The organism is Roseibium sp. FZY0029, from assembly GCF_036350355.1.
Taxonomy (GTDB): Bacteria; Pseudomonadota; Alphaproteobacteria; order Rhizobiales; family Stappiaceae; genus Roseibium.
Window position 1 is genome coordinate 401,369 of record NZ_JAZDVZ010000003.1, and the last position, 57,671, is coordinate 459,039.

Genomic DNA, 57,671 nt, shown 5'->3' on the forward strand with positions numbered 1-57,671 from the left:
GAGAACCGTGTCCGCGAATATGGCGACGAGTATGTCGACGAAGAAATGCTCGACTGGGCCAAGCAGGTTCTCGGGGTTGGCGCCTACGTCGGCAAGATCGATGAAATCCGCGAAGCAACCGAAACCCCGGAAGACGGGGCAGATCCGCTCGATCCGGATGAAACCGCCGGTGCCGGTGACGGCTCGGACGGTTCAGACGCCAACCCGAATGAGCTGCGCCTGATCTCGACTTCGAACTAATTCTCTCGAGCGGGGCGGCCTTTTCAGACTTTCTGCTCGACGGGACCGCCCTGCTCTACCCAATCCGCAAAACCGTCTTTCAGATGCGCGGCCTCAAAGCCCATATCCTGAAGCATTGCGACCGTGAGCGCAGAGCGCCACCCGGCAGCACAGTGGAAGATGAAGCGTTTGTCCTGTGAGAAGACCTCCTTGTGATAGGGGCTCTCCGGGTCCACCCAGAACTCGATCATGCCGCGAGGGCAGTGAACGCTGCCGGGGATGAACCCGAGCTTCTGGCGCTCGCGGACATCACGCAGGTCGATGAAGACGACATCGGGATCTCCCACCAGCGCAATGGCAGCACCGGTGTCGACTTCCTCGATCCGGGCCCTGGCGTTGGCAACCATGTCCGCCGAGGACATTTTCAGTTTCTTCATGAGACTTTCCTCCACTGCCGGCATCGTGAAGCGACACGGCCGAACTTATTCCCAAACTCACAATCGCCTCAGGAGCCGCACCAGCCTAGGCCTTGCGTTCCCAGCCACCGGCTTCAGTCTGTTGCCAGTAAGCGATGTCGAACCCTTCCGCCTTGGCTTCTTTCCAGCGGTTACGCGCTTCCTGGACGGCTTCGGTGTCGTTGCCGTCGAACATGTAGATCGCCCGCTTGTAGGCGGTCAGCGGTGGCGGCGCGGCCCTGTCGACCAGAAACCTCACATCGGCTTCGTTCGGATTGTCCTGGTCCGCCGTGAGATAAATCGGCTGGTGTTCTGCATACCCGTCCGCCTTGGTGCCGTGCGGCAGGAAACCATCGTCCGTGAAGGTCCACAGATGGGCATCCAGAGCGCTGCATCGCTCCTCGGTTCCCGTCTGGACGACGACCTTCCAGTCTCGTTCCAGGCACTTCTGCAGAAGCTGCGGCAGCGCCATTTCCAGCGGCTTGTGCAAAAGGTGATAAAATACAACTTCAACGCTCATGCGTGCCCCTGTTTCGACGCTTCATTTGCACTTTCGCTTTCCGTTATCCACTGGCCTACCGGAATGTGGTGCAGGCCTGCAACACCCGTGTGTCCAAATTTCCCCAGGGACAAACATGACATGGACAGGCCATAAGACTCGTATCATTAACCCTTCGAAAATGTCGATTGGCTAGGTTTCGTCCCCGGGGACGATCCAATGATCAACTGATTTGGCCATGGATCAGTAGTGTGGCTGGTGACCGGTTATCAGGGACCAGCGCAAAAGGGGATTTGGTGAATGCTTGCGCGTGTCGTTGTGTTTTTTGCATTGGTTGCTGTCGTTGCAGGCGCGACACTGGGTATGGGACTTCTGGTTGAACCGGCAACGGCTTGCCAGACCTACAAGACCTGCTGATCCAGGGTCGACAGTCAATTTCGAAAAACCCGCCTTTTACGGCGGGTTTTTCTTTGGCGTAACAGCCTTGAAACCGATGTGGCCCTTCCTGCCGAGACAGCAGGAAGGTCCTGCTAGATTGAACTCAGCCTTCGTAGTGGTCCGCGACAAGCTGGTTCAGCAGACGAACGCCATAACCTGACGCCCAGCTCTGGCAGATATCGTCTTTCGGGGCACCGAACGCAGTTCCTGCGATGTCAAGATGTGCCCAGGGCACGTCGTTTGTGAAACGCTGCAGGAACTGGGCAGCGGTGATAGACCCGGCCCAGCGGCCACCGGTGTTCTTGACGTCCGCGTTGGGTGTGTCGATGATCTTGTCGTATTCCTTCGACAACGGCAGGCGCCAAAGCGGCTCGCCGCTTGCCTTGGCTGATGCCAACAGCTTGTCAGCAAGACCGTCATCGTTGGAGAACAGCCCGGCGTTGAGATTGCCGAGAGCAACAAGGACAGCGCCCGTAAGCGTTGCCAGATCGATCATGATCGCAGGCTTGTATTTCTCCTGAGTGTACCAGAGCGCGTCTGCAAGGACCAAACGGCCTTCCGCATCCGTATTCAGGATCTCGATGGTGGTTCCGGACATCGCGGTGACAATGTCCCCGGGACGCTGCGCGTTGCCGTCCGGCATGTTTTCGACGAGGCCTATGATACCGATGACGTTCGCCTTGGCCTTGCGGCCTGCGATCGCATGCATTGCGCCGACGACGGCGGCAGCCCCGCCCATATCACCCTTCATTTCCTCCATGCCCGCTGCTGGCTTGATGGAAATACCGCCGGTATCAAACACCACACCCTTCCCGACAAAGGCAACCGGGGCCTCCCCCTTCTTGCCACCGTTCCAGCGCATCACGGCCAACTGGGGCGGGCGGGTCGAGCCCTGGGCAACCCCCAGCAAGGCTGCCATCTTCAGCTTCTTCATTTCCTTTTCGCCGAGAACCTCGACTTCGACGCCCAGAGCCTCCAGCTCCTTGGCTTTCGCGGCGAACTCTACCGGCCCCAGCACGTTTGCTGGTTCGTTCACAAGATCACGGGCCAGAATCACGCCGTCGGCAATGGCCTCGGCGGAAGACCAGGCTTTTTTCGAAGACTTCGGATCGGCGACGGACAGCGTCACCTTCATATTCTTGGGCTTTTCATCGTCCTTCTTGACGGTCTTGTAGGCGTCGAAGGCGTAGGCGCGGAGCTTAATTCCCATAGCGAATTCTGCAGCCGATGCACCGGACGGGTCCGCAGCACCGGGCGCGTCCAGAAGCACCGTCGCTGCCTCGGCCTTGGTTTTCTGCAGCTCGGCAAAGACGGCGCCGCCGAAAGCCCGCCAGTCGTCACCGGTCAATTCGGCAGCGTCGCCGATACCGAAGACGATCAGCCGGTCGAGACCGGACCCTGCAGGCGCGACCAGATCGAGACTTGTCTTCTTCTTTCCGGAAAAACCTGCGATACCGGCCGGACGCTTCAGGCCGCCCTCGATGCCCGAAACGACCTCCTCTGCAATCGGGCCGAGGCTGAGGTCGCTGCCGGCCAGGATTACAGCCACCCCGCCTTGCGGCGCTTCAGCCTTGGAGAAGTTCAGTTTTGCGAGCTTGGTCATGCTTCGGTCCCGTTGGTTTTTCTGTTTGGAGCGGATGGGCGGTGGCAAGAAAAAATGCCCTATCCCGTGAATTGTGATTTTCCTGTCAAATCATGGGGTTTCAACGGCTTTTCGGCAAGGGCGACAAAAATTAATGTATATTTACCATTCTTATTCATGGGCCATTCACCACATTCCGTGTTATTCGGTCCCAGGCCGATTATCGTCAGATTTGCAGGGACATGTACCGGCACTGTTATGAAAACGCTTGAACGTTACATCATTCGCCGGACTGTCTACGCTTTCACCCTCACGATTGCTGCGATGACAGGTGTGGTTTGGGCAACCCAGGCCTTGCGACAACTGGACCTTGTGACCTCAAAGGGTCAGACCATCGTCCAGTTCATCGGCATTACGATGCTCGCCCTGCCTTTCCTGATCGTCATTGTTGCCCCATTCGCACTGATGATCGCCCTGATACTCGTTCTCAACTCCTTGTCCGGCGACAGCGAGCTCATCGTCATCGACGCCAGCGGCGGCTCCAGGTTTCTGGTTCTGAAGCCGGTAATGCTCTTTTCCGTCGTCGTCATGCTGCTGACCGCCAGCATGTCGCTCTACGTGGCTCCAGCCGGTCTGGCACAGCTGCGCACCGAAATCACCCGTGTGCGCGCAGACCTTGTCGCCAATATCGTCAAACCGGGCCGGTTCATCACGGTAGAGGACGGCCTGACCTTCCACATTCGCAACCGTTCCGGCAAAGGCACGCTGGACGGTCTGTTGATGCACGACACACGTGATCCGGAAACGGCCTTCACCTACCAGGCCGACACCGGCCAGATCGTGGAGGCAGCGGACCGCACGCTTCTCGTCATGCAGAACGGCACGATACAAAGACGGCCGAAACAGCAGGGCGATATCTCGATCGTGCGTTTCCAGTCCTATGCGTTCGATCTATCCAATCTCATTCCGGAAGCCGGTGAGCCGGTCTACAAAGCCAGCGAGCGAAGCACGCTTAACCTGATGTCGCCAGGAAGGCATGACGAATACGCGCTGAAGAACCCGGAAAAACTTGTGCAGGAGCTGCACGAACGCTTCAGTCAGCCGCTGTATTGCCTGGCCTTTGGCCTGATCGTGTTCGCATTTCTTGGAAAAGCGAGAACCACACGTCAAGGCCGCGGGTTTGCCGTCCTCGGTGCGATTTGCTCCTGCGTGCTGCTGAGGACAACCGGCTTCGGCGTTACTGCAATTTCAGGCTCATCGACTGCGCTTCTCAGCCTGCTTTATGTTGTTCCGATTACCGGTGCAGTGCTTGCACTTATCTCGATTTTCCGGGAGCAAGGCGGCTCGCAGCCGCGTTGGCTTACCGATCTGCAGCATTCCGTTCAGGATAGGCTGGACGCCCTGGGCGACCGTTTGCACGGACGCAAACCAGGAGGCGTCGCATGATCCTTGGACGCACTTTGTCGCTGTATTTTTCCGGCCGCTTTCTGAAAGCCATTCTGGGTCTTTTCCTGTTTGCGGCAGTTCTGATCTATCTGTTCGACGTCCTGGAGCTGGTGCGGCGCGGCGGAGACCGTGAAGGCTTTTCGGTCTTGCGCGTTGCGATGATATCCGCGCTTCGGGTGCCCCTGCTTCTTGAACAGGTCATTCCCTTCACCGTCCTCTTCGGAGCAATTGCAGCCTTTGTAACGCTGAGCCGCGCGCTTGAACTGGTGGTTGCGCGTGCTTCCGGTATCTCGGTCTGGCAGTTTTCCCTTCCTGCGATCCTCGTCGGCATCGTCCTCGGCATTCTCTCCATCACGGTCTACAATCCCGCCGCTGTCTGGTTTCAGCAGAAATCCGACGAGGCCGCCGCTGGGCTCTTCGGTTCGGAGCAAAGTTTTCTGCTTCAATCCTCGAACGATGTCTGGGTAAGGCAGGATGGTCTTGACGGGGAATCGGTGCTGCTTGCGAAGCAATTGCTGGAAGGTGGCACGCTGCTACGGGGCGTCACCATTTTCACCTTCGACAAGGACGGCACCTTTCGCGAACGGATCGAGGCCGATGAGGCGCGGCTGGGAGACCAGATCTGGTATCTGGACAATGCCATCGTCTATACGACCGAACAGGATCCACAGCCTTATGGCCAGTATCAGATCAGCACATTCCTGACAGCAACTGAAGTTCGCGAAAGCATCGGTTCGCCCGAATCGATTTCGTTCTGGAATTTGCCACGTTTCATCGAATTGGCCAGAAACGCTGGGTTACCTGCTTACCGCTACAATTTGCAGTATCAGACTCTCCTCGCCCGCCCACTTCTTTTGGTCGCCATGATTTTGATTGCAGCGGCGGTTTCCCTTAAAGTTTCGAGGTTTGGCGGATTGGGAAGTATGATTCTGGGTGGAATCCTTTCCGGGTTCGTGCTTTACGTTCTAACCGAACTTGCCAAGGACTTCGGGGGCGCGGGTATTGTCCCTCCCTTGGTGGCGGCATGGGCGCCGGGAATATTTGGAGTACTCATGGGTTTGACAATTCTCTTGAATCAGGAAGACGGGTAAAGTGATGACTTTTCCAGTTTTTCTGACAACAGAGACTTGGGCCAGAAAAGGCAGATTGTTGGCTGCGGCGAGCGTATGCGCCATTGCAGCAACCCTTTGCCATGGGTACACGCTTCCTGCTGCCGCGCAGGACCTGACAAGCAACCTGGCAGGGAACCTTGATCCCGATGCCGAATTGCTGCTCGAATCCAGCGAGATCACCTACGATTTTGACCGCGACCTCATCGTCGCGAATGGAGATGTGCAGGTCTATTACGACGGCAGCACCGTCCAGGCCCAACAGATTGTGTTCGACCGGAAGAGCCAGCAGCTCAAAGCGTCGGGCAACGTGATCTTCATTGAATCGAACGGCAATGTCGTGCGTACGGAAGAGATGGTCCTTTCAGAGGACTTCTCGGAAGGCTTTGCGCGCGCCTTGCAGATCGATACGACGCGCCGCACCCGTTTCCTGGCAGAGCAAGCTCGGCGTGAAGGCAACAACGTCACGACCATCGATAACGGCGTCTATACCGTCTACACCAAACCGACCAATCCCCCGAACAAACCGCCGCTTTGGCGCGTACGGGCCGAGAAGATCATCCACAATCAGCAGGAAAAGATCATTCGGTTCGAAAACGCAGCCTTCGAGGTTTATGGCCAGCCGATTGCATATCTGCCGTTTCTTTCGATACCGGACCCATCCGTCAAACGAAAGTCCGGTTTCCTGATGCCGAGCGGTATTGTTTCCGACAAACTCGGTTACGGCGTCAGCGTTCCCTATTACTGGGCTCTCAGCCCTTATTACGATGTCACCACGATCCTCACCCCGCTGACGAAGCAGGGCGTGTTCGGTGATGTCGAATACCGTCACAGGTTTACGGCCGGCGAAGTCAGCTTGTCCGGAGCGGGTCTTTTCCAGGCGCAGCCGGACAATTTCACGACGGACCGCGCGGACGACCGCTGGCGCGGTGCAGTCAATTCCACTGCGTCCTTCAACATTGCGCGTGACTGGACCTTGGGCTGGAACCTGACCTACAAGAGCGACCGTCAGTTCTTCAAGGACTACTCGTTCACCAGTTTCGGAGATAATGGGGAAACCTCCACGATCTACCTGGAAGGCAAGACGGATCGCAACGCGCTGTCAGTAAAAGCCTACGCCTATCAGATCTCGCAAGAGGACTACACGGACAGCCAGTTCAACGCCAACGGCTTCTCTCCCGTCGGAAGTTCCTTGCAGGACAAGCAGCCGCTCGTTCTGCCGGTCATCGATTATGACTATGTGTTCGCTGACCCGATTCTGGCCGGGGAACTGGCCCTGACGGCTAACTTCACCTCGCTGACACGGGATGAAACGGACGCCTTTTCCATTGATGGCGGAACGACTGCGAAGTTCCGCGGCGTTGATGGGACTTTCTCGCGCGTATCCGTCAAGGGCAACTGGCGCCGGACGTTTATTGATCCGCTCGGCCAGTCCTTCACGCCGTTTGCCTATATGCGCGGCGATCTGTTCTTTCTGGCCTCTCCCGATTCCGACGTAACCGCCCTCACCGGCGAAAGCTTCGTCGGTCGTGCAATGCCGGCGATCGGTCTGGAATACCGCTACCCGTTCATTGCGACATTCGATGGCGGCAACCAGATTCTGGAACCTGTGGCCCAGATCGTTGCCCGTCCGAACGAACAGCGCATCGGCGAGTTGCCGAACGACGACGCGCAAAGCATCGTCTTCGATACGACGACCCTGTTCGATTACGACAAGTTCTCAGGGTTTGACCGCGCCGAAGGCGGCACGCGCCTTAACGTTGGCCTGAACTACAAGCTGCAGCTCGATAGCGGCTATTACGTCAGCGGCCTGTTCGGCCGGTCCTATCAGCTTGCCGGCGACAACTCCTATGCCATTCCGGATATTCTCGGCGCGACACAGGATTCCGGTCTGGAAACCACCTTGTCCGATTACGTCGGCAGTCTTTACCTGGACACGCAATACGGCATCAAGGTCGGCGCCCAGGCCAGGCTCGACAAGGAAGACTTCTCCGTAAACCGGATTCAGGCGCAGGCCAGCGGCATCTACGGTCCAGTGGTGTCTTCCCTCGCCTATGCGTTCCTTAACGCGCAGCCGGATGTCGGTATCGACGATCCGCGCGAGGAACTGCTCGGTTCTGCAAGCCTACGTCTGGAAGAAAACTGGCGTATCTTCGGCTCCATGCGGTACGACCTGCAAAACAGCAACATCGTGCAGGACGGTCTTGGCGTCGGCTATGACGACGAAGGCTTCTCCCTGTCTGTCACCTATGCAGAAGACCGCAGCCGCAACGACGGCGATGAAGTCAACCGGACGCTCTATTTCCGTATCGGTTTGAGGACCATCGGCACGACACAGGTTTCCAGCGGCGCACTCAACTAATCTTTATCGCCGGGCTCAGGTCATCATGCCGCCACGAAAAAAGGCATGATGCGCGGAACCTTTGAAATTTCGGGCATGATATGCGAAACATCATGTCACAAAACAACGAACTTCGGTTTGGCCCCAAGCCAGCACGGATGGTTATTAAATGCGACTTCGTATCGTTCCGGTTTTCTTTGGACTAGCTTTGATGCTGGCGGCACCGCTGGCCACGCCTTCCCATGCAGCAATCAAAATCATCGTCAACGATGTGCCGATTACGGATTACGATATCAACCAGCGTGCCCGGCTGATTACGCTGACCCAGCGCAAGTCGGCATCTATCGCAAAGAAGCAGGCTGAAGAGGAACTGGTCGATGACCAGGTCAAACTTGCCGAGGCCGAACGCGTTGGCATCGATGTCAGCAAATCCGAAGTCGACAACGCCTTCAACAACATCGCCCGGAATGTGAAAATGTCTCCGGCGCAATTGTCCAAGGCGCTTCGCAGTGGCGGCGTTCAGCCGGACACCTTGAAGGAACGTCTGAAAGCGCAGCTTGCCTGGAACCAGGTCCTTCGCTCGCGCTTCAGTGGTCGGATCGAAGTCAATGAGTCCGATGTGATCGCGGCCTTGAAAAAGACCGACGAAGAGGACCGTCAAAAGTCCGTCGAATACGACCTCAAGAGGGTCATCGTCGTTGTACCGAAGAACTCTTCCGGCGGTTTCAAGTCAAAGCGCAAGAACGAGAGCAACCAGATCCGGGCAGCCTTCAACGGATGTGATGAGTCCGGCGCCATTCTCGGAAAATACAGCGAAGTGGTCGTCCAGCCGATCGGGCGCAGGCTCGAAACGGAGCTGCCGGAGGACATGCGGGCCGAAATCGAAAAGATGACACCTGGCAAGTTGACGAAACCGTCCGCCACGCCGGTCGGCTACGAAATGATTGCCGTTTGCGGCAAGCGTGAAATTGCCTCGGACATTGCCGTGCGCACGGAACTTGAAAACGAGCTGCGGCAAAAGGAAGGCGAAAGCCAGTCCCGCCGCTATCTCATGGAAATCCGCCGCCGTTCCACCATCATCTATCGCTGACCCGGCATGCGCTCCAATCAAAAGCCGATCGCCGTCAGTATGGGAGAACCTGCCGGGATCGGTCCGGATCTGGCGCTGATTGCCTGGGCCAACCGCAAGGCTCTTGGCCTGCCGCCGTTCTATATCCGCGGCGATGAAGCTCTGCTGCAAGCCCGAGCCGAAAGAATGGGTCTGAATGCAAGGCTCAAAATGGTGGCACAGGACGAAGCCGCCGCAGTTTTCTCAAAAGCACTTCCCATCGTGCAGACCGGGCCGGCTCTATCCGACCAGCCGGGTGTGGAAGCACCTGAAACGGCGGCATCTGTTGTTGCTGCGATCGAAGGGTGTGTCGAAGATATCAAATCAGGCGTTGCCTGCGCACTTGTGACCAATCCGATCAACAAGGCGGCGCTTTACAGAACCGGCTTCGCATTTCCCGGCCATACGGAGTATCTGGGTGCCCTGGCCGAAAAGCATTGGCCTGGCGAACCGGAGAAACCGGTTATGATGATTGCCGGACCGGAGTTGATGGTCGTTCCCGTAACCATTCATATCCCGCTTCGCGATGTTCCCACCGCGCTGACGACAGACCTGATTGTCGAAACCGCGCAGATCACTGCAAACGATCTCAGAACACGATTTGGCTATCCCTCTCCCAGGCTTGCGGTCTGTGGTCTGAACCCCCACGCTGGTGAGAACGGCGCGATTGGAACGGAAGACCGAGACGTGATCGAGCCAGCCATAGCCCACCTGCAGGCACTGGGCATCGATGTCAGCGGCCCGCATTCGGCCGATACCCTGTTTCATCCTTCCGCCCGCCAGCAGTATGACTGCGTGCTTGGCATGTACCACGACCAGGTTCTGATACCGGCGAAAACCATCGGCTTTGATGACAGCGTCAATGTGACCCTCGGTCTGCCTTTCGTCCGCACATCTCCCGATCACGGCACGGCCTACGGCCTTGCAGGAAGCGGTACAGCACGGGTTGACAGTTTTGCCGCGTCCTTGCGCATGGCCGATGTTCTGGCCAATCCCGAGCAGTTCTAGGGCGACACCCAACAATGGCACAGATAGATGATCTGCCCCCGTTGCGCGATGTCATCGCCGAGCATGGCCTGAATGCCAAGAAATCGCTTGGGCAGAACTTCCTGCTTGATCTCAATCTCACCTCACGGATCGCACGGTCTGCCGGGAGCCTTGAGGATTGTACCGTGCTGGAGGTCGGACCCGGGCCTGGCGGATTGACCCGAGCCTTGCTGGCAGCCGGGGCGAAACGGGTGATTGCGATTGAAAAGGACAGCCGCTGCCTGCCGGCCCTTGCCGAAATCTCGGCACACTATCCGGGTCGTCTGGAAGTCATTGAAGGCGATGCCCTTGAAATCGATCCCGTTGCGCTTACCGGAGGCGACAAGGTCCGGATCGCGGCCAACCTGCCTTACAACGTCGGCACACAGTTGCTGATCAACTGGATCACGACGCCTGACTGGCCGCCGTTCTGGTCGTCACTGACGCTGATGTTCCAGAAGGAAGTTGGCGAACGGATCAGCGCGGCACCAGGGTCCAAGGCTTATGGCAGGCTTGCCGTGCTGGCGGGCTGGCGTTGCAAGGGAGGCATACTGTTTGATATCAGCCCCAAAGCCTTCACACCGCCCCCGAAGGTGACGTCGGCAGTCGTCCATCTGGAACCAAACACCTTGCCCCTGCCCTGCGACCTCAAAGCCCTTGAAAAGATCACCGCTGCAGCCTTTGGACAAAGGCGCAAGATGCTGCGTGCGAGCCTCAAGTCGCTGTCTGCGGACGCTGTAGAGCTTGTCACAAAAGCCGGCTTGAAACCGACGGCCCGCGCGGAAGAGATCGACATCGCGGGCTTCGTCGACCTTGCCAACACATTCCGGGCTGCACAGGCAGTTTGACCTACAGCCTGATGCCGGCTCTTCCTGATCGCTTTTCAATCCCGCTTTTGAAGGTGGATACCACCGGATCACGCTTGACTGGATGGTTCGCCGCGCCCCCTGCCTAACGCGCCTGGCAAAAGCTCCAGCACGCGCGGTGAGTCGACTGACGTAACGAACGTCTGCCCTTCGATCAGCGCTATGGAAAATCAAGAAAAGGTCGAAACGTGTTTCCCGGCGAATGATTTTCGGAAATGGGGGACCCGTTATGCCCGACCCGCGCTTTGCCAAAGTCCGGTCCGGCTCCGTTTCTGCCCGGCCATCCAGAGCGGGTCGCGTATAACTGGTCAGGACTTTTCAGCTAGTTCCGTTTCGAGGTCGTCGACCATTCCCTGGATGAGCGGCCCGATCTTCGGAGAACGGAACTGCTTCAGTCTTTCTGCCTTCAGGATTGCGCGAACGTTCTCATAGGCGCGCTCCAGATCGTCATTGACGACCACATAATCGTACTTCGACCAATGGCGCATTTCCCCGACAGCAGTCTTCATGCGCTTGAGGATAACTGTGTCCTCATCCTCCGCGCGCCGTTTCAGACGCGATTTCATTTCGGCAATGGACGGCGGCAAAATGAAGATGGAAACGACATCGTCGCGCATCTTTTCATAGAGCTGGAAGGTGCCCTGGATATCGATGTCGAACAGAATGTCCTTGCCATTCTCGATGGCGTTTTCGACAGGACCACGCGGCGTGGCGTAGTAGTTGCCATGCACCTCGGCCCACTCCAGCAGTTCGTCGTGCTCGCGCATCTGCTCGAACCGGCCGGCATCGATAAAGTGATAATGAACGCCGTCGACTTCACTGGACCGGCGCGGGCGCGTGGTCACGGAAATGGACAGGGCAAGATTGTCTTCATTCTGAAGCAGGAGACGCGCGATGGTCGATTTTCCGGCGCCGGACGGCGACGACAACACCAGCATCAGGCCACGGCGCTGCTGCTCGGCCTGCTCCGCACTGACGATGGTTCCCGTTGAGGTCCCGGCAGGTGCGTCGGACATGTGGCTCACTCCAGATTCTGTATCTGCTCACGCATTTGATCGATAAAGGACTTCAAGTCCAGCCCAATGGCGGTCAGGTCGACGTCATTGGACTTTGAACACAGGGTATTGGCTTCCCGGTTAAATTCCTGGGCGAGGAAGTCCAGGCGCCTGCCAATTGCTCCGCCGGTGTCCATCAGTTCGCGCACCGCTGCAACATGCGCATGCAGCCGGTCCAGTTCCTCGCGAATGTCGGCCTTGGTGGCAAGAAACACTGCTTCCTGATGAAGGCGCTGCGGATCCAACTGCCCATCCGAGGCCTCCATCAGCTCGGAAAGCTGGCGCTTCAGCCTCGCCTTGATGGCGTCCGGTTTGCGTGCCGGCAGATCCTCAGCTGACTGCGTCAGTTCGGCGATCCTGTCGATCTGATCGCGCACGACCTTGCCGATAGCCTGCCCCTCGCTGTGGCGCATGTCGACGAGGTCGATCAGCGCTGCATCCAGCGTCGTCAGCAACGCATTGTGAAGCGCTGCCTGAACGTCTTCGTCTTCTTCCGGCTCCTTGAGCTCGAAGACACCCTTTTGCGCCAGAATGGCGTCGAGAGAAGGCGGCGCAAGATCCGGCACACGTTTTTTGAGAAGGTCGATAGTCGCCAGAACGGCATCCAGCGCAGTTTCATTGACCTGAAGCTGCTGTTCCGACTGATCCCGCTGCATGGAGAGCCCGATGGAGACATTTCCACGCCAAAGCAGCTTGCCACAACGTTCGCGGATCTTCGGCTCAAGGGCTTCAAGCCCCGTTGGGATCCGGATGCGTAGGTCAAGCGACTTGCCGTTGACAGACCTCAGTTCCCAGGTCCAGCGCACGGCTCCGGATTCACCCAAAGCCCGTGCAAAGCCCGTCATGCTGGCAAGTGCCATGTGTGCCCCTTCGCGAAAGTGCCGCCTCCTGCCCGCCGTCCCGGCTGGCTCCGGTCAATTGGACGTGGCCGGCTGCGTTTCCTGATTTTGTTGCTCCGCCTGGCGGCGTTCTCTTTCCACCTTGCGCCACTTGCGGACGTTTGCCTGGTGCTGTTCGTAGGTCTCGGCAAAAATGTGTCCGCCGGTTCCGTCGGCCACGAAATAGAGATCCTGCGTGCGCGACGGATTGGCGACAGCCTCCATGGCCGCCCGGCCCGGGTTGCCGATCGGCCCCGGCGGCAGGCCATCGATCTGATAGGTGTTATACTTGTTTTCCGTCTTAAGCTCGGATTGCTTGATCGCCGAGCGATCCTTCAGCCAGGCCTCGCCGCCATAAAGACCGTAGAGGATTGTCGGGTCCGATTGCAGGCGCATGTTCTTGTTGAGACGGTTCACGAAGACACCTGCGACACGCGGGCGCTCGTCCGCCAGGGCCGTTTCCTTTTCCACGATGGACGCAAGGATGACCAGCTCTTCCGGCGACTTTACCGGCAAGCCCTCTGTGCGGCGCCCCCAGATTTCCGCCAGCAGCTTGGATTGCGCTGCCTTCATCTGGTTCAGAACTTCTTGCCGGGAAGCCCCGCGCGCGAACGTATAGGTTTCCGGAAGCAAAGCCCCTTCAGCGGGCACTTCGGTGATCTCGCCAACAAGCACGGGATGCTCGCGTACGCGCTCGATGATCTGGGCGGTTGTCCAGCCTTCCGGGATCGTTACCGAATGGGTGACGGCATTGCCTTCCACCAGATCGGTCATGATCTCTTCCATGGAAACACCTGGCGCGAAGGCGTATTCCCCGGCTTTCAGTTTGGTGGCGTTCTTGTAGAACCGGATGCCGAGATTGAAGATCCACTCGTCCAGCAGGTTGTCACTGATAACGCCCTGCCCTGAAAGCCTGTCGGTGATGCCGGAAAGACCAGCGCCCGAGGAAATCACGACAGTGGCCTCCTTCTGCAGCGGCCCCTTTTCCTCGAACTTCTGTTTGCCGAAATAAAGCGCGCCCCCGAATGCGGCAAGCCCGAACACGGTCAAGGTGATGACCATATTGATCAGAATGACGAAGGGGTTGCGGACGTGCCGGGAGCGTTGCGGAGGCGCAGGCGCCGGTTCGGGCTGCAAGGCTTCACGCGGGCTTTTGGGCTTAATGCGCATATTGGGTCGCACCTCCAAGATTGAGCCCCCAAATCCCTGACCAAGGCTCAAACGGACCAGTTGTCACAATCAAAGTTTCAGGCCGGCCCGCAAGAATCGGACCGACCTGAAGAACTTGAATGGGTTATGCGGCAACTTTGCGGAAGACAAGCGAGGCATTTGTGCCGCCGAAGCCGAACGAGTTCGAAAGGGCGACATTGATGTCCAACTTCTTCGGCTTGTGCGGCACCAAGTCGATAACCGTCTCGACAGACGGGTTATCGAGGTTGATCGTCGGTGGAGCCATGCCATCGCGAATGGCCAGAACGGAGAAAATGGCCTCGACCGCGCCAGCAGCCCCAAGAAGGTGACCGATGGAAGACTTTGTCGACGACATTGTCAGACCCGCGGCATGTTCTCCCGCAAGACGCGTGACCGCGCCCAGTTCGATTTCGTCGCCAAGCGGCGTCGAGGTTCCGTGGGCATTCACATAGTCGATATCGGCCGGCGTAACCTGGGCGCGCTTCAGCGCAGCTTCCATGCAACGATAGGCGCCATCGCCGTCTGAGGACGGAGCGGTGATGTGGTACGCGTCGCCGGACAGACCGTAACCGATAATCTCACCGTAGATCTTTGCCCCGCGGCGAATCGCGTGTTCGTATTCTTCGAGCACGACAACACCGGCGCCCTCGCCCATCACAAAGCCGTCGCGAGCGACGTCGTAAGGACGGGATCCTTTTTCCGGGGTGTCGTTGAAAGCGGTGGACAACGCACGGCAGGCAGCAAAGCCCGCGAGCGCAAGACGGCAGACCGGTGATTCCGTTCCACCGGCAACCATTACATCCGCATCACCGAAGGCAATCAGCCGGGACGCATCGCCAATCGCGTGCGCACCGGTGGAACACGCTGTCACGACAGCGTGGTTCGGGCCCTTCAGGCTGTGACGGATGGAGACATACCCGCCGGCGAGATTGATCAGACGGCCGGGAATGAAAAACGGAGAAATGCGGCGCGGGCCTTTTTCGGCCAGCAGATGCGCCCCCTGCTCGATGCCCTGAAGGCCGCCGATACCGGAGCCGATCAGAACGCCCGAACGGGCCTGCTGTTCGTAAGTTTCGGCCTTGTAGCCGGAATCAGCCATTGCCTGGTCGGCAGCAGCCATCGCGTAGACGATGAAATCATCGACCTTGCGCTGTTCCTTGACGTCCATCCAGTCATCCGGATTGAACGCGCCTTCTACAGAGGGATCACGCGGGATCTGGCATGCGATCTGGCAAGCCAGATCGTCAACTTTGAAGTTCGAGACCTTATTGGCCCCGCTCTTTCCTTCGAGGATCTTTTTCCAAGTGACATCGACACCACAGCCAAGCGGCGTCACCATGCCCAACCCAGTTACGACAACTCGCCTCATACACCCGCACTTACGTTGGAAGGGCCAGGCGGGGTTTCGCCCCGCCGGCCCGATCTTCAAACATTCACAAGAAGGGGTTTGCCCTTACTTGTTGGCTTCCAGGAATTTGACAGCGTCGCCAACGGTCAGGATGGTTTCTGCTGCGGTGTCCGGGATTTCAACGCCGAATTCTTCTTCGAAGGCCATGACCAGCTCGACGGTGTCAAGGCTGTCTGCGCCCAGGTCGTCGATGAAGCTTGCACCTTCAACGACTTTGTCAGCATCTACGCCGAGGTGCTCAACGACGATTTTCTTTACCCGATCCGCGATATCGCTCATCTTTCACTTCCTTAGTTTTCATCTATTCGTTACTCGCGAAACTGCCCCCATCCGGTTTGCAAACAAGCGGTGGCGCGAAGTCGCGGTCTTTAAGATGTCGCCACACATCCAGGCCGGTTTATTTGACCCAAATATGCAATTCGAAACAATCGGCGGGTTGGTAACACACTTTGTTGACCTTTACCAGCCGATCCAGACCGCTTCTCAGCGGCCCGGATTCTTTTTGCCTGCTCGGCAAAAATTCCTTTTAAATCATAGCCATGCCGCCGTTGACGTGCAGGGTTTGCCCGGTCACGTAAGCGGCTTCATCGCTGGCCAGATAGACGGCGGCTGCAGCAATCTCGGCTGATGTGCCCAAACGCCCTGCGGGCACGCTCGTCAAAATCGATTCTTTTTGCTTGTCGTTCAGCGCATCGGTCATTGCCGTTTCGATGAAACCGGGGGCAATCGTGTTGACCGTGATGTTGCGGCTGGCGACTTCCCGCGCAAGCGACTTGTACATGCCGATCATGCCGGCCTTGGCTGCAGCATAGTTCACCTGCCCCGGGTTTCCGGTAACGCCAACCACGGACGTGATACCGACGATGCGGCCGGAGCGGCGCTTCATCATGCCCTTGATGGCGGCACGGCACAGACGGAAGCCGGAAGACAGGTTCACTTCCAGAACCTGATCCCACTCTTCGTCCTTCATACGCATGAAGATGTTGTCGCGCGTAATGCCCGCATTGTTCACGAGAATATCGACAGAGCCCATTTTCTCTTCGGCTGCCGGCAAAAGGGCATCGACCGCCGCGCGGTCGGACAGATTCGCCGGGGTCACAAAGGCGCGTTCCCCCAGATCGGCAGCCAGTGCTTCCAGTTTTTCAGCCCGAGTGCCGGACAAGGAGACGGTTGCGCCCTGTGCGTGGAGCGACCGGGCGATTGCCTCGCCGATCCCGCCGGTTGCACCGGTGACAAGCGCGTTTTTCCCTTCCAAGCTGAACATTTGGGATCCTTCCATTGTTCCTGTTGGGCCCTCGGCGGGCCAAATCGACGTCCCGGCCGATATACGCCTTATCCGGAGATTTTTTCCATAAGAGAGTCGATATCTTCCGGAGAGTTGACCGCAATGCCGGTCGCTTCCTTGGCGATGCGCTTGACCATGCCGGTCAGAACCTTGCCGGTCCCGATCTCGACAAAGGTGTCGACGCCATTTTCGGCAAGCCAGGTGATGCTTTCGCGCCAGCGCACGGTGCCGGTCACCTGCTGGACGAGGCGATCACGAATTTCATTCGCGTCGGTTATGGGACGTGCCAGCACATTCGCCACCAGCGGAACAGCCGGAGACCGGATTTCGGCATTTGCCAGTGCTTCCGCCATTTTCTCGGCAGCCGGCCCCATCAGGGAACAATGGAAAGGTGCACTGACCGGCAGCATGACCGCACGGCGCGCGCCCTTGGCCTTGGCGATCTCGACGGCACGCTCGACGGCAGCCAGATGACCAGAGACAACGACCTGCCCCGGTGCGTTGTCGTTCGCAGCCTGACAGACTTCTCCCTGCGCGGCCGCTTCAGCAACTTCAACAGCGACATCGAACTCAAGTCCCAAGAGCGCTGCCATCGCGCCCTGTCCGACCGGAACGGCGTTCTGCATGGCGTCGCCGCGCACCCGCAGCAGCTTCGCCGCGGTGGCAATGTCCAGGCTACCGGCAGCGGCCAGTGCCGAATATTCACCCAGCGAATGCCCTGCAACAAAGGAAACGCTTCCCGCAAGATCGAGGCCCCGGGCTTCCAGAACGCGCATGGTCGCAAGACTGACGGCCATCAGGGCCGGCTGAGCATTTGCGGTCAGCGTCAACGTTTCCTCAGGGCCGGTCCACATGACGTCGGACAGCTTCTGACCAAGCGCCTCGTCGACTTCATCGAACACGGCTTTGGCTTCGGGAAAGGCGTCCGCAAGGGCCTTGCCCATGCCAACGCCCTGACTGCCCTGGCCGGGAAATGTGAATGCAATGGTCATCTGGAAACGCCTCCGTGACTCGTGAGCGGACCTTGTTCTTCTTATAGCGACAGGTCGACGGCTTTCTAGAAAGCGGGGAAGACAGCCCATGCAGGCTGAAATCAAACTTGGCGCGAGGCTATGATACGGTCTTGCCCAAACTGTCAAGGCCCGAAGGCCAATCATTTCCCGATTTCAGGCGGTTTTGCCGGTTTTCCTTTGTCTTGTTTGTCGCTGAAATGCCCGGCAAACAGATGGGCCTCGTGTTGCTCGCGAAGCCGATCCTCCCATTACCTGCCTCGCAAACACGCTATATATACGGTGCCGAGCGATCTTCCAAATTGCGAGCCTTGCCCTTGTTGGCCGGCTTTCGGTGTTTTCCGCCGGTTGCTGCTTGCATTTTCCGTAAAACAGGGTATAGAGCGCGCTTCATCCGGGGTTTGGCCGGGGGCTGAACGGAAGGGCATGATGCCAGGATCTTTGATCGGATCCGACTTCCCGTGTTCCCGCTCTCGTTAGAATTCTCGTGCCTTTCCGGGGCTACGAGGAGGCTCTGCGCCGACCCTGCGTTGTCAACACGAAGAAAGGCTATTTCCATGCCTCTTTACGAGCACGTATTCCTGGCTCGCCAGGACGTTTCGGCCCAGCAGGTCGAACAACTCGTCGAACAGTACAAGGGCCTCATCGAAGGCGCTGGCGGTACTGTCGGCAAGGTGGAAAACTGGGGTCTGCGTTCCCTCGCATACCGTATCAAGAAGAACCGCAAGGCTCACTACACCCTTATGAACATCAACGCTCCGCACGCCGCGGTTGCCGAGATGGAGCGTCAGATGGGCCTGAGCGAAGACGTTCTGCGTTTCATGACCTTCAAGGTCGATGAGCTGGACGAAGAGCCGTCTGCAATGATGCAGAAGCGTGACCGTGACGACCGCCGTGGTGGCGATCGTGGTGGCCGCTTTGGTGGTGGCGATCGCGGCGGTGACCGCGGTGGACGCGGTGGCGACCGCGGTGAGCGCGCTCCGCGCCGCGCAGAAGGGGAGTAAGATTGATGGTTGATATTGCACAGCTCCCGAGCCGCCGTCCGTTCTTCCGTCGTCGGAAGACCTGCCCGTTCTCCGGCACCAACGCGCCGAAGATCGATTACAAGGACATCCGTCTGCTGCAGCGCTACATTTCCGAGCGCGGCAAGATTGTCCCGAGCCGCATCACCGCGGTTTCCGCGAAGAAGCAGCGTGAACTGGCCCGTGCGATCAAGCGCGCCCGCCTGCTCGGCCTGCTGCCGTTCGTGATCAGCTAAGCGTTTCTCGAAAATCTTGAGACGTTTCTTTCGGGGACACCCGGAAGACCCGAATTGGGGCCGCGGGCAAACGGCCTCTAACCACCCTCACCGGGTGGGACAGTAGGAGAAATGACATGCAAGTTATCCTTCTTGAGCGTATTGCCAAGCTCGGCCAGATGGGCGACACCGTTCGTGTTCGCGACGGCTATGCCCGTAACTTCCTGCTGCCGCAGAACAAGGCACTGCGCGCCAACAAGGCAAACCTCGAGCGTTTCGAACGCGAGCGCGTACAGCTCGAAGCTCGCAACCTTGAGCGCAAGAACGAAGCTGAAGGCGTTGCCTCCAAGCTCGACGGCGAATCCCTGGTGATGATCCGTTCCGCTGGCGAAACCGGTCAGCTCTACGGTTCCGTTTCCACGCGCGATATCGCCGACGGCCTCACCAAGGCAGGCTTCTCCGTTTCCCGCAGCCAGGTTGAACTGCGCAACCCGATCAAGACGATCGGTCTGCACAACGTTCTGATCCAGCTGCATCCGGAAGTCGAAGTCGGGATCAGCGTCAACGTTGCCCGTTCCGAAGACGAAGCTGTCCGTCAGGCCGCTGGTGAAGATCTCTCCACCCCGGAAATGGACGTCTTCGAATTCGAAGAAGATGAAGAAGCAGAAGACGCCGAAGAAGGCGCAGAAGCTTCTGAGGAAGCAACGGAAGAAGAAGCCTAAGCGCTTTCCTTCCCCTGTTGACTTGAGAAAGCGGCGCTGGTTTCAGCGCCGTTTTTTTGTTTGCCGGCAACTTTTTTGGAAGACCGCGCAGGACGGCTAATGCTGGCGTTTCAGTTTCCGGTCCAAGGCCTTGAAACTTATCGAAAATTCATTAACCAGCCGTTAACCTCTTCGAAAATATCATAAAATTCAATGACTAAGACCTAGCCCCTTGAGTCTGCAATCGAGTTCAGAGTCAAGCTGGATTCGATTCTTTCCCCGCTGATTTGCCCAAGCCGATGAGAATCGAAAACACCCCTTTTTGATCCTTGAGCCCTTACCCGTCACAGAGTATTCCCAATGAACTTGGGTCAACGGGGGACGCTATGAAGGGCACGCTGCAGAAGGTCGAAACGGAAGAAGACATCCAGCGACTGGCACCACACAATGCCGAGGCGGAGCGTCAGCTTCTGGGGGCGATTCTCGTCAATAACGAGACGTTCTACCGGGTCTCAGACTTTCTGGAACCACATCATTTTTTCGTTCCGGCACACCAGGACATCTACGAGAAGATCAGTCATCTGATCCGCGCGGGTAAAACCGCGTCGCCAATCACGCTCAAGACCTTCTATCCGGCCAACGCCAAGATTGCGGATCTGTCCGCGACCCAGTTTCTTCTGCGGCTGGCAGGCGATGCAGCCTCGATCATCAATGCCGAGGATTACGGCCGGACCATTTATGACCTGGCCATCCGGCGCAACCTGATCCGCATCGGCGAGGACATGGTCAACATCGCTTTCGATGCCCCGATCGACGTGCCGCCGTCCCAGCAGATCGACGATGCCGAACGCCGTCTGTTTGAACTGGCTGAAACCGGGCGCAGCGAGGGCGGGTTTGTCGCCTTCGGTGACGCGCTGACCGAAACCATCGAAATGGCGCATGCCGCCTACAACCGTGAAGGCGCCCTCTCCGGTATCTCCACAGGACTTCGCGAGCTCGACCGGCTCATGGGTGGTCTGCAGCACTCGGATCTGATCGTGCTTGCCGGCCGTCCCGCGATGGGCAAGACCTCTCTGGCAACGAATATTGCCTATAACATCGCCCAGTCCTACAAGGCCGAAGAGCAGCCCGACGGCTCGCTCAAAACGGTCAACGGCGGCGTCGTCGGCTTTTTCTCGCTGGAAATGTCCGCCGAACAGCTCGCAACGCGTATCATTTCCGAACAGGCGGAAATCTCGTCTTCCAAGATCCGCCGCGGCGATATCACGGAAGCGGAATTCGAGAAGCTGGCCGCCTGTGCCCAGACGATGCAGGCAGTTCCGCTGCATGTGGATCAGACCGGTGGCATTTCCATCGCGTCGCTTGTCGCCAAGGCGCGCCGCCTGAAACGCCAGCGAGGCCTCGATCTGCTCGTGGTCGACTATATCCAGCTTTTGTCGGGCTCGAACAAGAACTCCGGCAACCGTGTTCAGGAAATCACCGAAATCACCACGGGTCTGAAAGCGCTCGCCAAGGAACTGCATGTACCGATCATCGCCTTGTCACAGCTGTCCCGTCAGGTGGAATCGCGCGACGACAAACGGCCGATGATGTCGGATCTGCGTGAATCAGGCTCCATCGAGCAGGACGCCGACGTGATTCTGTTCGTGTTCCGCGAAGAATACTATCTGTCCAAAACCGAACCGGAATTCGGAACGGTAGAACATGAAAACTGGCAAAGGGACATGGAGCGCCTCAAGGGCAAGGCGGAAGTCATCATTGCCAAGCAGCGTCACGGCCCGACCGGCACCGCCAACCTTCACTTCGAAGGCCAGTACACCCGCTTTTCCGACCTTGCGGAAGAAGACCACCTGCCCGAGCGCTACGAATAGGGCGGCGACTCGCCTTCGCAAAAGGGCCGTCTTCAGAAGACGGCCCAAGCGCCAATTGCCGGCGCCTGTTCGCGCAGCGGGTTCGCATGTGTCTTCATCCACTTGCGGAAGTTCACAATGCCTGCTGCGTCGGCCTTTTATTAATCCACTGTTAAACCTCTTCACTTACTTTAAGTAGAAAGAATTTCACGAAAAATGCTTTCCAGGTGACCGCATCTTGTTTTCGTCGGCACAAAAACTCCTTGAGGAAGCTCGCATCTTTCCCCGTAAGAGATGCAAGTGGCCCGGTCTTCTGAAGCAGGAAGCGACCCATCGCCCCTGTGTGGTGGAAGATATCAGCGTCGGTGGTTGCCGCATTGCGACCAACACCAAGGGGCTGGTGCAAAATCAGCGCATCACCATTGAAATCGAAAGCCGCAAGCTGCGCTTCTATGGCGAAGTGCGCTGGATCCGGTCCGGCGAAGCAGGCGTCGAATTTCTGTATATGGATTGAGGCTGGTTTCGGACCAGATCACTACGGCAACAGCAAAAAACACTCTTCAGCGCTTCATTTGGTCACGCAGTCAATCGCTTGGCCGTTGGTGCAATTGTATCGCAATGCGGTAAGCTCTCTCACGAATTTCAGACATTGATTCTGACTGGAGAGATATCCGGACCGTGCCTGCGACTAGTGAACACGCTTTTCCTTCCGACCTTTATGGCGGACGCCTGACGATCGACCTCGATGCAATCGTTTCGAACTGGTCCTTGCTGAAAGACAAGGTGGGCGACGGTACCGACTGCGCCGCCGTTCTGAAAGCCGATGCCTATGGAACAGGCCAGGACAAAACCGCTGCGGCGCTGTATCAGGCTGGATGCAGAACGTTTTTCGTTGCAGTGCCGACCGAGGCCCTCACGCTGCGCGCCTGTCTTCCAGACGCTGTCATCTATGTGCTCGACGGGCTGTTCCCGGGCACGGCGGAGCATTTCCTGAAGCATGACATTCGCCCTGTCCTCGGCAGCCTTGAAGAACTTGTCGAATGGTCGGAGATCAGCAAGGCAGCGGGCAAGAGCTTTCCCGCAGCGGTGCACGTCAACACCGGCATCCACCGGCTTGGCCTGTCGCCGGAAGAGTTTACCCAGGCTCTGAGTGACACCACTGCCCTTGGGCCGTTCCAGCCATCGCTGGTGATGAGCCATCTGGCCTGTGGCTCCAACCCCGACCACCCCATGAACCGGCGGCAACTCCAGCTGTTCACCGAAACCACCGCCCCCTTCCCCCAGATACCGCGGTCGCTGGCAAATTCCGCCGGGGTACTGCTCGGGCCGGAATACCACTTCGAAGTTGTTCGTCCCGGGATTGCGCTTTACGGCGGACTGGCCATTGAAACAGAGCCCAACCCCATGAAGCCGGTGGCCAAGGTGGAGGCCCGCATCATGATGGTGCGCGACGTTCCGAAGGGCGACACCATTGGCTATGGCGCCAAACAGACCGCGACGCGCCCCTTGCGCAATGCCGTTGTCGCAGCCGGATACGCCGACGGCATGATCCGGCGCGCAGGTTCTACGGATGAACGCCCCGGCGGCTTCGGGATGATCGGCGGCTACAAGGCGCCTATCCTCGGCCGGATCTCCATGGACATGATTACCCTTGACGTGACAGACGTGCCAGACCATCTGCTAAGGCGCGGCGCGTTTGTGGAAATGCTGGGGCCAGGTGTTGCAGCTTCCGATCTTGCCGCTTATGCCGAAACCATCGATTACGAATATCTGACAAGCCTCGGCCGGCGGTTTGAGCGCGTCTACGCGCCCCTGAGCTGAGCCGAGAGCGAAAGGCGAACTTTCATGGCACGGCGCTCCACTTCCTTCGTCTGCCAATCCTGCGGCGCTGTTACCGCCAAATGGGTTGGTCGCTGCGAAAGCTGTGGTGAATGGAACACCATCGTGGAGGAACAGACCGGAGGCGGCGTTGGAGGCGGCCCCGGACGTGCTTCCCGCAGCAAAGGCCGCGTCATTCCGCTTGTGGGCCTTTCCGGTGACGCCAAGGAAGCCCCGCGCATTCAGACGAAGGTGCCGGAACTCGACCGGGTGACCGGTGGCGGTTTCGTGCGCGGGTCGGCATTGCTGGTTGGTGGTGATCCCGGCATCGGCAAGTCCACGCTGCTTATTCAGGCGGCTGCGCAACTGGCCAACCTCGGCCACAGGACCGTCTATATTTCGGGCGAAGAGGCCATCGGCCAGGTTCGGCTTCGGGCCGAGCGGCTGGGGCTTGCCCAGGCGCCTGTCGCACTGGCGGCGGAAACAAGCGTCGAAGACATTCTGGCAACTCTTGAAGCCGACACGGCTCCCGCCCTTCTGATCCTCGATTCCGTCCAGACACTTTGGACAGACCAGGTGGAATCCCCTCCCGGCACCGTTACGCAGGTGCGTGCATCCGCCCAGGCCATGGTGCGCTATGCCAAGAAGAATGGCACCACCCTTGTGCTGGTCGGGCATGTGACCAAGGACGGCCAGATCGCCGGTCCGCGCGTGGTCGAACACATGGTCGACGCTGTGCTCTATTTCGAGGGCGACGGCGCGCATCAGTACCGTATCCTGCGCTCGGTCAAGAACCGCTTCGGCGCGACGGATGAAATCGGCGTCTTCGAGATGACCGGCAAAGGGCTTCAGGAAGTTCCCAATCCTTCCGCGCTGTTTCTGGGGGACAGAAACACCACCGCCCCCGGCGCGGCGGTCTTTGCCGGGCTCGAGGGCTCACGCCCGCTCCTGATCGAGATCCAGGCGCTGGTGGCGCAATCTTCGCTCGGAACACCGCGCAGGGCCGTGATCGGCTGGGACAGTGCCCGCCTTTCGATGATCCTGGCGGTGCTGGAAGCACGCTGCGGCGTCCGCTTTTCGCAGCACGATGTCTATCTGAATGTCGCTGGCGGTCTCAAGATCAATGAGCCCGGAGCCGATCTTGCCGTTGCTGCGGCCTTAATCTCCTCACTCAGCGGGCTTGCCCTTCCGGCCAATTGCGTCTATTTCGGCGAAGTCAGCCTGTCAGGGGCAATCCGGCCGGTCGCCCAGGCCCCCTCCAGGCTGAAAGAAGCTGAGAAACTCGGCTTCGACCAGGCCTATTGTCCGGAAGGCAATCTCAAGGATGGCATCGTGTCTTCGTTCAGAACCACGGGTGTGCCGGAACTTGGGGACTTTGTTGCCAAACTTTCGGCGGAGGCTAGTGCTAAGGGGCAGACCTGACGCAAGATGGTGACGGGTTTGGGCGAAAGGTTTAAGCTCTTGAAAGAGCGCCAGACAGAGGATTTTTCAGGAACATGCCGATAACGCTGCTGGACGGACTGCTCTTGGTCATCATGTTCATTTCGGCGGTCCTTGCGATGATCCGCGGATTTGTCCGGGAAGTTCTTTCCATCGTTTCCTGGGTGGCAGCGGCAGCTGCGGCATTCCTGCTCTACGAGCGGGTTCTTCCTTACACCAAGCAGTATATCAACCACGATCTGGTTGCCATGGGCGTATCTGCCGCGGCGGTCTTTCTGGTCACGTTGCTTGTTGTCAGCTATATCACCATGCGGATTTCCGATTTCGTGCTCGACAGCCGCATCGGCGCGCTCGACCGGACCCTCGGGTTCGTTTTCGGAGCGGTGCGCGGTTTGCTGCTGGTCGTCGTGGCGATGATGTTCTTCAACTGGTTCGTCCAGCCGGAACAGCAGCCGAACTGGGTCAAGACCGCAAAGTCGCGCCCGATCCTGCTGTCCATCGGTGAGCGGCTGGTGGCCGTTCTGCCCGAAGACCCGGAAAAGGCGATCCTGGACAAGATCCGGCAGAACAATCAGGCCGGAGGGGGCGCAACCCCTGCAGAAGAACCGGCGTACAGCGATTCAGAACGTCAGGGACTTGAACAACTGACGACGGATAGCAACTAACAGACCTTGGTTACGATCCGGGGACATAAACCGAGACTGGGCAGGATCGGGCACCGGCTGACGGTGCAACGTTGAATGAGGCATCCCGCGCCATGACAGGTGCGGGACGATGTACCATTTGCAAAGCGGTCAACTTCTCGTCCATCGCCATGACGATGACAGACCTTTGACCGCAAGACCAGGCCGGTCCTCCCACCGGCCAGAACGAAGGAGTGTTCGCCATGGCTGGCGGAACCGACGTGCACGAACCGTTCGACATCAATGCAGACACCCTGCGCGAAGAATGCGGTGTTTTCGGCATTCTGGGTCATGAGGATGCCAGCGCGCTGACCGCGCTCGGGCTTCATGCGCTCCAGCACCGCGGGCAGGAAGCAGCGGGGATCGTGACCGTCGACAACGAGCAGTTCCGTGCGGAACGTCATCTCGGCCTTGTCGGCGATCATTTTTCCGATGCCGAGACAATCGAACGGCTGAGCGGCAAGGCTGCGGTCGGCCACGTTCGGTATTCGACGACCGGCGAGACCATCCTCAGGAACGTGCAGCCGCTGTTCGCCGAGCTGGATGGCGGCGGTATTGCAGTCTGCCATAACGGCAACTTCACCAACGCCCTCACCCTGCGCCGCCAGTTGATCCGCGACGGAGCAATCTGCCAGTCGACCTCCGATTCCGAAGTGGTCCTGCAGCTCGTCGCCCGCTCGCGCAAGGGCAAGATCGTCGAGCGCTTCATCGATGCGATCACCCAGATGGAAGGCGCCTACTCGTTGGTGGCGCTGACCTCGAAGAAACTGATCGGTGCACGCGACCCGCTCGGCATCCGTCCGCTGGTTCTGGGCGACCTCAACGGGGCACCAATCCTGGCTTCGGAGACCTGCGCGCTCGACATCATCGGTGCGAAGTTCATTCGCGAAGTTGAAAACGGCGAAGTCATCGTCTGCACCACGACGGGAATTGAATCCTTCTTCCCGTTCGGCAAACGCCCTGCCCGGCCCTGCATCTTCGAATACATCTATTTCTCGCGCCCTGACAGTGTTGTCGGAGGCCGCAGCGTCTATGACGTTCGCCGCGAAATGGGCCGTCAGCTCGCACGGGAATCCAATGTCGAAGCCGACGTCATCGTGCCGGTGCCGGACAGCGGCGTACCGGCCGCCATCGGCTTCAGCCAGGAAAGCGGTGTGCCGTTCGAACTCGGCATCATCCGTAACCACTATGTCGGCCGGACGTTCATTGAGCCGACCCAGCAGATCCGTGCTCTTGGCGTGAAGATGAAACACTCCGCCAACCGGGCCCAGATCGAAGGCAAGCGCGTGGTGCTGGTGGACGACAGTCTGGTGCGTGGCACAACGTCGGTCAAAATCGTTCAGATGATCCGCGAAGCCGGTGCCAAGGAAGTTCACTTCCGCCTCGCCAGCCCGCCGATCAAATATTCCGACTACTACGGCATCGATACGCCGGTGCGCGAGAAGCTTCTGGCCGCGAAATACGGTCTTGATGAAATGCGCGCCTATATCGGAGCCGACACCCTGGCGTTCCTGTCCGTCGACGGCATCTATAAGGCCATGGGATACGAAGGCCGTGATGATGCCAATCCGCAGTTCACGGACCATTGCTTCACCGGCGATTATCCGACGCCGCTGACCGATCTATCCGAAGATCAGGACTTCGTCAGCCCCCCGCGTCTGGTCGAGGTCGGTTAAAGCGCTCAAAACCCTTTGGACCGCCTAAATTAATGCCTTCCGGCGGTACCGCCGGAAGGCAAATTGATCTAAGAGATCACGCATGACCAAAGACTTTGAAGGCCGGATCGCACTCGTGACCGGCGCCTCCCGCGGAATTGGCTATCAGATAGCAAAGCAGCTCGGCGAACGTGGTGCGCATGTCATTGCGCTTGCCCGGACTGTCGGCGGCCTGGAAGATCTTGATGACGAGATTCGCTCCGCGGGTGGGGAAACCACGCTCGTGCCGCTGGACCTGACCGATTTCGACGCTCTTGACCGGCTCGGCGCCGCGATCTACGAGCGCTGGAAGAAGCTCGATATCTTCGTGGCCAATGCTGGCATGCTGGGCGTGCTGTCGCCCATCGGCCATATCAGCCCGAAGGACTTCGAGAAAGTGACGGCGGTGAATGTCGTTGCCAACTGGCGTCTGATCCGGTCTCTGGACCCGCTTCTGCGCCAGTCTGACGCCGGCCGTGCGCTGTTCCTGTCTTCCGTCCATGCGAGCACCTGCACGCCGTTCTGGGGTCTTCAGTCCATCAGCAAGGCTTCCGTCGAAGCCATGGCGCGGACCTGGGCCAAGGAAAGCCTGCAGACGAAGATGAAGATCAACATTGCCGACCCCGGCCCCACCCGCACGGGACTGCGGGCAAAGGCCATGCCGGGTGAGCTTGCCACCAACCTTCCCGCACCGGATGAAGTCGCGGCAGATCTTCTGCCCTTGCTGAAGCCCGACGTTCTTGAAACCGGCAGCCTGTACGACCGCGTCAGCGGAGAATGGGCCCGGGCCTAAGGCCGGGCCTTCAACGGGCAATCGCCACCGGTTGCAAAGGTGCCAGTTTGGCTCTGCGCCTTCCGATCGATGATTGGAAGGAAAGTTGCCATGCGCGCCGATATCAGCGTTATCGCTTGGGATTTCGACGGTGTTCTCAACCGCAACATCGTCGAGGGGCGGTTCGTGTGGGCAGACACGCTGGAAGACGATCTCGGTATCGCGCTCGACGCATTCGAGCGCGACGTCTTCGATGCCTCCTTCGCACAGGTCATCACCGGAAAACGGGACATCAAATGCCACCTGCAGGACTGGCTTGACCGCTGCGGTCACACACTGAATGCCGACGATCTTCTCGACTACTGGTTCGTCAAGGATGACCTGAAGGATCCGTTCACCTGCGGCTTGCTTGAACATCTGGCAGGTCATGACGTGGTTCAGGTGATTGCGACCAACAATGAAGACCGGCGCTCCAGTTACATTGAGCACCAGTCCGGCTTCGGCTCGCTCGTCAGCCAGATTTTCTCCTCCGGCCGGATCATGGCAGCCAAGCCGGATGCCGCATTCTTCACTCATGTCAGCAACACCCTCAGGGTTACCCCGTCGGAGATCCTGCTGATTGACGACAGCGCCACCAACGTTCGCGCCGCGAAGGCTCTCGGCTGGAAGGGGTTTCATTTTACCGAGCAATCGCGCCAGGAACTTGCCTCTTTTCTCAGTCTTTGACAGCATGCTGGAAATCGGCAGCTGCCTGAAAAGAGGAGCCACGAAAATGAAACTCGGTGCGTTTTCGGTCAGTCTGGCCGTCAAGGATCTTGTGAAATCAAAGGCGTTCTACGAAGGCCTCGGCTTCGTGGATGTCGGCGTTTCGAACGCGGACAACTGGACCGTCCTGAAGAACGGCGACACCATCATCGGGCTGTTTCAGGGCATGTTTGAAAAGAACATTCTCACCTTCAATCCCGGTTGGGATCAGGATGCCAGGACGCTTGAAGATTTTCAGGATGTGCGGGACATCCAAAAGGCGCTGAAAACGAAGGGATACTCTTTCGTATCCGAAGCTGACGAGGCCGGCAGTGGCCGGGCCAGCTTCATGCTGGTCGACCCGGACGGAAACCCGGTTCTAGTCGACCAGCACGTGTGAGACTGTTCAGGCAGCTTCGAACGGCGCGAAGGAACTTTCTGCGATTTCCTTCAGGTCGGCAAAGACACCGGGAGCGCCGACAACGACGCGTGCACCGTGATAAAGGGACTGGTTGATGTCCTGTTCCAGAACTTGCCCACCGGCTTCCTTGGTGATCAGCATGCCTGCAAGACAATCCCAAGCATTCATATGGGATTCGACATAACCGATCAGACGTCCGGAGGCTGCATAGGCGAGCATCAGTCCACCCGAGGCGTTGCGGAAGAAGACACCGCCCTTTGAAACCAGGGCACCGACAACATTGACAGCGTCGGTAACGGCGGTCCGGCCGTTGAAACCAACGCCAACCGAGCCATGAGAGAGGCTTTCGCTGTCGGATGCACGGATCGGCTTGTCATTAAGGAACGCGCCGTGACCGGCCGCTGCCTTGAAGGTTTCCCTTGAGACCGGATCGTGGATCACACCGACAATCACCTGGCCCTGATGGACGCAGGAAATGATGACGCACCACTGCGGAATACCGGCAACGAAGTTTGCTGTGCCATCGATCGGGTCGGTGACCCAGGTATAGCCCGAATCCCCTTCTTCCATGCCATGCTCTTCGCCCAGAATGCCGTCGTCCGGATAGCTCTTTGCGAGTTCCTGCCGGATGAGTGTTTCCACGTTGCGGTCGGCTTCCGACACCAGGTCCTGATGGCCCTTCTGCGTAACCGTGAGCGTGTCCAGCTTGCGGAAATAGTCGAGACCAAGCTCGCCAGCCTTTTCGGCAAGGGTGACGGCAAATTCCAGCCGGTCGATGGACATGGTTCAAACTCCCTTAAAGTGTCGATGGCGGCGGGAAGCAGCGTTTCCGCCGGGAAAGAAGAAAACCGGCCGGCAGCCGGCATGCGCCGGCTGCACTCCCCGCTCAGCCCCGTTTTCTCTTCGGAGCGTAAGGGTTCTCGCCTTTGCGGTAGGACAGGCGAATGGGGGTACCGTGAATGTTGAAAGACTGGCGCAGCGAATTGACCAGATAGCGGGTGTAGCTTTCCGGCAATTGCTCCGGACGCGAACAGAAGACCACGAAATGCGGTGGCCGCGTCTTGGGCTGGGTCATGTACCGCAGGCGCACCCGGCGCCCGGCAACGGCAGGAGGCGGATGGTTTGCTGTAACCTTGTCCAGCCACCGGTTCAGCTTCGCGGTCGAGACGCGCGCGTTCCAGGCTTCATAGGCGGTAAAGACGCTTTCGATGAGGCGGTCGATCCCCTGCCCCTGCTGGCCGGACAAAGTCGCGATCTGAACACCGCGGATCTGGTTGAAGTACCGTTCGTTGGCGTCCTTGATCTTTTTCCAGGCTTCTTCGCGGTCTTCGATCAGGTCCCACTTGTTGATCGCCACCACCAGTGCGCGGCCTTCACGCGCGACCAGATCGATGATCTGCAGGTCCTGTTTTTCAAAGGACATGGTGGCGTCCAGCGTCACGACGACCACCTCGGCGAACTTGATCGCGCGCAGGGCATCGGCAACGGACAGCTTTTCGAGCTTTTCCTGAACACGCGCCTTCTTGCGGATCCCAGCTGTGTCAAAAAGCTTGATGTGCCGGTCGCGCCAGACCCAGTCGACGGAAATGGAATCGCGCGTGATGCCCGCTTCCGGTCCTGTCAGCATACGATCTTCGCCCAGCATGCGGTTGATCAGCGTCGACTTGCCCGCATTGGGACGGCCAACGATCGCAACGCGCAGGGGCCGTTCAACCGTACCGACCGGATCTTCTTCCTCGACGAATTCACCGTCTTCGTCGACATCGACGTTGGTGATTGCCTCTTCGCGCTTGGCCTCTTCTTCTTCCGTCACCCGGTCGACATGAGGTTTCAGCGCGTCATAGAGATCAGCCAGCCCTTCGCCATGTTCGGCGGAGATTGCAATCGGATCGCCCAGGCCAAGCGAATAGGATTCGTAAAGCCCGCTCTCTCCCGCCCGACCTTCCGCCTTGTTCGCAAGCAGGATCACCGGACGGGTGGTCTTGCGTGCAACTTCGGCGAAATGGGCATCGAGTGGCGTGACACCGGCACGAGCGTCGATCACGAACAGGACCGCGTCGGCGGTTTCGATCGCTTCTTCGGTCTGCCGGCGCATGCGGCCTTCAAGGGACTCCTTGTCCGCATCTTCGAGACCGGCGGTGTCGATGATCGTGAAGCGCAAGTCGCCCAAACGGGCATCGCCCGGCCGCCGGTCGCGCGTCACACCAGGTGTGTCGTCTACCAGCGCCAGGCGCTTGCCCACAAGGCGATTGAAAAGGGTGGACTTGCCGACGTTCGGCCGTCCGATAATGGCGACAGTAGCGCCCACAGCAGTTCTCCTGATAGGCGGACCTCTCGGGCCCGCCTCAAATGCTAGTTGAAGGCAGCGACGCCGTCATTGCCAGTCAGCACGATAATCCGGCCACCGGCGACGATCGGTGTCACATAGACATCCGTATTGGTCCGCTGCGTCAACATGGTTTTACCGGAAGCGGCATCCACGATTGCGATCTGGCCGTCGCTGGAAAAGGCAACCAGTGCCCCGTTCGCCAGGATCGGGCCAGCCCAGTTGCGGCGCTTCTTTTTCTTTTCCGGACGCGGCAAGGCCGTTGCCCAGAGGGTTTCCCCGTTTTTCAGATTGAGGGCGACCATACGGTCGTCAAGGTCAACCATGAACAGCGCGCTGCCGGAGACAACCGGCGTGTGCACGCTGCCGAGATTCTGTTCCCAGCGACGCTGGCCCGTGCGGGCATCGACCGCAACCGTGCGCCCGGCAACGCCGGTCGCGTAAACCGTGCTGCCGGAGACAACCGGGCTGGCCGAGACATCCGCTAGGCCGGACAATGCAAGCGTCCTGAAGCCGCGCGACACGCCGTCGATCCAGGCCGGTTCACCGGACTTGATGTCGATCGCCATGATCTCACCGGAGGAGAACGGCACGATGACGCGGTTGCCGGAAATGGCCGGGTTGGCCGCAGACAAGAGACCGGCGGTTTCCTCGATACCAGCATAGGTCCAGGCAACGCTGCCGTCGGACTGTTTCAGCGCATAGACTTCGTTGGACTGGGACACGACAATGACATGCCCGGCGCCTGCAACAGGTGCGCCGCGCGCCGGTGTGTCGATGTCGACTTTCCAGATTTCCCGTCCGGAACCGGCTTCGAGCGCCGCGACCTGACGATAGCTGGTAGCCGCATAGACCACGCCGCCTTCAACCGCGACACCACCACCCGGCCCGACATCCCTCTCGCCTTCCGGACGCAGGTTCTGGGTCCACTGGCGTGCACCACCCGTCGACAGGGCGACGACTTCACCATTGGGTTTGTAGACGTAGATACGGCTGCCATCGCTGACCGGGCGGGAAGACACCCGAAGCGCGGAGGTTGTCAGACCGCCGCCGGACGAGCCGACCTGGGCGCGCCAGGCGCGGTTGCCGGAAACGGATACGGCAACGTTGCCCGGATCGTTGGTCAGGCCACCACCGGCCGTCGTCCACGACTGACCGCCCGTTGCCGCGCCGATCTTGGCGGACTGGCCGAGCGCCTCGGCTGCCGGGTCGGCACCATCAAAAACAGGCTGGCGCTCACCCTTGAGGATCTTTTCGCGGGCGAACGGATTTATATTCTCGGTAAATTCACTGACCGACCCGCACCCGGTCAGGACAAGCGACAGGGCTATTGCGCCAAAAACACCGCGTCTGCGGAAAGAAACGGTTACAAAACTCACTGGTTGTTTCCTTCACTGTCCGCTGTGGCTTCGCCGTTGCTGGACCGGATGACATCACCGAGGATCGACACGCGCCGGCTTACATCTGCGGGCGTTTCGGTGTCCTCTTCAATTGCTGAAATCCATTTATTGGCCGTCTCGATGTCGCCAGCCTTCCAGGCACTTAGAGCGAGAAGTTCACGTGCTGCTGCACGGAACGGACCGGTGTCTCCGGTCAGTTTCTCGATCCGGTCGGCGATCTCGCCATATGATTGTGTATCGACGGCGAGGTATGCGGCGCGCAGGGCCGCGACATCACGCAGGGCTTCCATGATACTGCTGTCGCGCGATAGGGCATCGAACTCTGCAAGAGCTTCTTCCGTCTTGCCGGAATTGGAAAGATCGGTGGCCTGGCGCAGTTTCGCCAGGGCAGGATAGCCCCCCAGCGCATTGTCCAGTTCACCGTAGAGAGCGGCTGCTTCTTCGTAGTTCTGGGCTTCGGACAGCTTCACGGCTTCGAAGAATGTATCGCCCGCGCTCTGCGACTGCTGTTCCTGCCAATAGAGCCAGCCGCGATAGCCGCCGGTTCCAACAACAATCAAGACCGCAACGCCAAGCACCCATGGACCGAACCGGTCCCAAAGCCGACGGTATTTCTCCTGGCGGATATCTTCATCGACTTCACGAAAAATGTCAGACATGCGTGTCTATTTCCTGCATTCACTTCTGCTGCCCGGCACGTCTTGGCCGGGTGCGGCCCCTTCTTGAGTGGCGCACATTATCCATTTGATCCGGCTCGGGCAATTCCCTGAAGGGGCTTAAAACGGTCCTTCATGGCGCAAGTGGGGCAATCCGGCAGGAAATGCCGGATTTCTCACGTAATTTCAACCACCGCAGCGGCTATCACATCACCGGCACGCCTATCAACAGCGCATGCAGTTTCCAGACGAACAGTCCGTAGAGAACGAGACCCAGCAGAATCACGACAAGATCAGAGTATTTTCCAGGCTTTGCCGAAGCCAATGCACCGATCTGCCCTGCCCCCGGCCCACGGCGTTTGACGGAAATCCGGTCAGCCACTGCCCAGGCCAGAAACCCGCCGAACAGAAGCACCGATGCCAGATCACCATTTGCAAGAAGGTGAGCAAAGGCCCACAGCTTTACAGCCGCGAGCATCGGGTGTTTCAGCGTCGTCTTGATCCGGGAGGGTACATAGGCCGCGACCAGGAAAATGAACACGGGAATCATGAACAGCATGGTGACGTGGCGCAGCCAGAACGGCGGCTCGTAGAGCACCGGAGCCCCCTCGAAGCGCGCCACACCATAGCCGTAGACGATCAGGCCCAGCCCGACGAAGGACAAGAGCGTGAACAGCCCCTTGTAACCCGTCTCGCCAAGTCTGGAGACCAGCCCGTTGCGCGTTGCCGGAACCATCGGCAACGTGTGAATTCCCAAAAACAGCACAAGGCCGGCGATCAACAAGGCCATACCCGCTCTCCCTCTTTTGCCCGCAGGCGGGCGTTCGCCTTCAAATCATGGCGTCCCTAGCGGCGAAGATAGGAGGCCGGTGAAGCAGCCGCAACCGGCTTCAAGCGAGCAATTTACCTGCCTCAGCGGCCGCAAGGGCTTGTGGACGACTGGCCTGGTGCTCGATGTCTACGAAGGTTCCGGTTTCCGCCGATTTCAGGATGGACACCATGACATCGACTGCGTGCAGGGCGCGCTCGAGAGAACAGCGGAACTCACTTGCGTCATTTCTCAGGAGGGACTGTGCCATGTCGGCCAGGCCGGCGGCGCGGTAGTTCGCCCGGGGCGTCCCGTTGTCATCGACATTCGCTGCTCCAAAGGGATGAACTGCGCCATCAAGCGGTTTTGCCGTTCCGTCTTCGGCAACCAGGCTTACGTCCCCGCCGAAAAAGTTTGGATCTGCGAGAAAAAGCGTTCCTTTGGTTCCATAAAGCTCCATCGGAGGGTGCTTGTGGGCCCAGACGTCCCAACTGGCTGTCAGCGTCACCTTGGCACCCGTCTGGAATTCCAGGATCGCATGGATCGTCGTCGGGGTGGTGACGTCGATCTTTTCGCCTTTGCGAGCGCCATTTCCGATCGTTCTGCTTTTGAAGGGCATGCCCGACATGGCGCACACTCGCTTGACCGGCCCGATCAGATTGAGGAGCGCGGCGATGTAATAGGGCCCGAGATCAAGGACGGGACCGCCACCGGGCTTGAAGAAAAAGTCCGGATTGGGATGCCAGTGCTCCATGCCGTGGCTCATGACATGGCATGTGCCGCCGACAATCTCACCAACCTGTCCTTCGTCGACAGCCTTGCGGGCAATCTGATGCGCCCCGCCCAGAAACGTATCCGGTGCACAGCCGACCTTCAGGTGTTTCTTGCGCGCCAGGTCAGCAAGTGCCTGCCCATCCCGGATCGACAACGCCAGCGGCTTTTCCGAATAGACGTGCTTCCCGTGTGCCAGGATTTCGTGAGACACCAGATAATGCGCATCGGGAACGGTGAGATTGACGATCAGATCGATGTCATCTGCAAGAAGCAGATCATGCACGGTGAGTGCACGCACGCCATAGTCGAAACCGCGCGCTTCCGCCGCCTGACGGTTCAGATCTGCACAGGCCCTGATTTCAAGGCCGCTGAACTTCGGCGCCAGATCAAAGTAGGTTTTTGAAATCGTGCCGCATCCGATAATGCCGATGCCCAATCTGCTTGCCATGAACATCTCCAAAGATTCGTTGCAGACATCCTAGGGCAAAGACCGCGTCTCGGAAATCGATTGGATGCCGCGACGTGTGGCGCAGATCAGTTCGGTACGGCGCACTGCCGGCAGGTGCCGCGCAGCTCTATGGTCGTGCGGGACAGTTGAAAGCCTTCGCTCCTTGTCCAGTCCTGCAACAGGGTCATGGCCTTGACCGGCGTAAATTCACTGACCTCGCCGCATTTTTCACAGATGGCGAAGGCGGCCGTGCCATGGCTGGAGCAGCCCTTGTGCGAACAGGCGACGAAGGCATTGAGGCTTTCCAGGCGGTGGACCATTCCGTATTCCACCAGCTTGTCGAGCGCCCGGTAAACCTGGAGCGGCGCACGAAACCCGCTGTCGCGCAACAGATCCAGAATCGCATAGGCCGTCAGAGGTCCGCCTGCGTCCGACAGCGAGCCGAACACCAGGGCCTGGTTCTTGGTCAGTTCGGGATGTGTCTCAACGCTCACGGACGATCTCCTTTCGTGCTCGAACTCACCCTTCTCACGATTTGCACACCCGGGACAAGGCTGACGACAAACAGAGCCATCGCCGCAACCACGATGGAAGGCCCGGACGGCGTATCATAGGTCAACGAACTGTAGAGCCCGCCGACGACGGCGGCAGCTCCTGTCAGGGCAGCGATGACGGCCATCTGTTCCGGTGAAGATGACAGGCGCCGTGCAGCGGCAGCCGGAATGATCAAGAGTGCGGTGATCAGCAGTGCGCCTATGATCTTGAGCGAGATGGCGATGACGATGGCCGTCAGCAACATGAAGATGAGCTCTGTCTGCTCGGGCTTCAGCCCCTCCCCCGCGGCGAGGTCCGGGCTGACGGTGGCGGCGAACAGGCGGCGCCAGATCACCACCAGAACAGTCAGTACCAGCGCGCCGCCGCCATAGATCATGGCAATGTCCAGCGGCGTCACAGCCAGGATATCGCCGAAGAGCAGACCCAGCAGATCGACCCGGACCCAGGTCATGAACGCAAGACACACGAGCCCCAGAGCGAGCGCTGAATGGGACAACAGGCCAAGCAGAGCGTCGGAAGACAGCGTATCGCTGCGCCGCAGGGCCATCAGCACGACGGCAAGAAGGATTGAAACGGCCCCGACGGCCAGCGTGGTGTTGACGTTGAGAAGCAGCGACAGGGCGACCCCCAGCAGGGCCGCATGCGACAGCGTATCGCCGAAATAGGCCATTCGACGCCAGATGATGAAGCAGCCAAGAGGCCCGGCAACAAGTGCCACGCCAATACCGGCAATCAACGCGCGGGTGAAAAAATCATCCAGCATTTCGAATGCCGCCTTCTTTTTCCGCGGACGCATCGCCGTGAGAATGATGATGATGCTCACCTGAACACGAGGAACACAGGGAACCGTCCGCGTGACGCACCTTTCCGTCCGGCAGGTGAACATGGTCGTGATGATGTTCGTACACTGCGATTGCGGCGTTGCGCCGGTTACCGAACAGCGCATGGTACCGGTCGTCGCGGCTGACATCCGAGGGCGTTCCGCGGCAACAGACATGGCCATTGAGACAGATGACCTGATCCGCCGCCGCCATCACCACATGAAGATCGTGCGAGATCATCAAAATGCCGCATCCGAGCGTCTTACGGATTTCGGAAATGAGATCGTAAATCGCAATTTCGCCCGCATAGTCCACGCCCTGCACCGGTTCATCCAACACCAGCAGGCCGGGATTGCGGGCAATCGCACGCGCCAGCATGACCCGCTGCATTTCGCCGCCCGAGAGTGTGCGCATTTGCGATTGGATCAGCCGTTCGGCCCCTGTGCGTGCCAGGGCAGCGCGGCACTCCGCGTCGGACAAGGGGTTGGTAAGCCTCATAAACCGGGCGACGGTCAGCGGCAGGGTCCAGTCGATGGCGAGTTTCTGCGGCACATAGCCGACCTTGAGACCCGGCTTGCGGTCGGCGCTGCCTTCGCTCGGGCTCAGGATACCGAGGGCCATCTTGGCCGTTGTCGACTTGCCAGAGCCATTGGGGCCGATCAGCGTCACGATTTCGCCGGGCGAGACCGAAAGATCGACCCCGCGCACAAGCCAATCACCGCCTTTGCGGACGCCGGCACGGTCAAGCTGTACAAGCCTGGTATCTGAAATTGTCATAGTCCTGAAAGCCTGCTGCGCTCAATGGGAACCAACGCCCCGGCGTTACGTTATTACGTATGTAGCGTTCAAGCCGCTTGCTTGCAACTTGTCCCTCGGCTGATTAACACTCAAAGCAACCGTGGTTCGCCCGCAAACACCTCATTTGTAGAAGCAGAACAGGAACCAAAGCATGATTTTCCCTTGTATTTTGTCCGGTGGTGTCGGTTCGCGGCTGTGGCCGCTGTCACGCACTGACCGGCCAAAACAGTTTTTGCCACTTTTTGGCGGGGAAAGTCTCTTCCAGAAGACCTGCAAGCGGGTCAATCATCCTGACTTTGCCGCTCCAATCGTCATCGGCAGCAACGCCCACCGCTTCCTGATCGGGGAACAGCTCAACGAACTTGGACTGGAAGCCCAGTCGATCCTGCTGGAGCCGGTCGGCCGCAACACCGCCCCCCCTGCCCTGATGGCCGCCCTGATTGCTGCCGAAACGGACCCCAACGCCCTTATCCTGCTGTTGCCGTCCGACCATCTGATCCGGAAGGAGGCTGTTTTCCTGGAGGCTGTCCAGCAGGCCGAGGAAGCAGCGCGAGCCGGCAAGATCGTGACCTTCGGCATTGAGCCCAGTGAAGCGAACACCGGTTACGGCTATATCAAGGTAGCGAGCGGGTCTGAGCCGGTACGGCCCGTGGAAGCCTTCGTTGAAAAGCCCGACCACGAGCGCGCCGAGGCTTTCCTGAAAGATGGCAGCTACGTCTGGAACGCCGGTATCTTTCTTTATGCGGCGACGACCATGATTGACGCTTTCAAGCAGCATCAGCCGGATCTTTACGAGCAAATCGTGAACGTCATGAAGACACGGCACGGCGACCTCGATTTCACGCGGCTTGACCAGGAAGCCTTTGAAGCGCTGGACAATATTTCGATCGATTATGCGATCATGGAGAAGGCCAGCAATGTGGTGTGTGCGCCAGTCGCGCCGCAATGGGATGACCTGGGGTCCTGGTCAGCCATCTGGACGGTGCTGGACAAGGATGCCCAGGGTAATTCCGGACTGGGCGATGCGCGCTTCCTCGACAGCGAGAATTGCCTGGCTTACGCAGAACGCGGGCTTGTCTCCGTCATCGGGCTTGAAGACGTGATGGTGATTGCGACAACCGACAGCGTCCTGGTCGCCCACAAGGACAAGGCTCAGGACGTCAAGACCGTGGTGGAGCAACTGAAGGCGGAAGGCAGGCACGAGGTCGATCGGCACCCGCGGTCCTATCGCCCCTGGGGATATACGGAACGCATCAACGCCGGCGAGCGCTTTTCTGTGCAGTCGATGATGATCAAGCCGGGCAAGAGGCTGAGCCTGCAAAGCCACCTTCACCGGGCAGAGCACTGGGTGGTGGTAACTGGTACGCTCGAAATCACGATCAACGGCGAAACCAGGCTGCTCAGTGAGAACCAGTCCGCCTATGTACCCCTCGGCGCGCAACACACACTGCACAACCCGGGCAAGATCCCCGTGCGGATGATCGAGGTGCAGTCCGGAACCTATTTGCAGGAAGACGATATCCGGCGCCATCCGGACACATCACAGAAGTCGTGAAACCAGCGCGTTCTGCGTGACATGTCCTTGCTCTGGAAGAGGCTTTCCGGCAAGACTTTACCCCTATACGGCCGCCGACAAGGGCGGCCATCACCGCCACGGACAGGATCCATCCCATGCACCATGTCTTCATCTGCGATTATGTCCGCACCCCCATCGGACGTTATGGCGGCATGCTGTCCTCTGTCCGTGCTGACGATCTCGGTGCGATCCCGATCAGTGCGCTTATGGAGCGCAATCCGGACACGGACTGGGCGGAAGTCGACGACATTTTCTACGGCTGCGCCAACCAGGCCGGTGAAGACAATCGCAATGTCGCGCGCATGTCGGCACTGCTGGCAGGGCTGCCGGAAACCGTTCCGGGTCTGACACTCAACCGTCTTTGCGGCTCGGGTATGGATGCGGTCATGACCGCGGCACGGGCGATCAAGGCCGGAGAAATCGATCTCGCCATTGCCGGCGGCGTCGAGAGCATGTCCCGCGCGCCTTTCGTCATGCCCAAGGCCGATGCGGCCTTTTCCCGATCAGCTGAAATCTTCGACACGACTATCGGCTGGCGGTTCGTCAATCCGCTTCTCAAACGCCAGTACGGCATCGATTCCATGCCTGAAACGGCGGAGAACGTGGCCGAACAATTTCAGATCTCGCGCGAGGACCAGGACGCCTTCGCGCTGCGTAGCCAGCAGCGGGCCGCAGAAGCCCTGCAGTCCGGCCGGTTCGCCGAAGAAATCGTGCCGGTCATGATCCCGCAACGCAAGGGCGATCCGATCCTGGTGGACAAGGACGAACACCCCAGAATTACAACGCTGGAGGCCCTTGCCGCGCTGAGGACACCCTTCAGGGAAAACGGCTCAGTGACCGCAGGCAACGCCTCGGGCGTGAATGATGGCGCAGCCGCGCTGCTGATCGCCTCGGAAGCAGCGGTGGAAAAGCACAATCTCACACCGATTGCCCGCGTCGTTGGCGGAGCCACCGCAGGTGTGCCGCCTCGCATCATGGGTATCGGCCCGGCACCGGCGACGCGCAAGCTCTGCGCACGCCTGGGCATTGCGCTGCCAGAATTCGACGTGATCGAGCTCAACGAAGCCTTTGCCGCACAGGGGATTGCCGTCATGCGAGACCTTGGCCTGCCTGAAGACAGCGAATTCCTCAATCCGAACGGGGGCGCAATCGCCCTCGGCCATCCCCTGGGGATGTCAGGTGCCCGAATTACCGGAACAGCGGCTCTGGAGCTGAAGAGGCGGGGTGGCAACCTTGCGCTTGCGACCATGTGCATCGGCGTCGGTCAGGGCATTGCGCTGGCATTGGCCTCTGCCTGAACCTTTGCGGCTCCAGATCAGATGGGCACTGAAACGAGGGGTCTATCGTCCGAGCGCGAGTGCGGGTGAGGCACAGACCTGACCGGCACAGGACGACCGTGGCCGATTGGAACCACCTTTCGAGGAACTGGTTCTGCCTGCGTGCGCCGCTCCAGCGTGTCGTCGACATCATCGAGTTGATCGGCCAGCCGCTCGAACAGCAGGCTGGGCATTCGCAATGCCGCAACATAGTAGGAAACGGCTTCATCCGCCGCGTCCCGCAGGTCCAGGTCACGAACTTCGCGATAGGCTTTTATCGTCATGCTCTGAAGCTCGACGGCATCATCAATCAGAGGCTGCGCCAGTTCCGCAGCCTTTTGAGGGTTGCTTGCGATCCACACTGCAGCGGAAGCTGAAAGGCTTGCGAAAACAAATATGTGCACGTTGCGAAAAAGAAATCGCATTACAACTCCAGCAATTGATTAACAAATCGTTAAACTACCTTTGGTCGTAAATGAACCCTCAAAAAACCGCAACCTTACCTTGCAGAACTGACATGTTTTTCAAGGATGATGGTTAACTGCGGCAGCTATCAGATGAACACGCCCTGGCGTCCAGTGTTTCGCGTTATTTCCTGAAAGAAGGACGCGCCGCAGGATCGCGGGCCACCTCGGCAGAGGGCCCCAGCAACTCCATAAGGGGACCCTGTGGATTTTGCGTCTACGTATTTGAATGTACGTAAAATTTTACAAGAGGTATTACCGGGACTTTATATCCTGCGGCTGTATACCCTCTCCCATCAAAACGGAGGATGTCATGATCGAAAGGACCGGTGAGATGAGGCTCTCATCCCTCGGATTGCTGCTACTCCTGGCAGCTGCGGCCATGACCTTGTTTGCTGATCTCGGATCAAAACCAACTGCGTCCGCCAAGGCGACGCCAGTCTACAAGCAACTTGCTCATTGACCGTTTACGCAAGGTGTTGAACTGCCCGAAAGGGTTCACCGACGCAGATCGCGCCTGTATCCAGCTTTTGCAGGAACCGGGACCGGTTTCAATTGCCCGGTGAACGACACCGGCAGTCTGCGCCTTGCGGCCCCACCCTTGCCATTGCCGTTCCGGCCGTTGTCGCCCAGCAGCATGATAGCCGAGCCCATGACCACCGACCCGAGGGTGATGAACAGGCCGAATGCGAGCATGATCACCGGTAGCACCGGATCTTCAGCCGACATCACCAGCACCCTCAGATTACCGATATTGCCAAGAAAGATGCCTCCAAGGACGAGGCCGGCAATTGCCGTTCCCGCAAGGCCGTTGACCGCAAGCAGACGGAACAGAGGGTCTTTCGGAAGCTTCAGGCGAACCAGGGCCTTTATTGACGTTGTCATGCCGAACACTCCCTGTGGTTCCATTGCGGTTTCGTTGTCGTCTCAGCCTAGCGCCGATTGTCACCCAGCAACAACCTGTCAAATAGAGCAAGTCAGAGAAATTTTAAGATCAGCTCATAGTTTGTTCATCCTCGAGACGGGAATTGTGCGGCGCACCCTTGATTACGGATAGGGAAGCATATATTTGTTCGATATATCGAACCAACATATGACACTTCTTGCGATGCTCTTTACGTCATCCGGATCACACCCGGGCTCGTAAGAAGGCTGTCATGCCGGGAGGACGCTCCCAGGCAGCGGAGTTGTCAATGAGTGTACGCAGCCTCTGTCTTGCAATCCTGTCTTTCGGAGACGCCACCGGATACGAAATTCGGAAGGAGTCCACCGAAGGTCGGTTCAGCTATTTCGACGATGCGAGCTTCGGCTCCATCTATCCGGCGCTGGCGCGTCTGGAGTCGGAAGGCTTCGTGACCGTGCGCGAGGAACCGCAGGCAGGCAAGCCCGCCCGCAAGGTTTATTCCATCACCGATGCCGGCCGGGAAGATTTCATTCAGTCCCTGTGCGATCCCCAGGCACCGGACACCTTCAAGTCTCCCTTTCTGCTGATCGCTCTCAACGCCGCGCAGCTGCCTCCCGAGGTCATCCGCCGCGCGATCGAGCGGCGCAAGGCACAGGTGGAGGCCGAACTGCGCCTTTTGACAGACAACGAAAAAGACCAGGAATGCACCCATCCCGGATCCGCCTGGACACGTGATTACGGCATTGCCTGCATGAATTTCACCCTCGCCTATCTGGAAGAACATGGCGAGGCCTTGATCAAGATTGCCGAAGAAGCGGCACAGCCAGTCGTGGCGGCCGCAGAGTAAGCCAGACGTTTCGGAGCTTTAGATAATGCGAGTGAAGTTTTCCTACCTCCTGGCAACCGGCATTGCCGCAGGAATCGGCTTCTGGATGTATAGCGGGTCGGTTGTTATCGGCGGTGTCGGGGACAGCGAACACGCAACCCTTCCCCCGGCCCTCAGGGTCAGCCAGGCCACCAGTGAAACGTTCCGGGTGCAGGTCCAGCGTCTGGTGGCGCAGGATCGGCGGGCCATACTGGAAGTGCGCGGGCGCACCGAGGCCGAAGCCAAGGTCGCTGTCCGATCCAAGACAACCGATGATGTGGTGCAACGTCCGGCCCAGGAAGGTGCTCATGTTGATGCCGGGGATGTGTTGTGCGTTCTCGACAAGGGCTCGCGGGAATCGCGCATTCTGGAAGCCAAGGCCGCTCTGGCCCAGGCGGAACTGGATCATGAGGCCGCAACACAGCTGAACAGCAAGGGCTTTACTGCCCAAACCCGTGTGGCTGCCCTGCAGGCCCAGCTCGATGCCGCCAAGGCGCGTCTCATTGAAGCCGAACAGGAGCTCGAACACACCGTCATCCGCTCGCCGATTGCCGGTGTCATTGAGAGTTCGATGGCTGAAATCGGTGGCCAGCTTGAACAAGGCGGTATCTGCGCCACTGTTGTCGATTCCGATCCGATGATTGCCATCGGCGAAGTCTCGGAACTCAATATCGCCGAGATTTCGCTCGGCATGCCGGCAAAGGTTACCCTCGTGACCGGTGAAACGCTCAACGGCAAGGTGCGCTACATCTCGCCGACGGCAAATCCGGATACGAAAACCTTCCGCATCGAGGTCGAGCTGCCCAATCCCGACGGCGAGGCCCGGGACGGCGTTACGGCCGTGACCGAACTGGAGCTGGAAGCGGAAAAGGCACACAAGATTTCACCGGCCATCCTGACCCTCAATGATGCAGGCCAGGTGGGCATTCGCGCAGTCGACGAAAACAACAAGACCGTCTTCTACCCGGTCAAGGTGCTGGGCGGAGAACAGGACGGAATGTGGGTGGGTGGACTTCCCGATGAAGTCGTCGCCATCACCGTGGGGCAGGAATACGTCTCGGATGGAGAGCTCGTGCAACCGGTCTTTGAGACGGCAGAGGTGAGCAAATGATAGACATGCTCGAAGGCGTCCTTCGACGCCCCAAGACGGTATTCGTGCTGATGTTGGCGCTCATTGTCGCCGGTGTAGCCACCTATATCTCGATCCCGAAGGAAGCCAGCCCGGACATAGATCTGCCGATCTTCTATATTTCGATCACCCAGCAGGGCATTTCTCCGGAAGACTCCGAACGCCTGCTTGTGCGGCCGATGGAAACGGAATTGCGCGGTCTTGACGGGCTGAAGGAAATCACCGCGATTGCTTCCGAAAGTCATGCGGGCATCGTGCTGGAGTTCGACATCTCGTTCAACAAGGACGAGGCGCTGGCGGACGTGCGTGACAAGGTCGACCAGGCCAAAAGCAAGCTTCCGGATGAAGCCGAAGAGCCGACGATCACGGAAATGAACTTCGCGCTCGCGCCGACCATGATCATTGCCCTTTCCGGCAACGTGCCGGAACGCACGCTCTACAAGCATGCCCGGCGGCTCAAGGACGAGATCGAGGCCATCGATACCGTGCGCTCGGCGGATCTGACAGGACACCGTGAAGAGCTGCTGGAAGTTCTGATCGACACCCAGAAACTGGAATCCTACTCGATCACGCAGCAGGAGCTGCTGAACTCGCTGCAACTCAACAACCAGCTCGTGCCCGCCGGCTTTATCGACGGCGGCAAGGGTCGGTTCAACGTGAAGGTTCCCGGCCTTGTCGAGACTGCGGAAGATGTCTACTCGCTGCCGCTGAAACAAAGCGGTGAAGGTGTGGTGACCCTTGCGGATGTCGCCGAGATCCGGCGCACCTTCAAGGACCCCAACGCCTATACGCGTGTCAACGGCAACCCGGCGATCGCGCTGCAGGTCGTCAAGCGCATCGGTACCAACATCATCGAGAACAACGCGGCGGTTCGCCAGGTTGTCGAGAATGCCTCCAAGGATTGGCCCGAGACGGTTCGCGTCGACATGATGCTGGACCAGTCCAACAACATCTTCGAAGTGCTCGGCTCGCTGCAGTCGTCGATCCTGACCGCGATCTTCCTGGTGATGATCCTGGTTCTGGCGGCGCTTGGCATGCGGTCTGCCCTCCTGGTGGGTCTGGCCATCCCGACCTCCTTCATGGTCGGCTTCCTGATCCTCGGCGGGGTCGGCTATACGGTCAACAACATGGTCATGTTCGGTCTCGTTCTGACCGTGGGCCTCCTGGTCGACGGCGCCATCGTGATGACCGAATATGCTGACCGGAAAATCCAGGAAGGCATGGAAGACCGCGAGGCCTACATCCGCGCAGCGAAGCTGATGTTCTGGCCGATCGTGTCCTCGACGGCGACCACCCTGGTGGCGTTCCTGCCCATGCTTCTCTGGCCGGGTGTTGCCGGCGAGTTCATGAGCTACCTGCCGATCATGGTGATCATCGTCCTGACCGCCTCGCTGTTCACCGCAATGGTGTTCCTGCCAGTGACGGGCGGCATCCTGGCGCAGGTCTCGCACTTCCTCAACCGGTATGCCGCAGTGCTCCTGGCGCTGACGTTTGGCCTGCTGGTTGGCGTCATCGTGGCATTCGGCCCGTTCGTACCCATGGCCCTTGAGGGTGTCGTACCGGCAGTAGCGGCCACGGTCATAGCCATCCTGTGCGGCCTTGTCGCCCTCGTTCTCGTCGGCTTCGTCTCCTACAAGATGCTGCGTCCGTTTGTGCGCTGGTCGCAGGCGCGTGCTGCCAAACGGGCTGAGATCGACCGGGCAGAGGCTGCCACGCTTTCCGGCTCCGAAGCGTTCGACGTGCGGAAGGTGCGCGGATTTACAGGCGTCTATGTACGCGTCCTGAAGATGTTTGCGGGCAACCCGCTCGGAAACATCGCCGCCATCGTGCTGCTGATCGGCAGCTGCGTGGTGATCGTTGGTGCGTTCATGATGAACCCGACCGGTGTTCAGTTCTTCATCGATGAAGAACCGGAACAGGCGGTGGTTCTGGTATCCGGACGCGGCAACATGTCGGCTTCTGAGGCCCGCGACCTCGTCGTGCAGGTTGAAGACAGGATCCTGTCCATTCCGGGTGTCGACAACGTCATCACCAACGCTTTCACGCCCGGTGGTTCGTCCGGTGGCCCGTCGGTCGGAGACGTCCAGGACAAGCCCGCCGACGTGATGGGCGAGATCAACATCGAACTTGCAGATTTCTGCTGCCGCCGTGTGGCGAAGGAAATCTTCGCCGACATCCGTGCCGCAACCGGCGACATCCCCGGCATCAAGGTGGAGACTCGCAAGATCGAAGGCGGCCCGCCAACAGGCAAGGACGTCCAGCTGGAGATCAAGTCCACCGACTACAACGACATGGTTGCCGCTGTTGCCCGCATACGCGACCATGTCAACGGCATGGACACGCTGATGAACCAGGAGGACGACCGTCCCCTGCCCGGCATCGAATGGCAGATCACCATCGACCGGGAACAGGCCGGCCGCTACCAGGCGAGCATCGCTTCCGTTGGCAACATGGTTCAGCTCGTCACCAACGGTGTCCTGATCGGAACCTATCGTCCTGGCGACAGCGAGGACGAGGTGGACATCCGTGTGCGCCTGCCGGAGAACGAGCGGAGCATCGACCGGTTCGATCAGCTCCGCCTGCAGACATCCCTCGGGCTCGTGCCGCTGGCGAATTTCGTCAGCCGCGAACCGGCTCAGAAGGTGTCCGAGATCGTGCGCCGTGACGGGCTCTACTCCATGTTTGTGAAGGCGGCGGTCAATCCGGAAAGCGGTTCCAACCCGACAGAACAGGTTGCCGCGCTCCAGAAGTGGCTGGATACACAGGAATGGCCTGCCAACGTGTTCCTGAAGTTCCGCGGTGCGGATGAGGACCAGCAGGAATCGGGCGAGTTCCTCATCAAGGCGATGGTTGCTTCGCTGTTCCTGATGTTCCTGATCCTGCTGACCCAGTTCAACTCGTTCTACCAGACCATCCTGACGCTCTCGACGGTGGTTCTGTCGGTGTTCGGGGTACTGCTCGGCATGCTCATAACCCAGCAGCCGTTCTCGATCATCATGACCGGGACCGGGGTGGTTGCGCTTGCCGGTATCGTGGTCAACAACGCCATCGTCCTGATCGATACCTACAACAGGTTTCTTGAAGATGGCCTCGAACCGGTAGACGCGATCCTGAAAACATCCGCCCAGCGTATCCGGCCAATCCTGCTGACGACCATCACGACCATTGCCGGCCTTGTGCCCATGGCCACCATGATCAACTTCGATTTCTTCAATCAGGTGACCTCATTCGGTGGCATCACAGCGGTCTGGTGGGTGCAGCTCGCAACGGCGGTGATTTCCGGCCTTGCCTTCTCCACCCTGCTGACGCTGCTGATGATCCCGGTCATGATTGCAGTGCCGAGTGTGTGGGCTGGCACGTTCCGGAAAGGCGTTGCCTACTTCCGGCCCAAGTCCGGACGCGGCACAGGGCAAGAAACCCCGGAACCTGTGGCGCTCGGCGATCAGCCGGAACAACAGCGCCCGGCGGCAAAGGTGGTGTCCATGCCGACGCCTTCGCAGCCGAAGATCCCTCCTCGGGAGGATCTGCCGCACGCGGCGGAATAATCCAACGAACATCCCTCGAAAGGCCGCCGGTTTCCGGCGGCCTTTTTTGTTGATGCAAAGCCCCGGGTTTTGTTGAGCAAGCGCACGAAAATCCCTTGAACTCCTGAACCTTGGGTCATATAGTTGCAATATACAACTATATAGGCTTCTGCATGTCCCAGCACTCCCCCACCCTTGTTAGCGATATCCGTGCAGCGTCCCGTCAACTGGTCCGCGAATTCGGTTTTCTGGACAAGACCATCGCCGGTACCGACCTGTCAGGCTCAGGCGTCCATGCGATGATGGAGATCGGTTTGAACCCTGGCATTACCGCCAAGGAGATTTCGGCGAGACTCAAGCTCGAGAAATCAACCATCAGCCGCTTGCTGAAGTCACTGGAGGCACGCGGCGACATCACTCAGACGCGGTCCGACAGTGATGGCCGGTCGTTTGGTCTGACCCTGACAGAAGCCGGAAAAGCGACGTTTTCAAAGATCGACAGCTACGGCGAGGCTCTTGCCCGAAGAGCACTCGACAAGATCAATGGAGAGAAGGCCCAAGAGATTTGCGACGCCATGGCCGCCTATGCGGAAGCCCTTGCCGCTCCTCAGGAAGCGGCGGCCGACTATCAGCCGCAGTTCACCATCGCCGAGGGATATCAAACCGGTATGATCGGGGACATTGCCAGCATGCATGCCCGCACCCATGGCCACATCATCGGAATGGGGCCGACCTTTGAAAGCGTGGTTTCGAAAGCCATGGCCGAATTCATGCCACGTGTCGGCAATCCCATGAACAACAGTTGGAGCGTGCTGGAAAACGGCGCCGTCATCGGCTCCATCACCATTGACGGCGAAGATCTCGGCAACAACATCGCCCATCTTCGCTGGTTCATCCTGTCCGAGCGCCTGCGGGGCAAGGGCGTGGGAAGAGCCCTGCTCCAGAAGGCGCTCGACCATTCGGACAACCTTGGCTTCGACGAAATCCACCTGTGGACGCTGAAGGGGCTCGACGCGGCACGCATGCTCTACGAGAAAAACGGTTTCACCCTCGTCGAAGAATACGTCGGCGATCAATGGGGCAAGTCTGTCACGGAACAGAAATTCATGAGGGTGCGTCCGAAGTGAATGTGCTGCTCGCGGATATTCCCTGCGACTGGGCGCATTTTAGCCTATCAGCAACAAGGAACGGTCCGGGTCATCACCCGAACCGTTTCATGCGTCCATTCATCCTTTGAAGATAGAATTTCCGCCATCACACACCATCGCTGAGCCGGTAACGAATGAACTGGCGTCCGACAGCAGGAATTCAGCCGCCCTGGCGATCTCTTCAGGCTCTGCCATCCGCTTCAGGGCATGGAGGCCGGCTATGTACTCGTGGAAAGCCGGGTCGTTGCCAGCCATGTCGGTCATTGTGCCGCCAGGAAGCAGTGCATTGACACGGATGTTTTCCGGTCCGTGCTCAGCTGCCAGAACCTGCGTCAGGCCGACAAGTCCGGCCTTCGCTGCTGCATAGGCAGCCATGCCCGGGAAACCGATGCCATGACCGACGAACGACGAGGTGAACACAATCGAACCGCCTCCCCGCTCACGCATAACCGGGATCTGATATTTGGCAGCCAGAAAGGCGCTGTTGAGATTGGTTGCAACGACATGGTTCCAGTTCTCAAGGCTCATGTCAGGCACAGGCCCCATTTCTCCAAGCGTGCCTGCATTGTTGAATGCAGCATCGAGACCGCCAAAAGCGTCGAGCGTCGCTTTCACGGAAGCTTCGGAGAATGTGGTATCGCAGACATCACCAACGAACAGTGCGATCCGGTTTGAGGCATGAGGCAATGACGACCGCACCTCTTCGAGACGATCTTTCCGCCGTGCGGCCAGCATCAGGTTCGCACCTGCATCGGCAAGAAGACGCGCAGCAGCCGCTCCGATGCCGCTGCTAGCACCGGTTATCAGAATTGTTTTTCCATCAAGCATGAGAAGGCTCCTCATTTGGTGAGGAGGCCTAATTGAACCAGAAAACCGTTCGCTGAAACCCGATTTGCGATCAGGAGGGTGTCAGCCGCCGTGGTCCTTGTCCCTGTCAGCGATATTGTCGAGATCGATGTCGCATTCGTCGCCGTCATCCTCGAAGCCGAGGGTGGTATCGGCCAGAACCAGCTTTCTGTGCGCGCGCCAGGAGAACGGGATCGTCAGCAGATACAGCACCGCGCCCCCGGCAAGCATGCGGAAGGGATAGGAAACAGTCATGGCCACGATCAGCACGGCAACCAGAAACAACGGCAACACGAAGTCGCGGCGAACCCTTGTTCCCAGGGTCTTGCCGGAATACGTCGGCAAACGGCTGATCAGAAGGAAGGCCACGCCGATGGTATACGCCGCAACGAATGCATCATCTGCGAACCAGTGGGGAAACAGGCCGAGGAAGTCCAGATACAGCGGCAGGAGCACGGTCAGTGCCCCGGCGGGAGCCGGAACCCCAGTAAAAAAACGCGATGCCCAGGCAGGCTTGTTCGGATCGTCCAGCGCAACATTGAAACGCGCCAGGCGAAGGGCTGCTGAAATTGCAAAGATCAGAGACGCAATCCACCCCATGTTGCCGGCGTCCTTGAGGATCCAGAGGTAGAGCATCAAGGCCGGCGTTACGCCGAAATTGACGAAATCGGACAGGGAATCGAGTTCCGCCCCGAACCGCGACGTCCCCTTCATCATGCGGGCAACGCGTCCGTCCAGCCCGTCCAGCACGGCAGCCACAAGTATGGCGCCTACCGCAAATTCCCAACGCCCCTCGAACGCCATGCGGACCGCTGTCAGACCGGAGCAGAGCGCCAGAAGGGTCACCATGTTCGGGATGATCAGGCGCAGCGGCACTCGCCGGAAACGCGGTGTCCTGCGGACGTCGGACGATCCATGGTCGGGCGTTTCGTTCACGGTTGCCTCAGCTTACTCGGGTCAGGGATTGCGCCGGGCTTTGCGGCGCGGACAAATCGGCCAGCACCGTTTCACCGGCAATCATGGTCTGGCCCAGTGCGACCTTCGGCTGGGTGCCGGCCGGGAAGTAGACATCAAGACGCGAGCCGAAGCGGATCAGGCCAAAACGCTCGCCGGCAGAGAGATTTTCGCCTTCACGAACGAAACAGACAATACGGCGGGCAACCAGGCCGGCAATCTGCACGACGCCGATGCGGCCATGACCCGTGTCGATAACCAGGCCATTGCGCTCGTTGTCTTCGCTGGCCTTGTCCAGTTCGGCGTTCAGGAACTTACCGGCCCGATAAGCCACCCGTTCGATCCGGCCACCCACAGGTGCGCGGTTCACATGGCAGTTGAACACATTCATGAAAACGGAGACGCGCATCAGTGGTTCTGAGCCCAGCTCCAGCTCCGCAGGCGGACGTGCGAGGCCGACAAGGCTGACGACACCGTCGGCCGGGGAAATCACCAGTCCTTCGCCTACCGGTGTCACGCGCTTGGGATCACGGAAGAAATAGCAGACCCAACCGGTGAGGAAGAGGCCAATCCAGAACAAGGGATCGATGAACCAGCCGATAACGAGTGTCGCCACCAGAGCAATCGCGATGAAGGGCCAGCCTTCACGATGGATCGGCACCATGGCCTTGGAGACGGAATCGACTATCGACATATTGTAATCTTCACTTTCAGTTACTGCCTGCCGGCAGGCGCGGTCGTGGCGCAGGGCCGAACGCACCCTTTGCGCTTTAGCTTCTGCCCCGCTTCTAGTGGCTTTTCAAGGCAAAGAGAACCGGCTTTTCTTGAAAACCACACGGTTTACGACCCTGTTTTGCCATTTAAAGCCGTTCGGTAGTCACTCTCCCAATAGGGTGGCCGTCCGTATTTTGAAATCAGGAAATCGACAAAAGCCGTTACCTTGGGCGGCACGAACTGACTTGGCGGATAAACGGCCCAGATCGCGCCTGTGCGGGCAATCGTATAGTCCTGCAGAACCGCCACCAGCCGCCCGTCGCGCAGATCCTCCCAGACATGCGCCAGCGATTTCAGGCTGAGACCAAGGCCGTGAAGCGCGGCATCATAGGTCAGATCGCCACTGTCGCCCTTGATGATCGGCTTCCGGACCTCGAAAGCTATCTCGCCTTCCGGTCCGTTGAAATACCAGTAGGGCATGGACGCCATGGCGATACAGTCGTGGTTGGCAAGATCTTCCGGCGTGCGTGGCACCCCTTTGCGGGCCAGATAGTCCGGAGAAGCACACAGGGCTCTCGGGTTGCCGCCAAGCTTGCGAGCCAGCAGCGAGGAATCCGTGAGCGGCGCTCCCCTCACCGCCATGTCGTACCCTTCCTCGATGACATCCACAATCCGGTCGGAAAAGTCCATTTCCAGGCGAATGTCCGGGTAAAGCTCATGGAACTCCACCAGATAGGGCAGAATGTGTTTGCGACCGAAGAAGGTGTTGCAGGAAAACCGGAGCGAACCACGCGGAGCTTCAGTTGACGCTTCCAGTATGGAGCGGGCCTGTTCAATCTCGCCGACCGCCGTGCGCGCGTGCTGCAGCAGCACGCGGCCGGCTTCTGTCAGCGTCGTGCGCCTGGTGGTGCGGGCAAAAAGCTGAGATCCGAAGGCTTTTTCCAGGCCGGTCAGCCGGGTGCTGGCGGCAGAAGGCGACAGGCCTATTTCCCGGCCGGCCGCTGCCATGCTGCCCAGTTCCGCGATACGGACAAAAAACTGCAGGTCTTCCAGTCTCATTATTCCACTCTTTCGAAGAATTATTTCTATATAAGCCTTATTCTTCGAAACTAAGCAATATGAGACAAAAGCTCACCCTTAGCGATGGAGAGCGCCATGACACATACAGGAGATATCTTTGAAGCCCGCGCCCGCGCGGCCCGTCACGCCGAACTGCGTCGCCTGGCGGGAGCAATCTCAAGCCTTTTGTTCAGAAGGACTGCAACTGTCCCTGCTTCTCAAAGGGCCTCAACAGACCTCTTGGCCAGTAACAATGACCAGGGACAGCCAACAATCCGCGCGGCCTGAGCCGGAACGACGACAGAAGACTGTCACCGATCCTATTTCGCCGGAACGTAGTCTGCCCTTTGGCCACGCGTGACGATGCCGAGTTCGTCGTTTTCCCGCGCTGCCCGCAACCGTTCTTCGGCTTCGTCCGCCTCGCGCTGACGCGCCCACATGGATGCATAAAGACCGTTTTCCTTGGCCAGCAGCTCCTGATGGGTGCCGCGCTCGGCAATCTCGCCAGCTTCCAGCACGATGATCTGATCCGCGTTCACCACGGTCGAGAGACGGTGGGCAATCACCAGAGTTGTCCGATCCTGCGAAACCTCATCCAGCGCCGACTGGATCTCGCGTTCCGTGTGGGTGTCGAGCGCCGAGGTTGCCTCATCGAGAATAAGGATCGGCGGTGATTTCAGGATCGTGCGGGCAATCGCAACACGCTGCTTTTCACCGCCGGACAACTTCAGCCCGCGCTCGCCAACCTCTGCGTCATAGCCCTGCGGCAGCCGCTCAATGAAGTCGTGGATCTGCGCCATGCGTGCAGCTTCCCGCACCTCTTCATCGCTTGCGTCCGGGCGGCCATAGCGGATGTTGTAGGCAATCGTGTCGTTGAAGAGCACCGTGTCCTGCGGAACCATGCCGATGGCCTGGCGCACGCTTTCCTGGGTCACGTCGCGCACATCCTGGCCATCTATCTCCACTGCACCGTCGGTGACGTCGTAGAACCGGAACAGAAGTCGGGAGATCGTCGATTTGCCCGCCCCGGACGGCCCCACGATGGCAACCGTCTTGCCGGCAGGAACCTCGAAGTCGATCCCCTTCAGGATTGGCCGGTCGGCATCATAGTGAAAGCGCACGTTCTTGAAGGCAATCTTGCCTTCAACAGCCTTCAGCGGGCTGGCATCGGGCTTGTCCTCGATTTCGGCCGGCACCATCAACAGGTCGAACATGGATTCAATGTCCGCAAGGCCCTGACGGATTTCACGGTAGAGAAAGCCGATGAAATTGAGCGGGATGGAAATCTGCATCAGCAGAGCGTTGATCAGAACGAAGTCGCCGATGTTCTGCTCACCCGCAAGGACGGCCTGCGCGGACAAGCCCATGCAGGCTGCCATGCCGATGCCGAGGATCACCGCCTGACCGAAGTTCAACCAGGAAAGCGACGTCCAGGTTTTCGTGGCGGCGCTTTCGTATCTCGCCATGGACACATCGAAGCGCGCGGCTTCCATGCTTTCATTGCCAAAATACTTGACCGTTTCGAAGTTGAGCAGACTGTCGATCGCCTTTGAGTTGGCGTCCGTGTCGCTGTCGTTCATTTCCCGACGAATGCCGATGCGCCAGTTGGAGGTTTTGATGGTGAACCAGACATAGGCAACAATCATCACCGCGACGATGACCACATAGAGAAAGCCGAACTGGTACCAGATCACGGCTGCCATGATGGCGAATTCGAGAATCGTGGGAATGCCGTTCAAAATGGTGAAGCGAACAATCGCCTCGATCCCCTTGACCCCGCGCTCGATCACCCGGCTGAGCCCGCCCGTTCGCCGGGCAAGGTGAAAGCGCAGGGAAAGCTGATGCAGGTGTCGGAATGTCAGAATGGCAAGCTGGCGCACGGCATGCTGGCCGACCCGGGCAAACAGGGCATCGCGCAACTGGTTGAAGGCAACCGCCAAAACACGGGCCGCGTTATAGGCAAGCACCAGCATGACCGGAGCCACGAGGAAGGCAGGCAGATCGGAGCCCTCTCCCGTCAATGCGTCCGTTGCCCAGGCAAAGAAATACGGCGACAGGACCGTCACGATCTTGGCGATGACCAATGTGAAGATAGCCAGAAGGACGCGCTGCTTCAGATCCGGCCGGTTGGACGGCCAGATGTAGGGCCACAGATTGGCCAGCGTCGTGAAGGTGCTGCCTTCGTCTGCGTTGACTGGCTTGCGGATGTGAGCTTGAGCGGATTGGCTGCCGGAAGCCGCAGCCGAAGGCTTTTGCGGCGTGGTCGCTGTCTGATCGGTCACACAAAATCTCCAGGCCACGGAAGGCGGCCGTTCGGGTTAGTCTGTAGCGGAAACCGGAAGTGTGCCGGCTGGCTGCTCTGTCTCTTCGGGCTGCGCCGCATTCAGGCGCTCCCAGAACTCCCTCGTCCGACACCCGGCCAGACTGAGCATTTGCCAATTGAGCGCGTAGTGGCAGTTTCTGCCGCGGGTGTCGCAGAACAGCAGTCCTGCGTCCTTCAACACCTGCAAGTGCTGTGAGACGGTCGACTGAGCCAACGGCAGATGACTGACAATCTCACCGCAGCAGGCGCCCTTGCGGCTTGCGAGCTGCTTGATAATTGCCAGCCGGGCCGGATGCCCGAGGGCACGGAAAATAGCCGCAAGATCTTCGCAGCTTGCCAGATCTTCCGCTTCGTCGTTGCTGTTTCCACCCGTCGGCAGATCCGTCCCGCTCATGGGGCGGTTTCCTCATTCACGATTGTTTGTTTCATCGTTGATATGCGATGAATCACGAAAAAAACAAGGGGTTGAGGCAAAATGGCGGAGGCCAGTTCCACCCACCCTGCCTTTATTCGTCGCTTGGAACCAAAGCAAAGCACGCCCCCTTGATGGCCAACGATGCCGGCACTTAAGGGCTTTCCCATCGCAAGATACAAGAGCAGCAAACGGCGTTTGCGACATGCCGTGGGGTTGGAGCAGACCAGGCAGGCCCTGTTCAGGCCCGAACCGCCGATGTCAGCGGCGGGAACCCTCGGCTGTCAGCCGTCGTTTCCGTTCGGCTTCGGCCAGTTCAGGTCACCTTCAGGCGTCAGGAAGACCTGTCCGGGATAGATCAGGTCCGGATTACGGATCTGCTCCTGATTGGCCTTGTAGATCGTGGTGTAACGGAGGCCTTCCCCGTAAAGACGCCGGGAAATGCGCCACAGGTTGTCGCCCTTGCGGATGATCACGACCGGAAGGGCCTTCTTGATGTCCGCTCCCTGGCCTTCGGCCCCGGCGCCCTCGCCGCTTGCGACAACCTTGGTCAGCACAATCTGTTTGTCCTGCTCCTTTTCGAAGGTCACGGCGGCACGGGCGTCAACCGTATTGCCATCCTCGCCAATCAGATCGGCGCGAACCTCGACATTGCCTTCAGCAATATTCTTGCCGCCCTGGACGAGCCACTTGCCGCCCGAACTAACTTTGGCCTCACCCTGAAACTCGTCGCCGACATAAACACGGACGGATGAGCCCGGCTCTCCGGTTCCCGCGATGAAGACCTTGTCCTGTTCGGATTCCACCGCTTCCACAGTCACGGTCGGGGCATCCGACGCCGCCTCTGGAACCGCAGCCGGTTCATTCTGGCTGGCCAGCGCAACGGCTGTTCCACCGTCTTGCTTTCCACCGGCTGCAGCCGTGTCGGAAGCGGCCTGCTGGCTCGCATCGGCGGCAGGTGCTGCACCTGCCTGCGCTGAAGCAACGTCAGTTTCTGCGGAAGGCGTATCTGCGGCAGCTTGGGCCGGTGCTTCAGCCGTGGAAACGGAAGCAGCGCTGCCGTTTGCATCAGGCGCTGCCGTGCCTGTTCCGGATGATGTGGCCTCGGCGGAGGCTGCTGCGGTCTGCTCCCTCGTGCCTTCGGCGGTTTCAGCCGTTGCTTTTCCGGCGGCAACATCAGTCTCAGAGGCTGCGCCACCAGCCTGCACGGCAGTGCCCTCACCGGCCGGCGCTGCGGTCGTTGCCGAGGCTACTTGTTGTTCGACATCGGGTTTCTGCAGGATGTCGGAAGGTCCATCAGGCGTGTTCAGCACCACGAGCGGCTGTTCCTTGCCACCTTCGGGCAAAGAGACAGCAAGATGTTCCCTGGAGGTGGCAATCGGTTTCCCGGTGTCGTCATGCACTTCCAGGCCTACGTCATAGTCGCCCGGTTTCAACGGCTCATCCAGAATGATAGTCCATTCGCCGATTTCGTTGGCGATGCTCTTGCCGACAACCTTGCCGTTTGCGGTCAGGGCAACAATGGCACCTGCGACCGAGCGGCCGGCGACAACTGTTTCCCCGGTCGGCTCGACACCGACAACGTCAAAACTCGGACCGGATGTCGCTGGGTCCGCTGCCTGTTCGTCTTTTGAAGCATCCGCCTTAGCTGTTTTAGATGTTTCGTCCCCGGCCTCTGTTTGCGATCCGGCAGACTGCTCGGAAGCCGGGCTATCACCGGAAACAGTTGGAGTCGCGGCGACGTCGGTATCGCTCTGGAAAGGCAGGTGCCCCGTGTCACGATAAATATACCCTGTCACCAGGGCGGCCAGGCCCACGGGCACGGCTACGATCAAAGTCCAGATGAGTGTCTTGTTGTTCATTGTCATCCCGCCGGGAAAGCAGCCAGCCGTTGCGGCGCTTTCCAAATCCGTTCCCCTGTTTGCACCCTTTCAGGCGCTGCTTGTCTCAGCCGATCCCCTGGCTTTGCCGGTTCATTTTTACTTTGTTACCGGCCATTTTCAGATCCTGTTTCATGCATAAACGTCTTTTCCGGGCGCGGCAAGAAAACCTGGTTCAGAACCAAGGCCTTTCAAACAGAATGCTTGACCTTTCGCCGCTCTGAATGCCACATCTTTGCGTCATGAATACGCCTTCTCAAAATCAGCTTACAAGCGTCTGTGTTTACTGCGGGTCCAGCTTTGGTTCCGACCCGGCGCACGAAGCATCCGCCACCCGTCTGGGACAGCTTATCGCCGAGGCTGGTCTTCGACTTGTCTATGGTGGCGGCTCTGTCGGCCTGATGGGAACAGTTGCAAACGCCGCCCTGGAAGCCGGCGGCAAGGTGACGGGAATCATTCCGCGCTTTCTGGAAAAGCGCGAGGTGATGCTGGACACGCTGGAAGATTTGGTCGTCACGCAGGACATGCATGAGCGCAAGCATCTGATGTTCGAGAAAGCCGACGCCTTCATCGCACTTCCCGGCGGCATCGGCACGCTGGAAGAAGTCGTTGAAATGATGACCTGGGCTCAGTTGGGCCAGCATCGCAAGCCGGTGGCACTGGCCAATATCAACGGCTTCTGGTCACCTCTGCTG

Annotated in this window: 54 protein-coding genes (2 of these 54 running past the window's edge); 26 read left to right on the forward strand and 28 right to left on the reverse strand. The window is 59.0% G+C overall.

The window, feature by feature from the left end:
• Nucleotides 1-240 carry the 3' end of a hypothetical protein gene (locus tag V1T76_RS10195; RefSeq protein ID WP_330560557.1) on the forward strand. 1,008 nt of this gene lie to the left of the window's left edge, so only the last 240 of its 1,248 coding nucleotides appear in the window; its start codon lies off the left edge, out of view; its stop codon occupies nt 238-240.
• Nucleotides 241-263: 23 nt separating this feature from the next.
• Here V1T76_RS10195 and V1T76_RS10200 read toward each other — a convergent pair whose 3' ends face one another.
• From V1T76_RS10200 to V1T76_RS10210, 3 genes are all read right to left on the reverse strand, one after another.
• Nucleotides 264-656 (reverse strand): rhodanese-like domain-containing protein, encoded by a 393-nt coding sequence (locus V1T76_RS10200; protein ID WP_330560558.1) that lies wholly within the window; start codon nt 654-656, stop codon nt 264-266.
• 85 nt (nt 657-741) lie between these two features.
• Nucleotides 742-1,194: a DNA polymerase III subunit chi gene (locus tag V1T76_RS10205; RefSeq protein WP_330560559.1), complete on the reverse strand. Its 453-nt coding sequence runs from the start codon at nt 1,192-1,194 to the stop codon at nt 742-744.
• Between the two features lie 520 nt (nt 1,195-1,714).
• Nucleotides 1,715-3,214, reverse strand: a complete 1,500-nt coding sequence (locus V1T76_RS10210; protein ID WP_330560560.1) for a leucyl aminopeptidase — start codon at nt 3,212-3,214, stop codon at nt 1,715-1,717.
• 237 nt (nt 3,215-3,451) lie between these two features.
• Here V1T76_RS10210 and lptF point away from each other — a divergent pair, with 237 nt between their 5' ends.
• From lptF to rsmA, 6 genes are all read left to right on the forward strand, one after another.
• Nucleotides 3,452-4,639, forward strand: coding sequence for an LPS export ABC transporter permease LptF (gene lptF / locus V1T76_RS10215; RefSeq protein ID WP_330560561.1), 1,188 nt, complete (start codon nt 3,452-3,454; stop codon nt 4,637-4,639).
• Nucleotides 4,636-5,730, forward strand: coding sequence for an LPS export ABC transporter permease LptG (lptG, locus tag V1T76_RS10220; RefSeq protein WP_330560562.1), 1,095 nt, complete (start codon nt 4,636-4,638; stop codon nt 5,728-5,730). Before lptF ends, lptG begins: the two co-directional genes overlap by 4 nt.
• Before the next feature lie 58 nt (nt 5,731-5,788).
• The gene (locus V1T76_RS10225; RefSeq protein WP_330560563.1) at nt 5,789-8,110 is read left to right on the forward strand and encodes an LPS-assembly protein LptD; all 2,322 of its coding nucleotides are present in this window, start codon (nt 5,789-5,791) and stop codon (nt 8,108-8,110) included.
• A 148-nt stretch (nt 8,111-8,258) separates the two neighbouring features.
• On the forward strand, nt 8,259-9,179 hold the full coding sequence (locus tag V1T76_RS10230; protein WP_330560564.1) for a peptidylprolyl isomerase: 921 nt from the start codon (nt 8,259-8,261) through the stop codon (nt 9,177-9,179).
• A 6-nt stretch (nt 9,180-9,185) separates the two neighbouring features.
• Entirely contained in the window at nt 9,186-10,205 is a 1,020-nt protein-coding gene (gene pdxA / locus V1T76_RS10235) for a 4-hydroxythreonine-4-phosphate dehydrogenase PdxA (RefSeq protein WP_330560565.1), read from the forward strand.
• A 14-nt stretch (nt 10,206-10,219) separates the two neighbouring features.
• A complete protein-coding gene (rsmA, locus tag V1T76_RS10240) occupies nt 10,220-11,071 on the forward strand; it encodes a 16S rRNA (adenine(1518)-N(6)/adenine(1519)-N(6))-dimethyltransferase RsmA (protein ID WP_330560566.1) in 852 nt (283 codons plus the stop codon).
• Between the two features lie 326 nt (nt 11,072-11,397).
• On the opposite strand, the gene gmk is transcribed toward rsmA, so the two are convergent.
• From gmk to fabD, 7 genes are all read right to left on the reverse strand, one after another.
• The gene (gene gmk, locus V1T76_RS10245; RefSeq protein WP_006931826.1) at nt 11,398-12,105 is read right to left on the reverse strand and encodes a guanylate kinase; all 708 of its coding nucleotides are present in this window, start codon (nt 12,103-12,105) and stop codon (nt 11,398-11,400) included.
• A gap of 5 nt (nt 12,106-12,110) precedes the next feature.
• Nucleotides 12,111-13,004: a YicC/YloC family endoribonuclease gene (locus tag V1T76_RS10250; RefSeq protein WP_330560567.1), complete on the reverse strand. Its 894-nt coding sequence runs from the start codon at nt 13,002-13,004 to the stop codon at nt 12,111-12,113.
• Nucleotides 13,005-13,058: 54 nt separating this feature from the next.
• Nucleotides 13,059-14,192: an endolytic transglycosylase MltG gene (gene mltG, locus V1T76_RS10255; protein ID WP_330560568.1), complete on the reverse strand. Its 1,134-nt coding sequence runs from the start codon at nt 14,190-14,192 to the stop codon at nt 13,059-13,061.
• 124 nt (nt 14,193-14,316) lie between these two features.
• Nucleotides 14,317-15,582 carry a beta-ketoacyl-ACP synthase II gene (gene fabF / locus V1T76_RS10260; RefSeq protein ID WP_330560569.1) on the reverse strand — a complete coding sequence of 422 codons (1,266 nt, stop codon included), beginning with the start codon at nt 15,580-15,582 and terminating at the stop codon, nt 14,317-14,319.
• 84 nt (nt 15,583-15,666) lie between these two features.
• On the reverse strand, nt 15,667-15,900 hold the full coding sequence (locus tag V1T76_RS10265; RefSeq protein ID WP_006931822.1) for an acyl carrier protein: 234 nt from the start codon (nt 15,898-15,900) through the stop codon (nt 15,667-15,669).
• Nucleotides 15,901-16,147: 247 nt separating this feature from the next.
• Entirely contained in the window at nt 16,148-16,885 is a 738-nt protein-coding gene (gene fabG / locus V1T76_RS10270; RefSeq protein ID WP_330560570.1) for a 3-oxoacyl-[acyl-carrier-protein] reductase, read from the reverse strand.
• Between the two features lie 68 nt (nt 16,886-16,953).
• Nucleotides 16,954-17,898 (reverse strand): ACP S-malonyltransferase, encoded by a 945-nt coding sequence (gene fabD, locus V1T76_RS10275; protein ID WP_330560571.1) that lies wholly within the window; start codon nt 17,896-17,898, stop codon nt 16,954-16,956.
• A gap of 575 nt (nt 17,899-18,473) precedes the next feature.
• Here fabD and rpsF point away from each other — a divergent pair.
• The 12 genes from rpsF (at nt 18,474) to V1T76_RS10335 (ending at nt 29,255) form a co-directional block, all read left to right on the forward strand.
• A complete protein-coding gene (rpsF, locus tag V1T76_RS10280) occupies nt 18,474-18,920 on the forward strand; it encodes a 30S ribosomal protein S6 (RefSeq protein WP_330560572.1) in 447 nt (148 codons plus the stop codon).
• Between the two features lie 5 nt (nt 18,921-18,925).
• A complete protein-coding gene (gene rpsR, locus V1T76_RS10285) occupies nt 18,926-19,174 on the forward strand; it encodes a 30S ribosomal protein S18 (protein WP_023003964.1) in 249 nt (82 codons plus the stop codon).
• 116 nt (nt 19,175-19,290) lie between these two features.
• On the forward strand, nt 19,291-19,875 hold the full coding sequence (gene rplI, locus V1T76_RS10290) for a 50S ribosomal protein L9 (RefSeq protein WP_330560573.1): 585 nt from the start codon (nt 19,291-19,293) through the stop codon (nt 19,873-19,875).
• A gap of 365 nt (nt 19,876-20,240) precedes the next feature.
• The gene (locus tag V1T76_RS10295; protein WP_006931816.1) at nt 20,241-21,725 is read left to right on the forward strand and encodes a replicative DNA helicase; all 1,485 of its coding nucleotides are present in this window, start codon (nt 20,241-20,243) and stop codon (nt 21,723-21,725) included.
• Between the two features lie 217 nt (nt 21,726-21,942).
• Nucleotides 21,943-22,218, forward strand: coding sequence for a PilZ domain-containing protein (locus V1T76_RS10300; protein ID WP_330560574.1), 276 nt, complete (start codon nt 21,943-21,945; stop codon nt 22,216-22,218).
• A 164-nt stretch (nt 22,219-22,382) separates the two neighbouring features.
• Nucleotides 22,383-23,525 carry an alanine racemase gene (alr, locus tag V1T76_RS10305; protein WP_330560575.1) on the forward strand — a complete coding sequence of 381 codons (1,143 nt, stop codon included), beginning with the start codon at nt 22,383-22,385 and terminating at the stop codon, nt 23,523-23,525.
• Nucleotides 23,526-23,549: 24 nt separating this feature from the next.
• Nucleotides 23,550-24,944, forward strand: a complete 1,395-nt coding sequence (radA, locus tag V1T76_RS10310; RefSeq protein ID WP_330560576.1) for a DNA repair protein RadA — start codon at nt 23,550-23,552, stop codon at nt 24,942-24,944.
• 74 nt (nt 24,945-25,018) lie between these two features.
• The gene (locus tag V1T76_RS10315) at nt 25,019-25,627 is read left to right on the forward strand and encodes a CvpA family protein (protein WP_006931812.1); all 609 of its coding nucleotides are present in this window, start codon (nt 25,019-25,021) and stop codon (nt 25,625-25,627) included.
• 221 nt (nt 25,628-25,848) lie between these two features.
• Nucleotides 25,849-27,321: an amidophosphoribosyltransferase gene (gene purF, locus V1T76_RS10320; RefSeq protein WP_330560577.1), complete on the forward strand. Its 1,473-nt coding sequence runs from the start codon at nt 25,849-25,851 to the stop codon at nt 27,319-27,321.
• Nucleotides 27,322-27,403: 82 nt separating this feature from the next.
• Nucleotides 27,404-28,132 (forward strand): SDR family NAD(P)-dependent oxidoreductase, encoded by a 729-nt coding sequence (locus V1T76_RS10325; RefSeq protein WP_330560578.1) that lies wholly within the window; start codon nt 27,404-27,406, stop codon nt 28,130-28,132.
• 90 nt (nt 28,133-28,222) lie between these two features.
• Nucleotides 28,223-28,837 carry an HAD family hydrolase gene (locus V1T76_RS10330; protein WP_330560579.1) on the forward strand — a complete coding sequence of 205 codons (615 nt, stop codon included), beginning with the start codon at nt 28,223-28,225 and terminating at the stop codon, nt 28,835-28,837.
• A gap of 46 nt (nt 28,838-28,883) precedes the next feature.
• Nucleotides 28,884-29,255, forward strand: a complete 372-nt coding sequence (locus V1T76_RS10335) for a VOC family protein (RefSeq protein WP_330560580.1) — start codon at nt 28,884-28,886, stop codon at nt 29,253-29,255.
• A gap of 6 nt (nt 29,256-29,261) precedes the next feature.
• On the opposite strand, the gene V1T76_RS10340 is transcribed toward V1T76_RS10335, so the two are convergent.
• From V1T76_RS10340 to V1T76_RS10380, 9 genes are all read right to left on the reverse strand, one after another.
• A complete protein-coding gene (locus V1T76_RS10340; RefSeq protein ID WP_330560581.1) occupies nt 29,262-30,059 on the reverse strand; it encodes an inositol monophosphatase family protein in 798 nt (265 codons plus the stop codon).
• Nucleotides 30,060-30,162: 103 nt separating this feature from the next.
• The gene (gene der / locus V1T76_RS10345) at nt 30,163-31,584 is read right to left on the reverse strand and encodes a ribosome biogenesis GTPase Der (protein ID WP_330560582.1); all 1,422 of its coding nucleotides are present in this window, start codon (nt 31,582-31,584) and stop codon (nt 30,163-30,165) included.
• Nucleotides 31,585-31,628: 44 nt separating this feature from the next.
• Entirely contained in the window at nt 31,629-32,981 is a 1,353-nt protein-coding gene (locus V1T76_RS10350) for an outer membrane protein assembly factor BamB family protein (protein ID WP_330560583.1), read from the reverse strand.
• Complete coding sequence (locus V1T76_RS10355; RefSeq protein ID WP_330560584.1) at nt 32,978-33,661, reverse strand: tetratricopeptide repeat protein; 684 nt, start codon at nt 33,659-33,661, stop codon at nt 32,978-32,980. The genes V1T76_RS10350 and V1T76_RS10355 overlap by 4 nt, the downstream gene beginning before the upstream one ends.
• Nucleotides 33,662-33,863: 202 nt before the next feature.
• The gene (locus tag V1T76_RS10360) at nt 33,864-34,448 is read right to left on the reverse strand and encodes an NnrU family protein (RefSeq protein ID WP_330560585.1); all 585 of its coding nucleotides are present in this window, start codon (nt 34,446-34,448) and stop codon (nt 33,864-33,866) included.
• Nucleotides 34,449-34,548: 100 nt separating this feature from the next.
• Entirely contained in the window at nt 34,549-35,688 is a 1,140-nt protein-coding gene (locus V1T76_RS10365) for a Gfo/Idh/MocA family protein (protein ID WP_330560586.1), read from the reverse strand.
• An 86-nt stretch (nt 35,689-35,774) separates the two neighbouring features.
• Nucleotides 35,775-36,182, reverse strand: a complete 408-nt coding sequence (locus V1T76_RS10370) for a Fur family transcriptional regulator (RefSeq protein ID WP_330560587.1) — start codon at nt 36,180-36,182, stop codon at nt 35,775-35,777.
• Nucleotides 36,179-37,039 (reverse strand): metal ABC transporter permease, encoded by an 861-nt coding sequence (locus V1T76_RS10375; RefSeq protein ID WP_442970113.1) that lies wholly within the window; start codon nt 37,037-37,039, stop codon nt 36,179-36,181. Before V1T76_RS10375 ends, V1T76_RS10370 begins: the two co-directional genes overlap by 4 nt.
• A complete protein-coding gene (locus tag V1T76_RS10380) occupies nt 36,996-37,841 on the reverse strand; it encodes a metal ABC transporter ATP-binding protein (RefSeq protein ID WP_330560589.1) in 846 nt (281 codons plus the stop codon). The genes V1T76_RS10375 and V1T76_RS10380 overlap by 44 nt, the downstream gene beginning before the upstream one ends.
• A gap of 172 nt (nt 37,842-38,013) precedes the next feature.
• Between V1T76_RS10380 and V1T76_RS10385 the strand changes: the two genes are divergently transcribed.
• Together V1T76_RS10385 and pcaF are read left to right on the forward strand one after the other, a co-directional pair.
• A complete protein-coding gene (locus V1T76_RS10385; RefSeq protein ID WP_330560590.1) occupies nt 38,014-39,417 on the forward strand; it encodes a mannose-1-phosphate guanylyltransferase/mannose-6-phosphate isomerase in 1,404 nt (467 codons plus the stop codon).
• Between the two features lie 116 nt (nt 39,418-39,533).
• Entirely contained in the window at nt 39,534-40,736 is a 1,203-nt protein-coding gene (pcaF, locus tag V1T76_RS10390; protein WP_330560591.1) for a 3-oxoadipyl-CoA thiolase, read from the forward strand.
• 17 nt (nt 40,737-40,753) lie between these two features.
• Here pcaF and V1T76_RS10395 read toward each other — a convergent pair whose 3' ends face one another.
• Nucleotides 40,754-41,179 carry a hypothetical protein gene (locus V1T76_RS10395; RefSeq protein WP_330560592.1) on the reverse strand — a complete coding sequence of 142 codons (426 nt, stop codon included), beginning with the start codon at nt 41,177-41,179 and terminating at the stop codon, nt 40,754-40,756.
• 537 nt (nt 41,180-41,716) lie between these two features.
• Nucleotides 41,717-42,103: a hypothetical protein gene (locus V1T76_RS10400; protein ID WP_330560593.1), complete on the reverse strand. Its 387-nt coding sequence runs from the start codon at nt 42,101-42,103 to the stop codon at nt 41,717-41,719.
• Nucleotides 42,104-42,411: 308 nt separating this feature from the next.
• Here V1T76_RS10400 and V1T76_RS10405 point away from each other — a divergent pair, with 308 nt between their 5' ends.
• The 4 genes from V1T76_RS10405 to V1T76_RS10420 all read left to right on the forward strand — a co-directional run bounded on the left by V1T76_RS10405 (nt 42,412) and on the right by V1T76_RS10420 (nt 48,767).
• A complete protein-coding gene (locus V1T76_RS10405; protein WP_330560594.1) occupies nt 42,412-42,969 on the forward strand; it encodes a helix-turn-helix transcriptional regulator in 558 nt (185 codons plus the stop codon).
• A gap of 25 nt (nt 42,970-42,994) precedes the next feature.
• Entirely contained in the window at nt 42,995-44,098 is a 1,104-nt protein-coding gene (locus V1T76_RS10410; protein WP_330560595.1) for an efflux RND transporter periplasmic adaptor subunit, read from the forward strand.
• Nucleotides 44,095-47,661, forward strand: coding sequence for an efflux RND transporter permease subunit (locus V1T76_RS10415; RefSeq protein WP_330560596.1), 3,567 nt, complete (start codon nt 44,095-44,097; stop codon nt 47,659-47,661). Before V1T76_RS10410 ends, V1T76_RS10415 begins: the two co-directional genes overlap by 4 nt.
• Nucleotides 47,662-47,813: 152 nt before the next feature.
• On the forward strand, nt 47,814-48,767 hold the full coding sequence (locus tag V1T76_RS10420) for a bifunctional helix-turn-helix transcriptional regulator/GNAT family N-acetyltransferase (RefSeq protein ID WP_330560597.1): 954 nt from the start codon (nt 47,814-47,816) through the stop codon (nt 48,765-48,767).
• Nucleotides 48,768-48,866: 99 nt separating this feature from the next.
• Here V1T76_RS10420 and V1T76_RS10425 read toward each other — a convergent pair whose 3' ends face one another.
• The 7 genes from V1T76_RS10425 to V1T76_RS10455 form a co-directional block, all read right to left on the reverse strand.
• Complete coding sequence (locus V1T76_RS10425) at nt 48,867-49,616, reverse strand: SDR family oxidoreductase (RefSeq protein ID WP_330560598.1); 750 nt, start codon at nt 49,614-49,616, stop codon at nt 48,867-48,869.
• 81 nt (nt 49,617-49,697) lie between these two features.
• The gene (locus V1T76_RS10430) at nt 49,698-50,510 is read right to left on the reverse strand and encodes a CDP-alcohol phosphatidyltransferase family protein (protein ID WP_330560815.1); all 813 of its coding nucleotides are present in this window, start codon (nt 50,508-50,510) and stop codon (nt 49,698-49,700) included.
• Between the two features lie 67 nt (nt 50,511-50,577).
• Entirely contained in the window at nt 50,578-51,336 is a 759-nt protein-coding gene (locus tag V1T76_RS10435; RefSeq protein ID WP_330560816.1) for a phosphatidylserine decarboxylase, read from the reverse strand.
• Between the two features lie 92 nt (nt 51,337-51,428).
• Nucleotides 51,429-52,361, reverse strand: a complete 933-nt coding sequence (locus V1T76_RS10440) for a LysR family transcriptional regulator (RefSeq protein ID WP_330560599.1) — start codon at nt 52,359-52,361, stop codon at nt 51,429-51,431.
• Nucleotides 52,362-52,681: 320 nt separating this feature from the next.
• Entirely contained in the window at nt 52,682-54,568 is a 1,887-nt protein-coding gene (locus V1T76_RS10445) for an ABCB family ABC transporter ATP-binding protein/permease (RefSeq protein ID WP_330560817.1), read from the reverse strand.
• Between the two features lie 111 nt (nt 54,569-54,679).
• Entirely contained in the window at nt 54,680-55,078 is a 399-nt protein-coding gene (locus V1T76_RS10450) for an ArsR/SmtB family transcription factor (RefSeq protein ID WP_330560600.1), read from the reverse strand.
• Nucleotides 55,079-55,380: 302 nt separating this feature from the next.
• Nucleotides 55,381-56,958 (reverse strand): LysM peptidoglycan-binding domain-containing protein, encoded by a 1,578-nt coding sequence (locus V1T76_RS10455; RefSeq protein WP_330560601.1) that lies wholly within the window; start codon nt 56,956-56,958, stop codon nt 55,381-55,383.
• Nucleotides 56,959-57,200: 242 nt separating this feature from the next.
• On the opposite strand from V1T76_RS10455, the gene V1T76_RS10460 reads away from it, so the two are divergent.
• Nucleotides 57,201-57,671, forward strand: partial view of a TIGR00730 family Rossman fold protein gene (locus tag V1T76_RS10460; RefSeq protein ID WP_442970105.1) — the 5' portion only. It continues 165 nt past the right edge of the window; 471 of the gene's 636 nt are visible here — the first part of the coding sequence; its start codon is at nt 57,201-57,203; its stop codon lies off the right edge, out of view.

Bases quoted from the DNA above. Each gene is read 5' to 3' on its own strand.
- V1T76_RS10200 (WP_330560558.1), bottom strand. From the start codon at position 656: ATGAAGAAACTGAAAATGTCCTCGGCGGACATGGTTGCCAACGCCAGG.
- V1T76_RS10205 (WP_330560559.1), bottom strand. From the start codon at position 1,194: ATGAGCGTTGAAGTTGTATTTTATCACCTTTTGCACAAGCCGCTGGAA.
- V1T76_RS10210 (WP_330560560.1), bottom strand. From the start codon at position 3,214: ATGACCAAGCTCGCAAAACTGAACTTCTCCAAGGCTGAAGCGCCGCAA.
- lptF (WP_330560561.1), top strand. From the start codon at position 3,452: ATGAAAACGCTTGAACGTTACATCATTCGCCGGACTGTCTACGCTTTC.
- lptG (WP_330560562.1), top strand. From the start codon at position 4,636: ATGATCCTTGGACGCACTTTGTCGCTGTATTTTTCCGGCCGCTTTCTG.
- V1T76_RS10230 (WP_330560564.1), top strand. From the start codon at position 8,259: ATGCGACTTCGTATCGTTCCGGTTTTCTTTGGACTAGCTTTGATGCTG.
- pdxA (WP_330560565.1), top strand. From the start codon at position 9,186: ATGCGCTCCAATCAAAAGCCGATCGCCGTCAGTATGGGAGAACCTGCC.
- rsmA (WP_330560566.1), top strand. From the start codon at position 10,220: ATGGCACAGATAGATGATCTGCCCCCGTTGCGCGATGTCATCGCCGAG.
- gmk (WP_006931826.1), bottom strand. From the start codon at position 12,105: ATGTCCGACGCACCTGCCGGGACCTCAACGGGAACCATCGTCAGTGCG.
- V1T76_RS10250 (WP_330560567.1), bottom strand. From the start codon at position 13,004: ATGGCACTTGCCAGCATGACGGGCTTTGCACGGGCTTTGGGTGAATCC.
- mltG (WP_330560568.1), bottom strand. From the start codon at position 14,192: ATGCGCATTAAGCCCAAAAGCCCGCGTGAAGCCTTGCAGCCCGAACCG.
- fabF (WP_330560569.1), bottom strand. From the start codon at position 15,582: ATGAGGCGAGTTGTCGTAACTGGGTTGGGCATGGTGACGCCGCTTGGC.
- V1T76_RS10265 (WP_006931822.1), bottom strand. From the start codon at position 15,900: ATGAGCGATATCGCGGATCGGGTAAAGAAAATCGTCGTTGAGCACCTC.
- fabG (WP_330560570.1), bottom strand. From the start codon at position 16,885: ATGTTCAGCTTGGAAGGGAAAAACGCGCTTGTCACCGGTGCAACCGGC.
- fabD (WP_330560571.1), bottom strand. From the start codon at position 17,898: ATGACCATTGCATTCACATTTCCCGGCCAGGGCAGTCAGGGCGTTGGC.
- rpsF (WP_330560572.1), top strand. From the start codon at position 18,474: ATGCCTCTTTACGAGCACGTATTCCTGGCTCGCCAGGACGTTTCGGCC.
- rpsR (WP_023003964.1), top strand. From the start codon at position 18,926: ATGGTTGATATTGCACAGCTCCCGAGCCGCCGTCCGTTCTTCCGTCGT.
- rplI (WP_330560573.1), top strand. From the start codon at position 19,291: ATGCAAGTTATCCTTCTTGAGCGTATTGCCAAGCTCGGCCAGATGGGC.
- V1T76_RS10295 (WP_006931816.1), top strand. From the start codon at position 20,241: ATGAAGGGCACGCTGCAGAAGGTCGAAACGGAAGAAGACATCCAGCGA.
- radA (WP_330560576.1), top strand. From the start codon at position 23,550: ATGGCACGGCGCTCCACTTCCTTCGTCTGCCAATCCTGCGGCGCTGTT.
- V1T76_RS10315 (WP_006931812.1), top strand. From the start codon at position 25,019: ATGCCGATAACGCTGCTGGACGGACTGCTCTTGGTCATCATGTTCATT.
- purF (WP_330560577.1), top strand. From the start codon at position 25,849: ATGGCTGGCGGAACCGACGTGCACGAACCGTTCGACATCAATGCAGAC.
- V1T76_RS10325 (WP_330560578.1), top strand. From the start codon at position 27,404: ATGACCAAAGACTTTGAAGGCCGGATCGCACTCGTGACCGGCGCCTCC.
- V1T76_RS10330 (WP_330560579.1), top strand. From the start codon at position 28,223: ATGCGCGCCGATATCAGCGTTATCGCTTGGGATTTCGACGGTGTTCTC.
- V1T76_RS10335 (WP_330560580.1), top strand. From the start codon at position 28,884: ATGAAACTCGGTGCGTTTTCGGTCAGTCTGGCCGTCAAGGATCTTGTG.
- V1T76_RS10340 (WP_330560581.1), bottom strand. From the start codon at position 30,059: ATGTCCATCGACCGGCTGGAATTTGCCGTCACCCTTGCCGAAAAGGCT.
- V1T76_RS10355 (WP_330560584.1), bottom strand. From the start codon at position 33,661: ATGTCTGACATTTTTCGTGAAGTCGATGAAGATATCCGCCAGGAGAAA.
- V1T76_RS10360 (WP_330560585.1), bottom strand. From the start codon at position 34,448: ATGGCCTTGTTGATCGCCGGCCTTGTGCTGTTTTTGGGAATTCACACG.
- V1T76_RS10365 (WP_330560586.1), bottom strand. From the start codon at position 35,688: ATGGCAAGCAGATTGGGCATCGGCATTATCGGATGCGGCACGATTTCA.
- V1T76_RS10375 (WP_442970113.1), bottom strand. From the start codon at position 37,039: ATGCGTCCGCGGAAAAAGAAGGCGGCATTCGAAATGCTGGATGATTTT.
- V1T76_RS10380 (WP_330560589.1), bottom strand. From the start codon at position 37,841: ATGACAATTTCAGATACCAGGCTTGTACAGCTTGACCGTGCCGGCGTC.
- V1T76_RS10385 (WP_330560590.1), top strand. From the start codon at position 38,014: ATGATTTTCCCTTGTATTTTGTCCGGTGGTGTCGGTTCGCGGCTGTGG.
- pcaF (WP_330560591.1), top strand. From the start codon at position 39,534: ATGCACCATGTCTTCATCTGCGATTATGTCCGCACCCCCATCGGACGT.
- V1T76_RS10395 (WP_330560592.1), bottom strand. From the start codon at position 41,179: ATGCGATTTCTTTTTCGCAACGTGCACATATTTGTTTTCGCAAGCCTT.
- V1T76_RS10400 (WP_330560593.1), bottom strand. From the start codon at position 42,103: ATGACAACGTCAATAAAGGCCCTGGTTCGCCTGAAGCTTCCGAAAGAC.
- V1T76_RS10405 (WP_330560594.1), top strand. From the start codon at position 42,412: ATGAGTGTACGCAGCCTCTGTCTTGCAATCCTGTCTTTCGGAGACGCC.
- V1T76_RS10410 (WP_330560595.1), top strand. From the start codon at position 42,995: ATGCGAGTGAAGTTTTCCTACCTCCTGGCAACCGGCATTGCCGCAGGA.
- V1T76_RS10415 (WP_330560596.1), top strand. From the start codon at position 44,095: ATGATAGACATGCTCGAAGGCGTCCTTCGACGCCCCAAGACGGTATTC.
- V1T76_RS10420 (WP_330560597.1), top strand. From the start codon at position 47,814: ATGTCCCAGCACTCCCCCACCCTTGTTAGCGATATCCGTGCAGCGTCC.
- V1T76_RS10425 (WP_330560598.1), bottom strand. From the start codon at position 49,616: ATGCTTGATGGAAAAACAATTCTGATAACCGGTGCTAGCAGCGGCATC.
- V1T76_RS10440 (WP_330560599.1), bottom strand. From the start codon at position 52,361: ATGAGACTGGAAGACCTGCAGTTTTTTGTCCGTATCGCGGAACTGGGC.
- V1T76_RS10450 (WP_330560600.1), bottom strand. From the start codon at position 55,078: ATGAGCGGGACGGATCTGCCGACGGGTGGAAACAGCAACGACGAAGCG.
- V1T76_RS10455 (WP_330560601.1), bottom strand. From the start codon at position 56,958: ATGAACAACAAGACACTCATCTGGACTTTGATCGTAGCCGTGCCCGTG.